This is a genomic window from Cytobacillus purgationiresistens (assembly GCF_030813235.1).
In the GTDB taxonomy this organism is placed as follows: Bacteria; Bacillota; Bacilli; order Bacillales; family Cytobacillaceae; genus Cytobacillus; species Cytobacillus purgationiresistens.
On record NZ_JAUSUB010000039.1, the window covers coordinates 1 to 43,700 of the forward strand.

Below are 43,700 nucleotides of genomic sequence, written 5' to 3' on the forward strand. Positions count from 1 at the left end.
AGAATCAACCTCTTTCTACTCTCTTTCCTCAATTTTGATTCGGACGAGCGGAGAATCAACCTCTTTCTACTCTCTTTCCTCAATTTTGATTCGGACGAGCGGAGAATCAACCTCTTTCTACTCTCTTTCCTCAATTTTGATTCGGATGAGCGGAGAATCAGACTCTTTCTACTCTCTTTCCTCAATTTTGATTCGGATGAGCGGAGAATCAACCTCTTTCTACTCTCTTTCCTCAATTTTGATTCGGATGAGCGGAGAATGACTCTTTCTACTCTCTATCCTCATTTTGATTTGGATGAGCGGAGAATCAACCTCTTTCTACTCTCTTTCCTCAATTTTGATTCGGATGAGCGGAGAATCAGACTCTTTCTACTCTCTTTCCTCAATTTTGATTCGGATGAGCGGAGAATCAACCTCTTTCTACTCTCTTTCCTCAATTTTGATTCGGATGAGCGGAGAATGACTCTTTCTACTCTCTATCCTCATTTTGATTTGGATGAGCGGAGAATCAACCTCTTTCTACTCTGTTTCATCGATTTTGATGCGGGTGAGCGGAGAATCAGACTCTTTCTACTCTGTTTCATCGATTTTGATGCGGGTGAGCGGAGAATCAGACTCTTTCTACTCTCTTTCCTCAATTTTGATTCGGGTAAGCGGAGAATCAACCTCTTCCTACTCTCTTTACTCAATTTTGATTCGGATGAGCGGAGAATCAACCTCTTTCTACTCTCTTTACTCGGTTTTGGTACGGATGAGCGGAGAATCAGACTCTTTCTACTCTGTTTCATCCATTTTGATTCGGATGAGCGGAGAATCAGACTCTTTCTACTCTGTTTCAGCGATTTTGATGCGAGTGAGCGGAGAATCAGACTCTTTCTACTCTCTTTCCTCAATTTTGATGCGGGTGAGCGGAGAATCAGACTCTTTCTACTCTCTTTCCTCGGTTTTGATTCGGGTAAGCGGAGAATCAGACTCTTTCTACTCTCTTTCCTCGGTTTTGATTCGGGTGAGCGGAGAATCAGACTCTTTCTACTCTGTTTCATCGATTTTGATGCGAGTGAGCGGAGAATCAACCTCTTTCTACTCTCTTTACTCAATTTTGATTCGGACGAGCGGAGAATCAACCTCTTTTTACTCTCTTTCAGCGATTTTGATGCGGCTGAGCGGAGAATCAACCTCTTTCTACTCTGTTTCATCGATTTTGATGCGGGTGAGCGGAGAATCAGACTCTTTCTACTCTCTTTCCTCAATTTTGATGCCGGTGAGCGGAGAATCAGACTCTTTCTACTCTGTTTCATCGATTTTGATGCGAGTGAGCGGAGAATCAACCTCTTTCTACTCTCTTTACTCGGTTTTGATTCGGGTGAGCGGAGAATCAACCTCTTTCTACTCTGTTTCAGCGATTTTGATGCGGGTGAGCGGAGAATCAACCTCTTTCTACTCTCTTTCCTCAATTTTGATTCGGGTAAGCGGAGAATCAACCTCTTCCTACTCTCTTTCTTCAATTTTGATGCGGGTGAGCGGAGAATCAGACTCTTTCTACTCTCTTTCCTCGGTTTTGATTCGAGTGAGAGGAGAATCAACCTCTTTCTACTCTCTTTCCTCGATTTTCAGAGAACGGTTCAGGACTAGTTTGATAATTTAGTGTAAACCAATACTATTACCCCTGTACCTCTATATTTCCATGACAAGCTTTCTGTGATCTAAGGATTTTCCCTCGTTCATTTTAAATAAAAATGTTGTTATTTCATTCAAAACATTGTATTGTTAAATGAGAATGATAATCAATTGCATATTTATTAAGGGGGAACAAATGATGGAACAGCATGAGTTATATGATGTGACAATAATTGGCGGAGGTCCAGCTGGACTATATTCTGCTTTTTACAGCGGATTACGATCCATGAAGACAAAGCTAATAGAATATCAACCTCAGCTAGGCGGTAAAATTCATGTTTATCCGGAAAAAATGATTTGGGATGTTGGCGGAATGACTCCTGCACCAGGAGAGAAGCTAATTGAGCAGCTTGTCACCCAAGGATTAACATTTGACCCTACTATCGAATTGAATGAGAAAGTCATTAAAATCACAAAAGATGAAAATAATATATTTATTTTACATACATCCTCAGGGCAAACTCATTTCTCCAAAACAATCATCGCTGCCGTTGGTGGAGGCATATTGAAGCCCCAGAAACTGCAAGTCGAGGGCGCTGACAAGTATGAAGTTTCCAATCTGCATTACACTGTGAAATCATTACAAAGATTTAAAGATAAAACAGTGATTATCTCAGGCGGTGGAAATTCTGCGATCGATTGGGCGAATGAATTAGTACCCTTCGCCAAAAAGGTCTACTTAACTTATAGAAAAGATGCTTTAAACGGTCATGAAGCTCAAATCTCACAACTGCAAAGCAGCTCAGCAGAATGTTTCTTTAACACTTCTATTTCAAAGCTCACAGCTAGTGCAGATCACGAAAGGATAGAATGTGTGGAGTTGACGAATCATCAAACTGGTGAAATCAATAGCTTAACCATTGATGATGTCGTCATCAATCATGGCTATGAACGTGATACAGCCTTGTTTAACAATTGTGAGTTAGATATTAAAATGGTCGACGATTACTATATTAATGGCAATGCAAGAAGTGAATCCTCAGTCGAAGGACTCTATGCAGCTGGTGATATCCTGATGAACGAAGGTAAAGTACACCTAATCGCTGGGGCATTCCAAGATGCTGCAAATGCTGTAAACAGGGCAAAACAATATGTTCAGCCTGACGCCCATCAATCAGGTATGGTATCTTCCCATAATGAAATCTTTAAGCAACGGAATAAGGAATTGATTAAGCAATTAGTGAAGTAAAATCATAATTGGATCCCCTGCGTGTGAGATGGAATGGTAGGGGTTCTTTTTTTCGTCAAAAAGCAAATGGCATCATTCCCAGTCTTCTAAGGATCCCCAAGTGATTCCCGGTTTACCGGCTGATGATTTCATACAGCCTACATATACACCTTGAGTCTGTTTACCCACATCAAGAAAATGACAAATGATCTCATTGGTAGTTGCTGAAATCTCTTCACGAGCGATATCTGAAATTTTCGTCCACGTTAGAGAGCCCTCGTCACTATCAATTAACGTGAATCGTTTCGATACAGTTCCAAAGAATACATACTGTATTCTTATTTCATCTTTGCCCTTTATTCTCGATACAATATAACGCAGTGTTAGCTGATCAATTTGTTCACTTAATAATCCAGTTTCTTCTTCAACCTCTCTGATACATGCTTTTTTCGGATCATTAATTTCATCATGCTCCATATGTCCGCCAACAGGCACTAAAAGTCCGGGGTATAAACTGGCATTCGTATTTTTTTGGAGGAACAAAACCTCCTCATCCAGACAAATACAGAAAAAAGATTTTTAGAATTCTATGAAATAAAAAATGGAACGCAATCTAAGGAGGGAAAATCTTGAGGCTAAGACAAATGGCGGTTGCATGCACTACATTCGTCCAGCCGGCAACAAGCTCTCCACTCCTAACAGTGATGGTCGTTTCAAGATCAATATAATAGGTTAGTTCACCTTCAATAATATATGCACAATCCTCTCCTTTTTGGATGAATATGAGGAGGGATTTCTTTACTTGAAGAGGGAAAGTTAAAATGGATAATCCTTGTATTCCTGTCTTTGCTTTCTGCTATTTTTTCGGCTATTAAGTCTTTTTTATTATCAAACTTTAAATCAAATAATTTCTCAATTACGCCCTCCAATAAGAGGTACAATCGTACCTTTCATCATACAATAAATGAAACCTTACTCTTTAAATATTCTAAACAGTATAAATAAATCCCTTCACTTCAGATTTCAATCTACTCATTTATTTACGGCATATAGTAAAAACAATATAATTGACTTAAAAATTACTTCTTGTGCTCCTACATGATGAAAATACCAGATTAGGAGATAACCTATGAAAAAACTTTATTATCGTACGTTTCAAGCGAGTATGCGAATGGGATCAAGGTTTCTAAAATGGCGGACACCGGAATTATTAAAGGGTCCTGATAGCATACTTCTACTCTCAAACATCCTTAAAGATCTCTCTCTTGAAAAGGTTCTAATTGTCACAGACCCCGGTATAATGAAGCTTGGATTACTTGAACCTCTATGCGCTAAGTTGGATCAGACTGACATTTTATATTTTATCTATGGCAAAACGATTCCTAACCCCACGATTGATAATATTGAAGAGGCCCTCGCACTTTACACAGAGCAGGAATGTGAAGGGATTATTGCATTTGGCGGAGGTTCAGTGATGGATTGCGCTAAAGGGGTCGGAGCTAGAATAGCTCAGCCAACCTTAAGCATCCCGCAAATGAGAGGTCTCTTTAAGGTGAAAAAAGAGATCCCCCCTTTGTTCGCGGTACCAACTACGGCTGGGACGGGGAGTGAAGGGACAGTGGCTGCAGTGCTCTCTAACCCTGTTACACATGAAAAATATGCTGTAAATGATCTTTCCCTCATTCCAAAATATGCGGTTCTCGACCCTTGTCTCACGATTGGCTTGCCCCCTCATATTACCGCTCAAACTGGAATGGATGCACTGACACATGCTGTTGAAGCGTATATAGGAAAAAGCAATACGAAGGAAACGGAAGGGTACAGTAAACATGCTGTTGCTTTGATTTTCAAGTATTTGTTTATCGCTTATGAACATGGGGACAATCTGGATGCCCGTACAAAAATGCTCCAGGCATCCTATTTTGCAGGCCTCGCTTTCACGAGAGCTTATGTAGGCAATATCCATGCGATTGCCCATACGTTAGGAGGATTTTATTCTGTGCCACACGGACTGGCGAACGCTGTGATCTTACCTCATGTATTGGAATATTACGGTCAGTCTGTTCATCAACGATTAGCAGAACTCGCTGATTTAGTCGGTATCACAAAGGAACAGGATTCTATTGAAAAGAAAGCCAATGCCTTCATTCATGAAATTAAGCAGTTAAATAAAAAAATGCAGATCCCTAATACAATCGAAGGAATTCAAGAAAAAGATATACCTGTCATGATAGACCGGGCTTACGAAGAAGCAAATCCGCTGTATCCCGTTCCAAAAATCTTTTCGAAGGATGATTTTTTGGTTCTTTATAATCTGATAACTCCGTAATGACAGGCGTTGTTTTTTAATATTAGTGACGATTTTCAGAGTAACTTCAGTTTTTCAGGGAATACTCCAATAAACAAAAAAGAGGAGGTCTTCCATGAAAGCCGTAACTTTCCAAGGTGCTAAAGATATTCAAGTAAGAAATGTCGATGATCCTGTGCTGCAGAAGAAAGACGATTTGATTGTCAGAGTAACTTCTACAGCTATATGTGGATCAGATCTTCATATTTATCAAGGAGCGATTCCTGCTGAACCTGGATATGTGATCGGACATGAGCCAATGGGAATTGTTGAAGAAGTGGGACCAGATGTGACAAAAGTGAAAAAAGGAGATCGTGTCGTCCTTCCGTTTAATATCTCTTGCGGACATTGCTTTTATTGTGAAAATGCTATGGAGAGCCAATGCGACAATTCAAATCCTAATCCTGAAGTGGATTCGGGCGCGTATTTTGGTTTTACAGACCGTTTTGGAGGATATCTAGGTGGGCAAGCAGAGTTATTGCGGGTACCTTATGGAAACTTCCTTCCATTCGTAATTCCAGAATCATCGGATCTGCCTGATGAAGCTGTATTATTTTTATCAGATGTTCTTCCAACCGCTTATTGGAGTGTAGAAAATGCTGGAGTGAAAAAAGGTGATACTGTAGTTGTTCTAGGATGCGGCCCTGTTGGCTTGATGACCCAGAAATTCGCATGGATGAAGGGAGCCAATCGAGTGATTGCAGTGGACCGTCTTCCCTATCGACTAAATCAGGCGAAGAAAATGAATAAAGTCGAAACAATCAACTTTGAAGAGCAGGACGACTCCGGCTTATACATCAAGGAATTGACGAGCGGGGGTGCAGATGTGGTCATCGATTGTGTTGGAATGGACGGTAAAAAGTCGCCAATAGAAGCAATCGAACAAAAGCTCAAGCTATCTGGCGGAACATTGAGTCCACTTAAAATCGGGATGGATTCCGTGCGCAAATTTGGAACAATCCAAATTACTGGCGTCTATGGCTCCAAGTATAACCAATTCCCTCTAGGCAATGTATTCGAACGAAACATCACTCTGAAAATGGGACAAGCACCAGTCGTTCACTTAATGCCAATGCTGTTTGATCAAATCAATGCAGGCGAATTTGATCCGACTGAAATCATTACACATCGCATTCCGCTTGATCAAGCCAGCGATGCTTATCATATTTTTCAAAACCATGAAGATGACTGTATTAAAGTAATCTTGAAGCCATAAGAAGAATCCCTGAATTGAAGTGACCACATAACGGGTATATTCGTTAGGTTGCTTGTTGGTATGAGCTCGGCATTGTACTAGGCTCATATCTTTTAGTTTTGCTTACTCTACTACTGTATTTCAGACATAAGAAAAGCACCTCCAGTTACTTGGGGTGCTTTTCAATTTGGTGGTTTATTTTTCCTTCACTCTCATCAATCTCATGCTATTTAATGCGACGATAAGGGTTGCACCAATATCAGCCAATATCGCTATCCAGAGTGTAAGCCAACCTGGAATCACTAATAATAGCGCAAATAATTTAATGGCAATTGAGAAGGTAATGTTCGCCTTAATGACATTCATCGCTTTTCGGCTTAGTCTTATCGTAAACGGAAGCTTTTGCAGATCATCCGCCATAAGAGCAACATCAGCCGTTTCCAGCGCTGTATCTGTACCAGCACCTCCCATTGCAATTCCTACCGTTGCAGCAGCTAATGCTGGTGCATCGTTGACCCCATCACCCACCATAGCTACATGGCTGTATCGGGATCGTAATTGCTTAATATTATTTAATTTATCCTCTGGCATAAGCTCTGACTGCACAGCCGTTACTCCAACATGAGACCCAACTACATTGGCAGTTGCTTCATTATCACCAGTAAGCATGATCGTTTCCTTTACGCCAAGTTCATGAAGTTTTTCAATGACCTCTTTACTCGTATTCCGCAACTCATCTGCAACAGCAATAACAGCTAAAACCTCGCCTTCATTACTAATGACCATGGCGGTTTTCCCTTGATTCTGAAGTAACCTTACCTTTTCCTCGATGTGATTTGTGGGAATACCCAGCTCATTAAATAACTTAGGACTGCCTATATAATACGTTTTGCCCTGTACCACCCCAGTGATTCCTTTACCTGTGATAGAAGAAAATTGATCAACCTCAATATTTTTATAGTCAAGCCCTGCAGCATCTGCCTTTTTCAAAATAGCTGATGCAAGCGGGTGCTGTGAGCGTTTCTCCAGCGCAGTGACAATAGCAAGTAATTCAAGTTCATTCACTTGATGATTAATGACTTCAAAGTCAGTTACTGCTGGCACACCTTTCGTTAAGGTACCTGTCTTATCAAACGCTATCGCTTTTAATGAACCCATTTCTTCGAGGTAGATGCCGCCTTTGATTAGTACACCTTTTTTCGCTGCATTCCCGATGGCGGAAACAATGGCAATTGGTGTAGAAATCACCAATGCACATGGACAGCCAACAACAAGAACTGCTAATCCTTGATATATCCAATCTCCCCAGCTGCCACCCAACAATAACGGTGGAATGACCGCAACTAACGCGGCAATCACCATAATAATTGGGGTATAGTACTTGGCAAACTTATCAATAAATGCTTGCGAAGGTGCTCTCTCCCCTTGCGCTTCCTCCACAAGGTGGATAATTTTCGAAATCGTTGTATCCTCTACAAGCTTAGTAATTTTCACTTCCAGGAAGCCTTCTTCGTTGATGGTACCTGCAAATACCTCGTCATTTACAGCCTTTTCAACGGGGACTGATTCTCCTGTAATAGATGCTTGATTGACTGATGAATGCCCCTTTTCAACCACACCATCCATCGCTATCTTCTGACCTGGCTTGACAATCATGATATCTCCAATAGCGATATCATTCACATGGACCAACACTTCATGTCCGTTTCTTCGTACAAGCGCTTCTTTCGGTGCAATTTGCATCAATGAGCGAATCGATTGTCGCGCTCTATCCATTGAAAAACGCTCCAGCTCCTCACTTAGAGCAAACAGAATCACGACAACAGCGACTTCTCCCCATTCACCAATAATGGCGCCGCCAATAACAGCGACTGTCATTAACGTTTTCATATCAAAATCAAGCTTGATTAAGTTCTGCAGGCCAATCTTTAATAAAGATAAGCCTCCAATTAAAATCGAAGCTAAGAATAGCAGAATTGTCACAAGGTTGCTCTCACCGTTAGCAAACCAAGAAACATACCCAAACACAACTAAAAGAGCTGCATAAAGTAACGTATTATATTTTTTAAAGAATGAGGTGTTTTCTGCCTTTTTCTCTTCAGCTGGAGTAGCTTTTTTCTTTTCGGAAAAAACTTTTAGGTTTTCAAATGCTCCAGCCTTTTCTATTTCTGCAATGGATGCATCACCGGTAACAGAGATTTTCGATGCGCCAAAATTCACTTTTGCTATCTGAACGCCTGGAAGGCTGTTTACATTCTTCTCAAACTTCCCAGCACAATGGGCACAGGAAAAGCCCTCCACACGATAGACATTTTTCTCTGCTTCATTACTCAAGTTCGAACACCCTCCTTATGATGGGCATAAGCTACTTGAATTAATTGCTTCACATGGTCATCATCTAAAGAGTAAAAAGCTAGCTTTCCTTCCTTGCGAAACTTTGCTAAGCCGATACTTCTTAACAGCCTCAAATGATGTGAAGCTGTAGCTGTTGAAGAGCCAATAATATTTGCGACATCACATACACATAACTCATCTTCTATTGTTAGTGCATAGGCAATTTTTATTCGCGTTGCATCAGACAGCGCTTTGAATAATTGCTCCAGGCCGCTGACTTCCCCAACCCTCAGCTGCACACGATTGACTTTTTCCTCATCATAGCTAAACGTTTCACACACATCATGCATCCGGTCTTTTTCAGTTTTTTGTCCCATTTCAGCACCTCATTCAAACATTCTTTTGATTGACTTACTCTTAGTCTATGAGAGAACCATGATTTTTGTCAAAGGATTTAATCAAATATTTGTTTGAATGAACATATATTTAAGAAAAAAAAGCATAAAACCTCTTGGGAGAGGGATTTATGCTTTCTTGCGATTGCGGCGGTATTTGACTGTTTGATCGATATATTCGGATTTTGTTCGATATATTTATTTTTTCGTCGATATCTCACTTTGATAAGCATTTTCAAATATGCTATCTAACGTTTATTTAAAAACAGAGCCATAAAAAAGCACTATGTTTACTATATAAATTACGTACGTAACTAGAGATTTGACATAACCCCTTTCAACATATTACTGGTTTAGTACACGATCCACATATTTCTTAGCCTGTACTAATCCTAGATCCGTTTCACCTCTGACAAACTTTATGATTTCAACACTGGAGTGGCCATTTTTTCGCATATATGTCACTCTTTCTTCTAATTCCTTATTGTTAGATATCGTCATGGACTGTTGTTTCTGCAAATGCTTATTCAGCTTCTTTTGCAGCTTTTTTACTTTATGTTGCAATAGAAATATATAGATGATTAAACAAACCGTGATGATGAGTAAAGCTAATTTAAATAACACAGAAACAGCTCCTTGAATCGGATTACTTACAGTTTAGCTATCGACTTTTTTTAGAAATTCACTATATAAATACAATATCACACCCATTAAATTTCAACCAAATCATGGACATATCTCACAATTTAAATGGTATATATACTTTCAAAAAAGAAGGTGAATTTTCATCTATTGCATGTAAGAAACCAGTATAATTATCCTCATTCATTAAATGGACAAACATCATTCACTCGGCTCTATTCTGCCAACCATTCCACTCTCCCCCTAAGTCTCTCGTAAAAACACAAGAAACATTTACAACATCTCTTTAAAAGTTATAATCTGTAGTATAAAATGATAGAAGAAACAATATTGATAATTTTCTTCAAATTAAGAATAGTGTATGGGTTTCTTGCATCTATTTAAAAAGAAGTGGATTTGAAAAAGGTAGTAAGTTTGAAGCTTTCGAAATAAGGAATATATACAAATAATCATTCTTCACTTCACTAGTACTTAATAATTGTCCCCATCTATTATTGCCTGTATCCCAGCTATTGGAATGAGTAGTACCTATGCAAACCTCATTCAAACATTAAATTTAGGATTAACCATATGGATTACTAACTAGCAGCTTAGAGAACTCGAATCTATATGGAATAAATATAACAGGAGGAGAAAATTAATGGCATACGTTATCACTTCACCTTGTATAAACGAACAAGCAGGGGATTGTTTAGATGCTTGTCCAGTTGATTGTATTGAAAAAGGGGAAGACCAATATTTAATTGACCCAGCCACTTGCATCGATTGCGGCGCGTGCGAGACCGTTTGTCCGGTCGAAGCCATTGTATATGAAGAAGATCTTGAGGATGAGCAAAGGGTTTTCTTTGATAAAGCTAAGCAATACTTTAATGTATAATTTTTTAAACAAATTTTTATCAGGATTATTACCAATAACCTTGAATGATAGGATTAAAAGCACTGGATGCAGCCTTGCAGCACGTGCTTTTAATCCTATCTTTTTTATATAATTTATAAACTGCCATTTTCCTCTTATTTACTTTTTAAATTATCATTTGCAAAGTTGAAAAGAATATAGTAGCGTTGAATTATAGTTTTTATACCATTTAGTATAAAAACTATAATAAAAAGCTTTTTAGGGGGAATGCTTATAAAGTACTTTATGTTGAATGCAAGGCAAATCGCTACTCCCAGCCAAAAGACTTCTTAATAGAAAACCATATAAGACACATATGTAAAACTGAAATAAGCTTCTATACATTTCTCTTAAAGCTTCATTAGAATTTAGCATTGGTGTATCAATGATTTTTTTCATCTTACGATATATAAAATAAACTTTTCATTACCCGCATCAGAAGATCACAATCAAATTGCTTTAAAATATTTTAGTAAAGGATTTGGCTTATGAAACCTAATTCTAACAACAACTCACCCGGTAGTGGTGTGCAATTTCCAATTCTAAAAAATGACCCGACTAGAGGAGAAGGTGGATTCGGTGTTGGAACCCTCTCATTAGAAAACATCACTCCAATTATTGTTGATCCAGAGAATCATGAAGCATTTATTGATATGGAAGCACTGCATGCAAGAAGTCGCGTAGAAAAGAAAGTACGATTCCAGCGTGAAAAAGAAGGTTTGATCGATCCTCAATTATTTTGGATTGTATGGGTAGCAATCGATATTGGTAAAAATGGCGCCCACTTCTCAGGCATAGGGGCTGCCGATCTCCTTGTATCCCGAGAAGAAAGACGAATCCGCTTAGGGTATAAATCTTTACCCGAACATGTGAACAGTCTTGATAAAGCCCTAAAAAGCAAATTTCAAATTGACCATATGGATGACCCGTCTAAAGCAATACTCAAAGATTTCTTATTGGGTTATGAAGATTATTGGAATAACTCAACGTCAGCGTTCAAAGAACTATGGAAAAGATAATTTGGAGGTAAAAAAGAATGGCATTTGTAATTACATCACCATGTATAGATGAACAAGCAGCTGATTGCTTGGATGTTTGCCCTGTTGACTGTATTGAAAAAGGAGAAGACCAATATTTAATTGATCCATCCATCTGTATCGACTGCGGTGCATGTGAAACTGCCTGCCCTGTAGAAGCAATTTTTCATGAAGATGAACTTCAAGAGGAAGAAAAGTTATTCTTTGAAAAAGCTAAGAAGTATTTTAATGTGTAATGTGGCAAACAGCAGGTCTCGGTAAGATCCGAACCTGCTGTTGATTTTCAAGATGAAAATTTCTTTACTTCAAGCTTCGCTTCAAAAAAGCCTTTGTTCTTTCATTCTGAGGATTCGTGAATAATTGTGTTGGTTCACCCGATTCAATCACCTCGCCATTATCCATAAAGATCGCTTCTGTAGCTACCTCTCTAGCAAATCCCATTTCATGAGTAACCACGATCATTGTCATTTTTTCCTGAGCTAAATCTTTCATGACCTGCAGGACTTCCCCTGTCAATTCGGGATCCAAAGCCGAGGTTGGTTCATCGAATAGCAATATTTCCGGTTCCATCATCAACGCTCTAGCAATCGCAACTCTTTGCTTTTGACCGCCTGAGAGCTTTGCAGGATACGCATTGGCCCAATTGGTAAGACCCACTTTTTCTAAAAGCTCACCACTCCGTTGTTGAATCAGTTTTAGCGACTCTTTCTTCGCCATTTTTGGTGCAATCTCTAAATTTTCTTTTACAGTCAAATGCGGAAAAAGATTAAAATGCTGAAAAACCATGCCCATTTTAGCTGTAATTGTCTTGATTTCCTGCGGCTTCGAGTAGACTCCATCCTTCACAAGATGAGCATCCGAAATGCATATGCTCCCTTCATCTATTTCTTCTAGAAGGACCAGACTGCGCAGCATTGTGCTTTTTCCTGAACCTGAAGGACCGATGATAGCCACGACATCGTTTTTATTTACACGTAAACTAATCCCCTTCAGTACATCTAGCTCCCCATATGCCTTTTTAAGATTAGAAACTTCTATAACAGTCACTTTTATCACGCCTTCCTATTCAAACTTGAATTTTCGTTCAAGAAATTTAAAAAACAATGACAATACAAGAGTCATAAGCAAATATATGATCGCAGCTAAGAAAAATGGCAAGATGGTAAAATCTCTATTTACCGCTGTTTGCGCAAAGTGTAATAACTCTGGTACGGCAACCGCATATAAGAGGGCCGTATCCTTTACGAGGGTGACCGATTCATTCGCGAGTGCAGGAAGTGCAACACGAAACATTTGCGGAATGATAATCCTCGTCAAAGTCTGCCACTTGCCCATTCCTAGGACTTTAGAAGCTTCATATTGACCTTTATCAATAGACAGCAAGCCTCCACGAAAGATTTCTGCAAAATAAGCGGCATAATTCAAAATAAATCCTAAACAAGCCGCAACAAATCGGTCAAGCACCAAATACTCTCCAACCACTGGAAGCATCGGTAAACCAAAACAAATGAATAAAAGTTGCAGCAATAAAGGTGTCCCGCGCATGACATAAATATAGCCCTGTGCGAACCAAGCTATCACTTTGATACTACTTCTAGCAGCAAGCGTCAACAAGAATCCTAGAGGAATCGACACCACTATGGCAATCAAGAACAAGAGTACGGTCACTTGTGCCCCTTCAAGCATCGGCTTAAGGAGTGTGATGATATATTCTAAAGACATAGGAAAAGCCCCTCCAAAAAACAAAACAGGGTTCCCAAAGGAAATCCTGCTCTATCTTATAGTTGTTATTTTAATAATCGATCCTCACCAAACCATTTTTCTGAGATTTCACCAGCAGCACCATTCTCAATCAGCTCATCAAGTGCTGTTTGAAGATCCTCTAGCAATTCGGCATTTCCTTTTTTCACACCAATGCCATATTCCTCTGGTGCAAGTGATTCATCGAGAATTTTAAAGGTGTCCTTTTCTTTCGTCATATAATAATCGATGACAATTTCATCGATGATCACTGCGTCTAAACGACCGTTCTTAAGATCACTTAGTGCCATCACATTATCGGAAAACTCGGTGATCTCTTTTACCTTTGAACTAATTTTATTGTCATTCAACGCATCTGCTGCTGAAGAAAGTGATTGCAAACCGACAACCTTTCCTTCTAAATCACTTAATTCAATCAAATCAGAATCAGTTAAGGTTACAGCTACTTGAGCATTACTTAAATAAGGCTTAGTAAAAAGCACCTTTTCTTTACGTTCGTCTGTAATCGTATATCCATTCCAGATAAGATCAATCCGGCCGCTGCTTAACTCAGATTCTTTTGTTTTCCAATCAATCGGCTGGAACTTAGGTGTTGCACCCATTTTTTCGATAACTGCTTTAGCTAAATCAATATCAAAGCCAACGATTTCATTCTTTTCGTCCCTGAATCCCATTGGTGCAAATTTATCATCTATGCCAACGACGATTGTCTTACCCCCATCCGCTTCACCGGAAGAACTGCTTGTACATGCTGCAAGAACAGAGATGAGCAGAATGGATGTTAATAAAATTGCGAATCGTCTTTTCATATAAAAACCACCTTTATAAAAATAGAATTATGATTAGTACGAATGCTTTAGTATGTTAATATGTTAGAGTGATAAAATAAATTTACCACATTACAAAAATAGATGTCAAGATGATAATTTGATATATTTTCAAATCATTGATTATTCCTACTATTATATTGACCGCAATCATAACTAAACAGATTTAACAGTGCTTTCCTAATCAAAAATGTGATGGAAGAACGTGCTTCTATCTACAAAATTTCACTGCAAATCTCCAAAGAACTTCTGTATTTTGGTCAGCTTTCCAGTAAACTAAGGAAGCTTTAAAGATCTCTATAGTAGAAATTTATCGGGCAAATAATAAACAATCGCAATTGGAAATCTTGGATAAAAAAAATTTCTTGCTTACCTTGATTTAATCTGCTAAGATAACTGACGAACGTTCGTTAAATAATGAGGTGATAAAACTGAAAAGCGATGAAATTAAAGAGGCTGCCCTTAAATATTTTACGATTCATGGATATGAAGGAGCGTCTCTCTCACAAATAGCTGAAGAAGTCGGCATGAAGAAACAATCCATTTACGGACATTTTAAAGGAAAAGATGACCTTTTCCTGCAAGTTTTGCGTGATGCAAAGGAGACAGAGCTCTCTTCCAAGCTTCAGTATTTTAGTGAGGTTGACTCACTGACGCCTGAAAAAGATTTATATGGATTCTTAAATTTAGTGATCGACCTTTTTCAAAAAAATGAACAATTGAAGTTTTGGCTGCGCATATCCTTTTTTCCGCCCGCACATCTTGAAAAATCAATTGAAAAGGAAGTCGTTGATATTGAAGAAAAAGTGCAGGCTATATTAGAAAATAAATTTCAGGAATGGATCGATGCTCAACTAATTGTCGGAGATGCGGCAAAAACACCGACCTACGCCTTCCTCGGCGTCGTCGATTCCATCATGCTGGAGCTCGTATATGGCAATGATGAGCATCGGCTCATCGAAAAATTAGAAGCCTCTTGGACCGTGTTTTGGCGAGGTATTTCACTTCATTGATTTGAGACAGAAAGAGGTGTTTTTATTATGGTACAAAAACCAATTAAAGAACAAAAGATGGTATTAATTATTCTTTTGAGCAATATATTCATCGCATTTCTAGGTATCGGACTCATCATTCCCGTTATGCCGTCTTTTATGAACCTGATGCATTTATCAGGCAGCACAATGGGCTATCTTGTTGCAGTCTTTGCGGTGGCACAGCTAGTGATGTCACCATTTGCAGGACGGTGGGTTGACCGTTATGGCAGAAAGAAAATCATCACGATTGGTTTATTTCTTTTTGGTGTATCGGAACTGATTTTTGGTTTAGGCACAAATGTATCGGTACTTTATTTATCAAGGATTTTAGGCGGATTTAGTGCTGCCTTTATTATGCCCGGGGTAACTGCATATGTGGCGGATATTACAACGATTCAGGACCGACCAAAAGCGATGGGATATATTTCAGCAGCAATCAGTACAGGATTTATTATCGGACCGGGCATCGGCGGTTTTATTGCTGAATACGGAATTCGCCTTCCATTCTTCTTTGCGGCAGGCATTGCCCTTTTAGCATGTATTTTATCGGTATTTATCTTAAAAGAAACCTTAACGAAAGAACAAATGGCCGAGAATGTTGCAAATACAAAACAAACAAATTTTTTATCAGACTTAAAAAGATCACTGAACCCGATTTATTTTATTGCATTTATCATCGTATTTGTACTCGCTTTCGGTTTATCCGCTTACGAGACAGTATTTAGTCTTTTTTCCGATCATAAATTCGGCTTCACACCTAAAGACATTGCCATGATTATAACGATCAGCTCAATCTTCGGGGTCGTTGTGCAAGTATTTATGTTTGGCAGTCTGGTCGATAAATTAGGTGAGAAAAAACTGATTCAAATCTGTTTAATTACGGGTGCTCTTTTAGCAGTGGCTTCCACAGTAATATCCGGCTTCTTGGCAGTGTTGGCGGTCACTTGCTTCATCTTCTTGGCATTTGACTTATTACGTCCAGCATTAACCACATTTTTATCAAAGGCAGCCGGGAAAGAACAAGGCTTCGTTGCCGGAATGAATTCTACCTATACGAGTTTAGGAAATATCTTCGGACCTGCAGTCGGTGGAATACTATTTGATGTGAATATCCACTACCCTTACCTCTTTGCAGCTGTGGTGATGGCTATCGGACTTGGTATTACAATGATGTGGAAAGAGAAAGAATTAGCGGAGAAATTGGCTGAGTAATCGGTTTTCCTCCATAAGAAGGCGGCCTGCTTGATGCAGAGCTGTCTTTTTTACTTTCCTTTATAAATTATTTAATAGAATGTGTGTATTATCTTCAAAATAGGCTATATATTAAATAAGCCCTCAATATTACAAAGGGTACCTTAAATCAAAGGGAGTGTTACCATGACAAAAAAACTATTTACGACTTCAGTCACAGTAAATGGAGGTCGCGAAGGAACTGCGGTTTCTGAGGATGGAAAATTTAATGTTGTCATAGCTATGCCAGGGACTCAAAGGGCTAAAGAAATACCAGAAGCATCTAACCCAGAACAATTATTTGCAGCCGGCTATGCGGCTTGTTTCGATAGTGCACTGCAAAGTGTTTCTAGAATAGAAAAAACACCGATTGAATCTCAAGTAACCGGTCATGTCAGCTTATTGATGGGTGAAAATCATGACTATAGCTTACAAGTAAAACTAGAAGTAAAGGCTTCAGGCACAGATAAAGACAAACTGGAGAATCTGGTTCATAAAGCACATGAAATGTGTCCTTATTCAAAAGCTGTTCGCGGGAATATTGAAGTGGAATTAGAAGTGATTGCTGAATAAATCTTTGAGATGCTAAAAATGGATTTAAAAGAATATGAAGCAAACTAGATTCATTAGTTTGCTTCTTTTGTTATTATAAAATAACTCTTTAAAACTAAGTCGAAGCCAGGCATTGGTGATGACTCCCCTCATTCTTTTGAACACCACTCATATTCGATATCAGGTAAATTCTCTTCATTTCCATGTCCACGGCCAATCTCTACAAATCCATTTTTTTTATAAAAACCCTGTGCTGCTTTATTTACTTCAAACGTACGTAATTTTAACCTTCCTCTCGAATTTCGTTTACAGAAATTCAATAAATCCTGTCCAACTCCTCTCCCTTGATAGTCAATATGGATATAAAGCTGGCTGATTTCATTCATGTTGAACGCAATCATACCCACTACCTTGTCATTCTCCAGAGCTAAAAATATTTTGTGATTTTCAGGTAAAATATGATTCAAGAAATAAATATGACTTTCAAAGGAGTGAATTTCTTTTTGCCCAATCGCTTTTTCCTTGCTCGTACGCCACATGAAGACTGTTTCATTTGCATAGGAAGCTTCGTAGGGACAAATGATTAAACTAGGGTTTTTCATGTTCTCTTCTATATCACACATCATTTCTCTTAACCACCTTCCTTTTAGATAAATGCTCCAATCAGTCATTCCAATTACTGGATAAACTATTAAATTAAATTTACTATAACACTCTTGATTATTCAATTTCTTTATATAGTGCAAGTAATTATCTGGTTATTTAAGAAGTCCACCCTTACCAAACCATACGATATTAATCACATTTTGAAATATATACCAATATGTAAGTGAAAAAAACTTGGGAATATTAAGCTTGTCAAAATTAAACAAAGGATGGTGTAATATGCAGTCTAGGGATATTAAGAAAAGAAGCATTACAGTAAGAAGATTCGCAGGGGTATTATTAGCCTTTATACTCGTTTTATCTATGGCACCAAAAGGGTTAGCAGTTGGCAAAGGTGCAAATGGGCCAGACGTATTCGTCATTCAAGGAATGTTGAAATCAATTGGCAGTTATGAGGGTAAAATTAACGGACACTACAATCAAGCCACTGTTCGAGGTGTGAAGTATTTTCAGAAACAGCATGGGTTAAGCCCAACAGGAGCAGTAGATGAAAATACGTTTGAATCAATCATGTATACTTATTCCAATGAAAAGTTCCCTTCAGCTCCAGGAGGCAAAGGATCAGGAGGCGGAGCTGGTAATGGTGAAGGTGCCGGAAACGGTGAAGGCGCCGGAAACGGTGAAGGCGCTGGTAATGGTGAAGGCGCTGGTAATGGTGAAGGCGCTGGTAATGGCGAAGGTGCTGGTAATGGCGAAGGCGCTGGCAATGGCGAAGGTGCTGGCAATGGCGAAGGTGCTGGCAATGGCGAAGGTGCTGGCAATGGCGAGGGTGCTGGCAACGGTAAAGGTGCTGGCAATGGTGAAGGTGCTGGCAATGGCGAAGGTGCCGGCACTGGTGAAGGTGCTGGCAATGGTGAAGGTGCTGGCAATGGCGAAGGCGCCGGCACTGGTGAAGGTGCTGGCAATGGCGAAGGTGCTGGCAATGGCGAAGGCGTCGGCAATGGTGAAGGTGCTGGCAATGGCGAAGGTGCTGGCAATGGCGAAGGCGTCGGCAATGGTGAAGGTGCTGGCAATGGCGAAGGTGCTGGCAACGGTAAAGGTGAACAACCAGGTAAGGAACCAATCAAGGAGCCTGCTAAAGAACCTGTAAAAGAACCCGCTAAAGAGCCTGTGAAGGAACCTGGAAAAACAGAACCAATTAAAGAACCTGTAAAAGAACCTGTTAAGCAACCAGGAAAGAAGCCAATTAAAGGAAGATAAATAAAATACCGGGTTAACCATTAGCTGAAGAGAAAACTATACGTTAGAAACCATGCCGTCCGTTTCAATAAAACGGGCGGTTTTAGATTTGTATTCTATTATGCATTAAGCAAACATAAGAAAGCCTAAATGAATAGACTAACTCAGATATTTTTTATTTCATTGCGGCCAAAGAGATATAGAGGAGAATGAAGATGAAAATAGCCGATTTAATTGCTTTAATTCCAGCTATAAAACTCATTATCATTGCAGGCATACCATGTTTGACATAATTCAGTTCATTTCTGAATTCGATGATCATTTATCTGACTTTTTATATTCGTACGGATTGCTTATTTATGTCCTTTTATTCCTGTTTATCTATTTAAAGACTGCCTTTGTAGTTCTCACCTTTATTCCAGGTGATTCCATCGTATTTGCAAGCGGAGCCTTAGCAGCTATGGGTAAATTGCAACTTGCATTTTTAATCTTTTTATTTTTCTTTGCAACCGTTATGGGTGATAGTCAAAACTTTTCGATTGGCACCCTTGTTAAGCGCATAAACCGTCAAAAACATCATGTAACATGGTTATCGGATACTCAGGTGCACAACGCGCAAAGTTTTGTCGAGCAGAATGGGCATCTCTCTATCATCATGGCAAGATTTATACCATTAATGCGCACAACTGTACCGTTTGTAAGTGGAATTATGAAATATCCTTACTTATCATTTTTAAAATACAATAGCTTTGGTGCTGTAATTTGGGTGTTTTTTTGGTTGAGCATGGGGTTGGTCTTAGGGAATATTCACTGGGTTGAAGATCACTTACTATTGTCACTCACTATAATCTCGTTCCTGCCGCTGTTGATTCCTCTTCTTTATTGTGTGTTAAAGAAATACGGCTAAAAGCAACTTTACAATCGATTTTAAGAAAAGGCTTCAAACTATCTGCCTTCCATTAAGCTCAATCGACTATTAATAATATCCTAGCCTCTGTTTTCACCTTCGCCAGATTTAAGATAAACCTTTAATAGCATGAAGAAAAACAAAAAGCTTACTACAGTCACTAACAATACCAAAATCAATAAAAACTCTATGCTAGCAATGTAATACACCGCTTTCATAAATTCAAAATCAATCCAAATTTCATTTTTCTTTGTTAAATCTTTTATTACTACATTACTGCCTAACAGGTTTATTTTCTTTTTTAAAGACAATTATGAATTGGTATATTATTAGATTAAAAGATTGTTTGAGGTATAAAAAATCTTAAACTAAGTTTGTTGCCATTCCTTGAGTATGGAATGACCAAAAGATTCAACCCATGGCCATTTAAACAATACCTTCAAAAATAAAAAAACACTATGCTCATCGTAAGAAATTTACGAGAAAGGATGGTGTTTCTTTTATAAATCCTATCATCTTCAGTGAACTGACACTTTTTGCAAAAGAATTATAACGCTTTCTATCTCCATTAGTCCTACAAGATATCGTCGGACAAGTTTTTTATTTGCTAGCTTCAGCAAAGCTTTTGATTCGTTCACCAATTTCATCTCTAACACGCTGGAAGAAAGCCCATTTCTCCTCTTCTGTTCCCTCGGCCTTTGCTGGGTCATCAAAGCCCCAATGTTCACGCTTTACATGCGGAGGTGTCATAGGACATTTATCAGCCGCATCTCCACATAATGTAACAACTAAATCAGCATTGTTTAATATTTCAGGGTCAATGATATCTGATGTTTGATTTGAAATATCAATATCTGCCTCTTGCATTGCTTTAACAGCATTTGGATTTAGTCCATGTGCTTCTATTCCTGCACTGTACACATTCCATTCATCACCTAGGTGTTGCTTTGCCCAGCCTTCAGCCATTTGGCTTCTGCATGAATTACCTGTACATAAAAAGTAAATTGTTTTTTTAGACATCATTTATTTCTCCTTTAATTGCAAATTTAATGGATGATTAATAACCATATATATAAACCAACTAAAGTAATAAATAGTGTTGGAATAGTTAAAATTAGTCCTGTTTTAAAATAAGTTCCCCATGAAATTTTTACACCTTTTAGAGATAATACATGTAGCCATAATAGAGTGGCCAAAGAACCAATCGGTGTAATCTTAGGACCTAAATCTGATCCTATCACGTTGGCATAGATCAAAGCTTCTCTAACTACACCTGTTGTATTTGTATCTGCGATTGCCAATGCATCAATCATGACAGTAGGCATATTATTCATAACAGATGACAGGATGGCAGCGATGAAGCCCATAGCTATAGTTGCTACGAATAGCCCTTGATCAGCTGCTACTTGAATAACATCACTTAAGAGATTAGTTAAACCTACATTTCGCAAGCCATAGACGACCACGTACATTCCTACAGAGAAAAAGACGATATTCCATGGCGCCCCTTTAATAACCGATCCTGTGTTAACAGCCGCACTTCTCTTTGCCATAATCAAGAAGAAAATCGCTATAATACTGGCAATAATTGATACCGGAAGCCCGACGAATTCACCTGTAAAATAACCTATAAGAAGGATTGCCAATACTGCCCAAGACAGCTTGAACATTTTCTTATCTTTTATAGCTTCTTTTGGAGCTTTCAGTTGGGACATATCATAATTTTTCGGTATACTTTTTCTAAAAAATACGAACAGAACTAAAATACTTGCTGCTACTGAGAAAAAGTTAGGGATAATCATCCTGGAAGCAAATTCTACAAAGCCAATACCAAAAAAGTCAGCAGATACGATGTTAACTAAGTTACTCACAACCAATGGCAGTGAAGCGGTATCAGCTATAAATCCACTTGCCATAATAAAAGGAAATACCATTTTTTCATTAAAATTAAGATTCCTCACCATTGCTAATACAATGGGTGTAAGTATCAGTGCTGCACCATCATTTGCGAAGAAAGCAGCAACAAGCGCACCAAGTAAACTTACATATACAAACATTCTTACTCCATTACCTTTTGCGGCCCTTGCCATATGTAAGGCAGACCACTCAAAAAAACCTATTTCATCTAGGATTAATGAGATGATTATGATTGCAATAAAGGTTAATGTTGCATTCCATACGATAGATGTTACATCTATCACATCATTAAAATCGACGACCCCAACAATTAAAGCTAAAATTGCTCCACCACATGCTGACCAGCCGATAGATAATCCTTTAGGCTGCCCTATCACTAAAATAAGTGTGATTAAAAAAATCACTGATGCCAAGATGACTGATGTCACTGTATAAACCCCCTATTACTCACATGAGATCCGCAATCCCTGCTCTTCTAATTCTTGTAACTTATCATCCTGATTTGGAAGATGCTCCAGCAGGTCTTGGATTAGTGGATAATACTCACTTTGCTTATTAAGTGAATAAATGACCCATTGACCTCTCCTAGTCTCACCTACAATTCCAACATTTTTTAATTTGCGAACATGCTGACTAATAGCGGGTTGACTCATCTTAAATATCTCCACAAATTCACAAACACAGCAGTCATGGGAATCTAAAATTTTCACCATCGTTAATCTAGTTTTATCACCTAATAATTTTAGAAGCATTGCAGTCTTTTCAATGTCTACAGTTGAAACCTTCATGAAGCACCTCCATTATTTTAAATAAACATATAATTATATTCTTATGAATAGAACTTAAGATTATTCATTAAACATTGTTGATAGTTAATTGCGATTTTATTCACGTGTGAACAGAATATAAGCAAACACTCATATAACCATCCGCTTATATAATAATACACTTATATATTGAATGCAAATATTTTTTTCTCGATATAATTGAGTAATTGTGCTTTTAATCCTAACTCTATGCTTGTCATTTGATAAGTAATTTTAATAATAAAAACAAGTAAAATCATAAGTTTTGGGACCAATAAGTGAAGAAGGATCAATAATACCTTGTATCTTATTGTTCTTATAGACAAAATTATGTACACCAGTATCACCATGAAGATAATATTTTTAATATTCTGAATTTAATATTCGATCCTATTTATATTGATCCTCCTTAATCATTCAAATGTTTATCGCTCTCTTATTAGCATCTTACAAATTATACCATTATCAAAAATTCTCTTACTAGTTTCACTAAATCGCTTCTTTAGTAAAAGAACATGGCAAGTAGCAAGCTCATAAAACAAAAAGAACCCCTGAGATTCATTTCATTTCAGGAGTTTTTAGTCGGCATTTCTATTTTCAATTAAATAAAGGAACTATTACCTGCCATTATGGAATAACTATATACGGTCTCATCATTTCATAATCCTCATGCTCCAATATGTGACAATGCCATACATACCTGCCTGTATAAGGTCCAAAATTCATGATAATTCGCGTTACCTGTTGCGGATTAGCCCTTACAGTATCTTTCCCTCCTTGTTCTTGTGGTTCTGAGGGGATTGCCGGGCCATTATAATGTATGACCCCTTCCTTATTATACTTATCGACATCAAAAGGTCTTCGGTCTATTACTTGGAAATCAATTAAGTGAACGTGAATTGGGTGTGTATCCGTTGTTAAGTTAATAAGACACCATACTTCAGTTGATCCCAATTTAGGATTTTCTGTTATGGGGGCATCCCACTGTTTATTATCCAATAACATGAATTCACGACCGTACTTATCCATATTATCATTTAAGGTAAGGTATCGGATTTTTGAAGCTAACTGTTCATTGATTTTCGGAAAAGGTACCATATAAGCCGGTATTACACTCGTATCAATACTTGTAAGAGGAAGAGAGATTCTGAATTCCATCACTATACCTACCGCATTTGCGGGATCTCCGTCTGGAAAGGGAGCAGGGGCGTCATTTTTCATGATAATATTCTTTCCCTCAAGATTACTAAAGTCAATGATGACATCTGCTCTTTCAGCTGGGGCAAGTGTGATTTTTTTGATTCCTATGGGATATTCCATTAATCCGCTATCCGTCCCAATTTGATAAATGAGTTGCTCTGAATCAAGCTTGATCCTATAAAAACGGGTGTTTGATCCATTTAGAATCCGGAATCGATATTTTCGTGGTTCTACATCTAAATGGGGCCATACCTTGCCATTTACAAGGATGGTTTCCCCAAAAAATTCAGGAACAATCGATGTTTCTAATCCTTTAATCGGTTTATCTGGCTGGTTTGGATAATAAAGTGCGCCGTTTTTATGAAATGATCTATCTTGGATCATAAGAGGGATCTCGTAGTCACCACAAGGTAAATTCAATAAACGTTCCTGTTTATCTCTTATGAGATAAAAACCTGCAAGTCCCGCATATACATTGAGTCTGGTAATCCCAAGTGCATGGTCATGATACCATTGAGTAACAGATTGCTGATTATTATCATATTGATATACTTCCTTTTTAAAAAATGGGCCTACTTGTTTGAATCCTTTGGTAAACCAAGCTTCTGGGTAGCCATCGCTTTCCGATTCGACACTAGCGCCATGCACATGTACCACCGTTCGTACTTCCGGTACATCCACATGGGCACCGTGAACCGTATAGTCTATCGGTAAAATATGGTTTTCAGGAAGGTTGTTGATCCATTTAATAAGCACTTTTTCTCCACTTTCTACTTCAATAGTTGGTCCTGGATAGTTGCCTTCATAGCCCCATACAGTTGTTTCATTTAACTCACTATGAAGCGATTGCTTAAATTCCGTCATATTCACTTCATAATAAGTATGAACCTTATCTTTCCATCTTGGTTTTAAAATAGGGGGAATGGGAAGTTCATCTACAAATTTAGAAAGAATCATTTTTCCGCTCCTTATTATCGCTAATTATAATTACCTTCTTACTAAAGGTTATAAATAGTACAAGCCCTATATGACAATTTCAAATTGAATTTGTGTTGAAATAGCACAAATGTGCGAGCAAATTAATAGAAACAAAAGAGAGCAATACGCCACCACATTTTTTCTTTGTATATTCTGTTTTGCTTGATTTCTTATAAGAAACGGTCAATATGAATCTCGCTTTTTAATAAAACTTCCTAATTATGAATTTGAATCTTTTAGTTCCCTAAAAGCTATCAAGAATTGTTGATACGTCTCTACACCCATGCTATCTTGTTGCATTTGAAATAATCGCAGAAAGGTAAAATCTCTTGCAGCTTCCACAGTGCATCCAAATGAGTTCATGATTAATTTCATATATGAAATAAAGTAATTTACCCCAAGTGTACCTGCACGGTTAATGGTCATACCGTTCTTCCCCCTTACTGGATGGCTGTTTGTTTTTCATTAAGGTAAGCAATAGGCTTCCCTTAAACTAAATTTAACTACAAGAAGATGCTGTATCATCACAGCATGACGTTTTTGTGTTTACATTCACACTGCAAACACCGGTTTCAGGTAAATCAAGCTCAACCTTTTTTGAGGCAGCTTTATCTCCAGTCAGATAAGCCACAACTGATCTAACTTGTTCGTACCCTGTTGCCATTAGAAATGTTGGGGCTCTACCATAACTTTTTGCACCAACAATATAAAAACCCTTTTCTGGCTGACGCAGTTCTTTTTCACCATGGGGTCTTACTGTTCCACAGCTATGAAGATTGGGATCAATAAGTGGAGCTAGTTCATGAACACTTTCTGTTGATGTATCAATGGAAGTTCTTACTTCGCTAACCATTAATAAATCAGGTCGGCTGCCTGTGTTGACAATCACTTCATCTATTTCTTCTAAGGTCATTTCTTTTCCATTCTGGATACCAATCAATGCACTTCCTTTATTGGATTTTTTTACTTGCTGGATGAAAAACGGAGTGAATACTTTTATTATTTGATCATCCACAAGCTTGTGAATTTTAGTTCCTAATGCTCCTCTCGCTTCAAGGGCATCCTTTTCCTCACCACCGTATGCAGCCTCGACGTTCTGTCTTCTCATAATCCATAGAATATTTGTTTCTGGATAAGATTCTTTTAATTTTGCCAAATCTAATAAGGAGTTAATAGCTGAATGGCCTCCTCCAACAACGGCAACCCGCTTTCCTGCATAACGACTTTTTTCTTTTCCCAGTATATTGGGTATCCCATAAAAGATTTGATTATGAAGCGCCTTCTCCTCTTTTAGCCAAACACCGCTAGAAACTGCTGGATTAGGACTTCCCCATGTACCGGTTGCATCAATTACTGCCCTGGCTTCATAAGTCTTATATTCTCCTTTAGTTTCTGTATGAATGATGAAGGGAGCTTTTTCGCGATTTAATGTTTTCATTTTATCGATATCTTTTTTACCTATAGATAATACTTTGGTGTTTAAATGGATATTTAGATTAATCGCAGGTAACTTTGATAACGGTTCTAAATATTGTTCAACGATTTCATTTCCTGTTGGTAATTTCTCTAAATCAGGGTGTTTCCAGTCAGTTTGAGCTAGCAAGCTCATTGCAGCTTTATCGATGTTATAACGCCATGGTGAAAACAAGCGAATATGTCCCCACGATAATATGTTTGCACCCACTTTCCCTCCTGCTTCCAGCAATAGAAATGATTGACCACGTTCTGCCAAATGCGCTGCAGCAGCTAAGCCAACAGGCCCTGCTCCAATTACAACAATAGGTAAGTTTTTGCTTTGATTATCTCGGGACTTTGTAATAGCTTGCGGGCTTGGAGAGCAACACCCTTGAACGTTACTTAGTAAGTTTTTTGAATTTGTCATTATCTATTCCTTCTTTCTCATATTTTTAGTTATTAACTGACTTTCTTAAAATATAATTAGCATCAGGCCAGGGTGCAGATCTTTCCCAAATATCTTTTGGTTGATCCGTTTAGAAAATACTTTTGCCAGTTCAACAGCAATTTCGACCGCTTTATCATTCCATCCTCTTTGAATTTAATTTGTATATTACAAGTATTAACCAGAAGAATATATTTGCATAATGCAACTTTTATTTATGAGGCAATTACCTCATTGGGGTTGTGCAGCAATAACTCGTCTTTGCCATTGCATCATTTAACAAATTAATCGATCTAACAACTGTTTCTCTTTCAAACTCATTCATGTTTGCAAAAACGTCTTTTAAGTATACATTCATTTGTTCATCAATGGCAGCTGCAATGAATTTACCTTCTGTTGTTAACGATAGTACAGAAATTCTTTTGTCTTCCGGAAGTGGAGATTTTTTAACTAAATTCATTTTAACCAATGATTGTACTTGACGACTAAATGTAGTGATGTCCGTTCCCAAAGTTTCAGCAATCTGCTGCATTGATGGATTATGCTGTTTATCAATTTCATAGAGAATATGACTATGGATAAGAGAAATATCCTGACCTCCAACAGTACAGCAATTCTTATTTAAGAAACCAAAGCGTCTAGTCATAACTTGAAATACTTCACGAATATTTTCCATAATTTTCACTCCTCACTTTATTTATACACCAATAAATTGCAAAATGCAAGTATTTATCCTAGAAGTGCTAATTATTTCTTTATTCTGCTTCGACTAAAAGATATAATTTAGGTGGCCTCTTATATAAATTAGGAGAAGCCCAAGCAGCTCACTCTATTGGGAAATACAGAAATTTTTTATAACAGAAAAACAGTTTTAATATTAATGGAAAAATTGGTGAAGTGCATGGAAATTCAAATTCTTAACTGGTTTGACACAAGTGGTATATATGCGATTTGGATAAGTATCCTATTAAATATAATTATAAGTATTATTGGTATTTTACCAAGTTTTTTTATAACAGCAGCTAATATAAGTTTTTTTGGCTTCGAAAATGGGCTATTTATATCTATTATAGGTGAAGCCCTTGGTGCCATATTTAGTTTTTACCTATATCGTAAAGGAATAGATAAGCTAAGGAAAAAAAATATAATAAAGGTGAAAAATAAATATCTTGATCGATTATTGGAAGCTCGTGGTTCTGAAGCTTTTTTGCTTATTGTTGCACTAAGGATATTCCCATACATACCGTCAGGAGTAGTCACTTTAGTAAGTGCAGGGAGTAAAGTAGGTATAATAAATTTTTCAATTGCTAGTACTATTGGAAAAATACCAGCACTTTTCATTGAAGCATATTCCATATACCAGATATTAAATTGGAATTGGCAGGGTAAAATTATCTTAGTCCTAGTATCTATTTTTATCGTTTCTTTTTTGGTGAAAAGGTATTGGAAATAAAAGGATATAGCCGAACAAATGGCAAACTGGATTTTTGCAAACTTCGGATGGAATTTACTTGTTGGTATTAGCGGATTGCTAATATTGTCGGCTGTTGTAAGTTATTCATTAAGAGATAATAATAAAAATGACAAACCATATAAATTCCCAAGTGATAATGACCACGGGATGTAATGGCGGATGAGCTCGGAATCCGATATTAAAATAATTTCTAGCTAACGGTGGCGTTTCTTCTTTTTGAAGGAACGCCCTTTTTTGGGCTGCAGCTAAAGGACAGTTTAACATTAGAAGGAGTTATTCTTTCTATAAAGAATATATATCAATAAGTTGAAACTAGGGGCTGAATATTTGAAAGAATTATTTACGATTGCTCTTTCGGAAAATGTAAGTTCAAACAGAGTGATTCAAAAGTGCGGCTTTAATTTTGTAGGAGATATTGAAATTGAAAATCAAAGGTATTGCCATTACACTCTACAAAAGAGGATTCGTTAGGCAATAAAAAAGATGTGTTAACCCTATGATAAGAACGGGGCATTTACTTCATTATGAGGAAATGCTTTTTCTTATGTCATAAACGATTATTTTGATTTGGAATTTTCACTTGGAATATACTTTCATTTTCACTATGGTATGGAATTGACCGGGATGATTTACAAGGTCGAATGGGCATTTTTTCAAATGTGGTTACCCGATCGGAGCCATTACAGGTGGAATTATTGCAATTACCTTTTCTCTAACTTCTAGTCTTTGGATCAGTGGAGTAGGAATGCTTATAGCGTCAATTCATTCATAGAAATACTTAAAAACATAGATCTTCAGGATTCTGAATAGAGTTATATAAGAACTAAAGCTGCTTGTGAATAAATGACACTTTAACTAACGGGGGTTTGTGTTAAAGAATTAGTGCTGTGGCAGCTTTTTTTTTTTGACTAAAGGGGGAGTTTAGTGAAAAGAAGGTATAGGCGATAAATTATAGAATATTTAAGACATAAACTTATTTGCAGGGGGTGCTTAGTTTGAATAATCACCATGAAACGCCTGAAGAAAAAAGAGAACGATTAAGACAAAGTGAATTAAAAAATAACCCCACTGGTTCTCTACACGATGCATTAAATAGAGGAAGTAATGGGAATTTACCTGATTTATCAGGTGGTATGGGTTGGAAAGGTACAGGAATATTAATTGTTGTTTTAATAGTTGGTTATGTTCTATATAATCTATTTTTTTAAGATTTTACTTAAGCTTTTTGACTAAAGAGGGCTTAAATACATTAATATTTCTCGATAGAAAATCAAAAAAAATTAAGAATAGGCGATTTACTTAACCATAAATTGACCCATGAAGACAATTTATACTCACAGAAAAACAAAAAACCACCAAATATGTATTTGGTGGAGACGGAGGGAGTCGAACCCTCGTCCAGAAACATCGGCACTTAAGCTTCTACGAGTGTAGTCGACATATTCGCGCTTCGCTGGTCCTTCTGCCTATCGACAGGCGTCCGGGCAGCTAGTCTGGTTGTTCTCTTCCTTCATCCTCAGACGGTGGAATCCGGCGTAGCCCACTATCGTTGAGTCCCTTACCCTACCACGTGGGCAATGGAGGGAGGAACCGCTATAGGCCTATTAGGCAGCTAAAGCGAAGTTGTTTTGTTGTTTGCCAGTTATAGGCGTTGACGTTTTAACGAGGTCGATCCCCTCGACTCGCAACCTAAGCTCGAACTATCCCTGTCGAATCCGTAGCGTCCCCATTATAAGAATGTTGACTCGGAATGCTCGAATAGATGAGCAGTAGATTGTGTCACGATTTGATGTGACATTTATTATTATAGCATATTTTCTTTGAAATTCAATTGTAAGCTTTTGGATTTACATTTTTTTGTCTTTCACGGAAAGCTCGTTCGACTTCGCGCTTGGCTTCCTTCTTCTTCAGGTCTTCACGCTTGTCATATTTCTTTTTACCCCTTGCAAGACCAACTAAAACCTTTGCATAACCATTTTTCATGTAAAGCTTTAATGGGACTAACGCATAGCCTGATTCTTTAGTTTCGCCAATCAATTTGTTGATTTCTTTTCTATGGAGAAGCAATTTTCTTGTCCGTAATGGATCATGGTTATATCGATTTCCTTGTTCATAAGGACTTACGTGCATACCTATTAAAAATAATTCACCATTTATCATTCTGGCGTAAGAATCCTTAAGATTGACTTTCCCGTTACGAATCGATTTAATTTCTGTTCCTTGCAAAACAATTCCCGCTTCATATGTTTCTTCTATCGTATAGTCATGGTAGGCCTTCTTATTTTGTGCAACGACCTTTCCAGCACCTTTTGGCATGTTGTTTCCCCCTTGCCCTTTCACAGCAATGTTCCATTTTTTCTATTGTAGCAAAATACATTGATAAGAGAAAGAGAGCCGATTTCTCTTATCATTGGCTCTCTTTGATTTTCCTTATTTCTTCTTCTTTTTTCGCTTAGCTTTTGGCGCATTTTCATAGAACTTCTTGTTCTTTTTGGGCTTCTTCTTGCCTTCGCCTGGTTTACTTCCCCTACCGCCGTCTTGCTCTGCTTTGCCTTTACGCGGTTTCTTATCAGTACTGCCGGTTTTGAAAACCTTTGGCCTGCCAGTATTTTCGCGACGAGGCGTGCCTTTCATGCCGACAATTTCAAAGTCAATCGAACGTTCATCTTTATTGACATTGAGAACTCGAACGGTGATTTCATCACCAATGCGGAATACATTACCGGTTCGTTCTCCAATCATGGCAAGCTGGCGTTCTTCATAACGATAATAATCATCAGTCATATAGCTGACATGTATGAGTCCTTCAATTGTGTTAGGCAGCTCGACAAACATACCGAAATTCGTTACCGAGCTGATAATGCCATCATACTCCTGACCAATCTTGTCTACCATATATTCGGCTTTTTTCAGCTCATCTGTTTCACGCTCCGCATCAACTGCACGACGCTCCATATTAGATGAATGATCTGCAATATCGGGAAGGATACTATTCCATTTTTCCTTCGTCGCTTCATTTAGCTTTCCTTCGATTAAGTATGTGCGGATTAATCGATGAACAATCAAGTCAGGATAACGACGAATTGGTGAGGTGAAATGAGTATAAAACTCAGTCGACAAACCAAAGTGACCTAAGCTTTCTGGATCATATTTCGCTTGCTGCATCGAACGAAGCATTACCGTCGAAATCACCATTTCCTCAGGTGTACCTTGGACTTCCTCAATGATGTCTTGCAGGGCACGAGGATGTACAGAATTAGCAGATCCTTTAACGATATAGCCGAAGTTTGTGATAAATTCAAAGAACCTTCTCAGCTTATCTTCTTTAGGATCTTCATGAATACGATAAATGAATGGTACATCCATCCAATGGAAATGTTCAGCTACCGTTTCATTTGCCGCCAACATGAACTCTTCAATTAGTTTTTCAGCAACTGATCGCTCGCGGATGACAACATCTTTAGGTGTACCATCTGTATCGACTAATACTTTTGCTTCCTTAAAGTCGAAATCGATGGCTCCGCGGTGCATCCGTTTTTTCCGCAAGACAGCCGCCAGCTCTTCCATTAATTGAAACATCGGCACTAACGGTTCGTAACGCTGTATTAATTCTTCATCTTTATCTTCAAGAATCTTGTTTACATCAGAATAGGTCATTCGTTCGGTCGTTTTAATCACACTTTGGAAAATCTCATGTTTCACGACTTCACCATCAGAGGTAATTTCCATGTCACATGAAAGTGTCAAACGATCGACTTTCGGATTTAAGGAACAAATACCATTTGATAACCTATGTGGAATCATCGGAATGACTCGATCAACTAAATATACGCTTGTTGCCCGGTCAGATGCCTCAGCATCAATTGCTGAATTTTCCTGTACATAGTAAGTAACATCAGCAATATGGACTCCTAGTTTATAGTTGCCATTATCCAACTTTGTGACAGTAACAGCATCATCTAAGTCCTTTGCATCTGCTCCATCAATGGTAACGATGGTTTCATTTCTCAAATCACGGCGATTTTCAAGCTCGCTTTCATCGATTGTTTCAGGTGTTTGCTCAGCTTGTTCCAAAACATCACTCGGGAATTCCATCGGCAATCCATGCTTATGGATAATGGAAAGAATATCGACGCCTGGATCATTTTTGTGACCCAGGATCTCAATGACTTCTCCCTCAGCGCTTTTTCTACCTTCAGGATAGGTTGTTAATTTAACAACGACTTTATGTCCTTCCACCGCTCCTTTTGATGAAGCTTTTGGGATAAAAATATCGCTGGCAAACTTTTTATCATCCGGAATGACAAAACCGAAATGCTTGCTTTCCGTATATGTACCAACCATTTGCTGTACACCACGCTCAAGAATGCGTATAACTGTGCCTTCTCGGCGTTGACCAGATGCTTCCGCAGACACACGTGCAAGTACGATATCGCCATGCATGGCATTATTTGTTTCATTAGGCGGGATAAAAATATCATCCATTCCAGGTTCGTCAGGAATCACAAATGCAAACCCCTTGGCATGGCCAGAAAGTTTTCCACGGATGAGATTCATTTTTTCCGGGAGACCGTAGCGATTACTCCGCGTTCGGACAACAAGACCTCTTTCCTCCATTACAACTAATGCTTTAACGAAGTCTTTGAATGATGATGAGTCCTCAATCCCGAAAGCCTCTTCCATTTCCTGTACCGTTAATGGTTTATATGCCTCGGATTTCATATAATTTAATAACTTATCAATAAGCTCTTTTGTGTGGTTTTCCACTGTCAGCACCCCTCCTCTAGGGTTTTTACTATTATTCTTGCCAATCTAGTTGCTCTAGAAACTTGTAAACATCTTCATGCAGCTGATCTCTTTCTTTATCCAATGTAATGACATGACCGGATTCTTCATACCATTTTATTTGTTTATGGTCATTTTCCACTTCGTTATAGATGATATTCGCACTATCCGTGTTAATCATATGATCCACTCTTGACTGAACAACAAAAATAGGAGAATAAATCATGTCCACATTTCCTCTTACATCTGCAATCAGTGCTTGAAGAGCTTGAAGCGTATTCATTGGATCTCTTTTAAACTCATTCATCTCTTTTTCGATTTGATCCGCTGATTTCCCTTCCAGCTTTTTATATTGTCTCGCATAATCCAAGACGTTCTCGTACATGACTTCCTCACTTTTAATATACATGGGTGCACACATAGTAATAATACCCTTTACAGGTACAGTGTAACCTAATTTCAAAGAAAATACGCCGCCGAGGGACAATCCTGCAACAGCAATTTCTTCATGTCCCTTTTCTTTTAAAAGTTCGTAGCCATCCATGACATCCTTCCACCAGTCTTCCGGTCCTGAATGAACCAATTCTTCAGGTGGAACCCCATGGCCTTTATATAAAGGTGCATGACAAGTATAGCCTTTCCCTTCAAGAAACCTCGCCATCATTCGGACATCCGCTGTATTGCCTGTAAATCCGTGAAGAAGCAGCACAGCCCTTTTTCCCTTGCCAAATGTAAATGGTTTTGGTGTAACAATTTTCATATGTAGTACCCCTTTATTCAAATCAATCAAACGTTTGATTGGTGGTTTTGTTCGTTATTCCTTCTTATTTTTATCAAATAATGGGTGAACAATCCATCAAAAAGGATTCTTCTATGCGCAAAATAAAAACCTGACCCATGAAGGCCAGGCAATTATCAAATCATTATAGCGCAAAGTAAGATACTGCAATCGTTAAAATGAAGAACAGTACAGCAAGTACAATCGTAACGCGGTGTAAAATCAAATCAAGCCCTCGCGCCTTTTGTTTACCAAAAAGCTGCTCAGCCCCACCCGAAATCGCACCTGAAAGACCTGCACTTTTACCAGATTGAAGAAGCACAACAACGATTAAACCGACAGATACCATCACTAGTAATGTGATAAATAAAGTATGCATGAAGCCACCTCCAGATAACGTCCAATAACATTATTTTAAATTTATCATATTTTGGGTTTTTAAACAATATTGAATGTGGATAGATTGTTTTATTTGTGAGTATTTGGCTAGGGGTGATAGGATTAAGAGTTTTTTTTCGTTGGGTTTTGGATTTTTGATTAAGTTCAGTTCATTACACTCTCGAGCGTTAGGGGTTCTAAATCCTAGTTACCCTTATTTGGTTCGCTCCTCTGTTTTGGGCATTAGTTTAGCGATCTAGTGACCCTTTCCCGCTTCATTCATCTGCTTTGGGCATTAGATTCCTATTCAAATTTCACCCTCACTCTCAGGCGTTAGTATTTCTTTACCCCTAATAGCACATCCATCAAAAAAGCCTTCCGCAAAATGCACTTGTACATTTTACCGAAGGCTTATTATATGAACGATTATTTACTCAAGTTATAAAAAGATTTCAATCCATCATAAACCGCTAAATCTCCAAGCTCGTCTTCGATGCGAAGAAGCTGGTTGTATTTCGCGATACGGTCTGTACGGGACATTGAACCAGTTTTGATTTGGCCTGCGTTAGTTGCGACTGCAATGTCAGCGATGGTCGCATCTTCAGATTCGCCTGAACGATGAGATACAACAGCTGTATAGCCTGCGCGTTTCGCCATTTCGATTGCTTCAAATGTTTCAGTTAATGTACCGATTTGGTTTACTTTGATGAGAATTGAATTTCCAACTCCTTGCTCAATACCTTGCGCAAGTTTTTTCGTGTTTGTTACGAATAAGTCGTCACCAACAAGCTGAACTTTATCGCCGATGCGCTCAGTTAGGAGTTTGTGACCTTCCCAGTCGTTTTCATCTAAGCCATCTTCAATTGAAATAATTGGGAATTCTGCTACAAGTTCTTCGTAGAATTTAACCATTTCTTCAGAAGTAACGCCATTGCGTCCTTCGCCTGCAAGATCGTATTTTCCTGTTTCTTTGTTATAGAACTCAGAAGAAGCAACGTCCATTGCAAGATAGATGTCTTTTCCTGCTTCGTATCCAGCATTTTGGATCGCCTCGATGATCACTTCAAGTGCTTCACGGTTTGAACCAAGGTTAGGAGCGAATCCACCTTCATCGCCAACAGCAGTGTTTAAGCCTTTTCCAGATAACACTTTCTTAAGTGAATGGAATATTTCAGCACCCATACGGATCGCTTCTTTGAAAGTAGGCGCGCCAACAGGCATGATCATGAATTCTTGGAAGTCTACGTTGTTGTCAGCATGAGATCCGCCATTGATGATGTTCATCATTGGAGTTGGAAGCTGTTTCGCATTGAAACCACCTAGATAGCGGTAAAGCGGAAGACCAACAGATTCAGCTGCTGCATGTGCACAAGCCATAGATACGCCAAGGATCGCGTTTGCACCTAGTATACCTTTGTTGTCTGTACCATCTAAAGCGATCATTGTGCGGTCAATGCCGACTTGATCCGTTACATCAATTCCGATAATTGCTTCAGAGATAAGGTTGTTTACGTTATCTACTGCTTTTTGTACGCCTTTACCAAGGTAACGATCTTTGTCTCCATCACGAAGCTCAACTGCTTCGTATTCACCAGTTGAAGCTCCAGAAGGAACAATCGCACGGCCGAAGAAGCCTGATTCAGTTAAAACCTCAACCTCAACCGTTGGATTACCGCGGGAATCTAGTACTTCACGAGCATAAACATGTTGGATGAATGGCATAATCAATCTCTCCTTTAATGTATTCGACGATTGTCGATATTTGTCGATATTTGGAGGTGACAGGCACCTATATCAATTACCTAATTAATGTTGTTCCGGTCATTTCACTTGGTTTGGGCAGGTGTAGGATGCCCAGCATGGTTGGTGCTAGGTCTCCTAGGATGCCGTTTTGACGAAGGGTTAGGCCTTCTTTTGTGATGATGACTGGAACTGGGTTGGTTGTATGGGCAGTCATTGGGCTGCCTTCTAGTGTGACAACTTCATCAGCATTGCCATGATCGGCTGTGATGATGGCCACTCCGCCTTTTTCTGTTATTAAATCGATGATCTTACCTAAGCATTCGTCGACCGTTTCGACCGCCTTAATGGTTGGCACGAGCATACCAGAATGGCCCACCATGTCTGGATTGGCGAAGTTAAGAATGATGGCGTCCTGCTTATCATTCTTGATTTCATCCAGCAGCGCGTCCGTTACTTCATAAGCGCTCATTTCTGGCTTCAGATCGTATGTAGCGACTTTTGGTGAGTTGATTAAGATGCGCTCCTCACCAGGAAATTTATCTTCGCGCCCTCCGCTCATAAAGAACGTCACATGCGGATATTTCTCTGTTTCTGCAATTCTTAATTGTTTTAAGCCATGCTGAGATAAAACCTCTCCAAGAGTATTATCCAGGTTTGTCGGCTTAAAGGCAACATATCCATTAACCGTTTCACTAAAATGCGTTAAGCAAACAAAGTATAAGTCCTCCGGATGTCCGGGGCCACGATCAAATGAGCGGAAATCCTTATTAGTAAAAGTGTTAGAAATCTGGATAGCACGATCTGGGCGGAAGTTGTAGAAAATCATAGCATCATCTTTCTGAACGGTTCCAACCGGCGCACCATCTTTCTTTGTAATAACAGATGGAAGGACGAACTCATCAAAAATCCCATTTTGATAGTTATCTTCAACTAAATCCAAGGCATTCTTATAAGATGGGCCTTCACCGTAAACCATCGAACGATAGGATTTTCCCACACGCTCCCAGCGTTGGTCGCGATCCATTGAATAGTAGCGTCCAGAAATTGTCGCAAATTCCCCGACGCCAATTTCTTTCATTTTTGCTTCGGCCGCTCTAATATATCCAGCAGCTGTTTGCGGTCCAACATCACGGCCGTCTAAAAAGCCATGAACTAAGACTCTCTCTACACCTTCATCAGCTGCTAATTGCAGTAAAGCATAGAGATGCTCAATATGGCTATGTACACCGCCGTCAGAAAGGAGACCCATCAAATGCAGGCTTGTTCCTTTCTTCTTCACATGCTCAATTGCTGAAAGAAACGTTTCATTCTTTTCAAAATGTCCGTCACGTATAGCAACATTGACTCTTGTTAAGCTTTGATAAACAACGCGGCCTGCGCCGATATTTAAATGTCCAACCTCAGAGTTTCCCATCTGACCGATTGGGAGACCAACTTCCTCTCCGCTCGCAGTTAAGTAAGCGTGAGGGTATTTCTCCCAAAGTCGATCAAAATTAGGTTTATTCGCTTGAGCAACGGCATTTCCCATCCGCTCTCCTCTAATGGCAAAACCATCTAAAATAATGAGCGCGACAGGTGCTTTACTCATACTTGCCTGCCTCCAATAACTGCAGGAATGAAGATGAATCGAGGCTTGCTCCTCCTACAAGGGCGCCATCAATATCAGGCTGAGCCATATATTCTTCAATATTAGCAGGCTTCACGCTGCCGCCATACTGAATGCGGATAGCGTCCGCTGCTGTTTGAGAAAATTGCTTGGCTACAACTTCACGTATATAAGCACATACTTCATTTGCATCTGCAGCAGTGGAAGACTTGCCAGTCCCAATCGCCCAAATCGGTTCATAAGCGATGACTGTTTTTTGTAATTGCTCTTCTGTCAAACCTAGGAGAGCCTTTTCAACTTGTCTGCCTACAAAGCTTTTTGTATCACCATTCTCACGCTGCTCAAGTGTTTCTCCTACACAAACGATAGGTGTTAAGTCATGGGAAAAAGCAGTTAGCGCTTTCTTATTGACTGCTTCATCCGTTTCATTAAACATTTCTCGTCTTTCGGAGTGTCCGAGAATGACGTATTTCACACCTAAATCTTGAAGCGCGGCAGGACTGATTTCTCCTGTGAATGCACCACTTTCTTCAAAATGCATATTTTGTGCACCGATTTCGATCGGGGATCCTTCGACTCCTTCAACTAAACGCTCTAAAAATAAAGCAGGCGCACAAACGACTGTGTCCATATCCATTTCATCAGGAACGAGGCCATTGATTTCTTCAATAAATGATTTTGCCTCCGCCATCGTTTTATGCATTTTCCAGTTTCCTGCGATGATTGGTTTACGCATAACGTCCCGTCCTTTCACGCAATTTTTTTCATGAAGTTTTATTTATCATTTAATGCGACAACGCCTGGAAGTTCCTTGCCTTCCATAAATTCCAATGAAGCGCCGCCACCAGTTGAAATATGGCTCATGCGATCAGCAAAGTGGAATTTCTCAACCGCCGCTGCTGAATCTCCGCCGCCGATAACTGAGTAAGTATCGTTTGCTTCTGCTAAGCTTTCTGCAACTGCTCTTGTACCGCCAGCAAACTGATCCATTTCAAACACACCCATTGGCCCGTTCCAAATCACTAGCTTTGAGCTTTGGATAACATCACTGTATATATTCGCTGTTTCCGGTCCAATATCCAGTGCCATCCATTCAGATGGAATTTCCTCAATGGAAACTGTTTTTGCCTCTGCATCTTCCGCAAAACGATCAGCTACAACTGCATCGATAGGCATATAGAATTTCACGCCTTTTTCTTCCGCTTTTTTCATGAATGTTTTTGCAGTTTCAATTTTATCTTCTTCTAAAAGAGATTTTCCAATATCATGACCTTGAGCTTTAATAAAAGTAAATGCCAACCCTCCGCCGATAATAAGATTATCTACTTTTTCCAGCAAGTTATCAATCACATCGATTTTGTCTTTTACCTTCGCGCCGCCGATGATCGCTGTGAATGGACGTTCTGGATTAGAAAGTGCTTTTCCAAGGACATCAAGCTCTTTTTCCATTAAAAGACCTGAGACCGCTGGAATGTGGTGTGCAATTCCTTCTGTTGATGCATGCGCACGGTGCGCTGCTCCAAAGGCATCATTCACATATACATCTGCAAGTGCTGCAAAAGCTTGGGCAAGCTCAGCATCATTCTGCTCTTCTCCTGCATAGAAACGAACGTTTTCTAATAGAAGAACTTCCCCTTCGCTCATGCCGCCAATGATTGTTTGAACGGCTTCTCCATGAGCTTCATCTGCTTTTTTCACATCCTTGCCTAAAAGAGCAGATAAACGCTCAGCAACAGGTGTTAAGCGAAGCTCTTCAACTACCTTGCCTTTTGGACGGCCTAGATGGCTTGCTAAAATTACTTTTGCACCTTGTTCCATTAAATATTTTATCGTTGGAAGCGCTGCACGAATGCGGGTTTCATCTGTCAACTGACCATTTTTCATTGGGACATTGAAATCCACACGGCAAAATACGCGTTTGCCCTTTAAATCTACATCTTTCACACTCTTTTTGTTCATAGCAAAAGTGCCCTCCTAAATATAATGATAGACTATTTTCTAGTTAGCTGCTTTTTAACTACTAAAGAAAGGCGAAGCACCCTAAAACCCGGCAAGAAATGTAAGTATTGCTTGCTTGAAAAAGGCTGGTGCTAAAAGCTAGATCAACTTCCAGCTTATGTATAATGAAACACCGTTTTCTTGCATGCACTATGATTAGCTCCAAAACGTTTAGAAAAAGTCATAAGAATAGAGAGTGGGAATGTCCCCGCTCTCCCTTTACCATTTATCATTATAGACGTTCATGAATTGAATATCCATAAAGATATAGGATTGAATGATGATTTTTTCATGATAACAATTCCCAACTATTTAGTTAACGGGAAGGAGGGGTGATTATCCCTTTTCTGCAATATATTCTACTAAATCGATTACTCGATGAGAATAGCCGCTCTCATTATCGTACCACGAGATGACCTTGACCATACTTCCGTCCATTACCATTGTCGATAAAGCATCAATAGTTGATGAAGCAGGATTTCCATTATAATCACTTGATACAAGCGGCTCTTCACTATAAGCTAATATGCCTTTTAAATGTCCATCTGCCGCGTCCTTCAATGCTTGATTAACTTCATCCACTGTTACATCCCTATTCAACTCTACCACCAGATCAACTAATGAAACATTTGGCGTTGGTACACGCATTGCTCCACCATTCAACTTGCCTTTCAACTCAGGCAGCACAAGGGAAACTGCCTTCGCTGCTCCTGTTGAGGTAGGAATAATATTCTCTGCAGCAGCACGGGCACGGCGATAATCTTTATGAGGCAAATCAAGAATTTGTTGATCGTTCGTGTAAGAATGGACAGTCGTCATCATGCCTCGTTTGATCTCGAATGAATCATTTAGGACCTTCGCAAACGGTGCTAAACAGTTCGTCGTACAAGAGGCATTCGAAACGATATGATGATTGGCAGGATCATATTTATCATGGTTGACACCCATAACAATCGTAATGTCTTCATCTGTCGCAGGTGCAGATATTATGACCTTCTTCGCTCCAGCCTCAAGGTGCTTAGCCGCATCTCCCCGCTTTGTGAACCGGCCAGTCGATTCGATGACGATTTCCACACCTAGTTCTTCCCAGCCAATTTGGGCAGGGTCGCGCTCAGCCAGCACCTTCACTTTCCTCCCGCCAACGACTAAATCTTCTCCATCTACTAATACTTCCTCATTAAATGTTCCATGAATTGAATCATATTTTAAAAGATGAGCAAGCATATTTGCGTCTGTTAAATCGTTAACTGCTACAATCTCCACTTTCTCATTTCCAAACGCTGCCCGAAATACATTACGTCCAATTCTTCCAAAACCATTAATTCCTACTTTGATTGTCATATAAAATTCCTCCTAAGTAATATGTTTATTTGTCCAACAGTTGATGTGCTGCGCCTTCATCCGTAATCAAAATCGTTGTCCTAGGTGCTTGCTTCATATAAGATGCAATGGCTTTTGCTTTTGAATACCCGCCAGCTACTGCAATAACATGTTTAATTGTAGAAAGATCCTCTAACTGCAAGCCAATTGTCTGCACCTTATGCACCACTTCACCACTTTCGTTAAAATAGTAGCCAAAGGCTTCGCCTACTGCCTTCCCATTCTTTAACTTTTCTCTATCAGAGATATCTGACTCGCGGCGTTCAGCCATTGTCATGGCATCCCCGATCCCGTGTAAAACCATATTCGCACATCTGATTTGCTGTAAAACTTCATTAATTGCAGGTTCCTTAATCATGGATTGATACATTTCCGTACTCACTTGATCAGGTACGTATAATGTTCGATAGCCTGCATTCGTGCGCTCAGCCATTTTAGAACATATGGTATTGGCTTGATTACTCATAACCGCACCGATACCGCCTCTGGCTGGGACGAACAGCCAGTCTGCTGTTGATAAGCTAGCTGTTAGCACTTCCGAAACAGAAGCCATCGTAGAACCTCCGGTGACAGCAATTATGCTATTCCCTCCTAATAAGGATTCCATCAGTCTGGCTGTCTCATTCCCGAGTTCCTTTTTTACCGCTGGATTTTTATCAGCATCACCTGACACAAGGATCACTTGCTGGATCCCAAGCCTTTCTGCAAGCTGCTTTTCCATTATGTTTATACCCGTTATTTCCTTCATCATACGTCCGAGCTGAAAGAGTATTTCACGCCCCTCTTCAGTCAAACTCATACCAATATTCGAGACTTGTACAAGCCGTTGCTCCTTCAAAAAATCCACTTCACTTCTTAATACACGTTCAGTCATTTCAAGACTCGCCGCTAAACTTCTTCTACCTACAGGTTCCATTTGAACAATGTAACGAAGAATATCGTATCTTGTTTGCATCACTTCCAATAAATCAGGCAATACTCTTTTTGATACCTCAATGAATGAACCCATCACCTAAAAATCCCCTTCGTACCCCTTTGGTCGCTTTATGTCCACCATAGACATTTTTTGTCCCACTTGGTTAAAAAAATAAATCACTCTTGCTTATATTTCCATTTTAGCAGGAGTGATCTGTAAATACAACTGATGAGAAGCAACTATTTCTTCTGAAGCGCTTCCAGTACAGTAAAATGATCAATTTGCCCATACTGAATGATTTCCCCATCAATCTCAACCACCGGAATCATTAATCCATACTTTTCTGTCCATTCATCACTTTCATCTATATCCAATTCTGTATAAATAAAATCATGCTCTTCCCTTACATCTGCAATTACCCTTTGCGCCTTCACACATAAAGGACAGCGACTGCGTGTATACAGATTCAATCTAGATTCTTTCATCGTATTCACCCTCACCATCAATCATATCTTTTCCTCTTCGAAGAGGAAGGAATGCCAAGCTGATCACGATACTTTGCTACTGTTCTTCTAGAAATGACCGTGCCCTCTTCTTCTTTCAGCCTGCGAACAATCTCCTGATCGGATAACGGCTTCTTCTTATTCTCTTCCTTCACCATTTGACTAATTCCATTTTTCACTTGCTGCGACGAAGTATTTTCAAACGACGTCGTCTTGATTGTACTAGAGAAGAACGATCTGAGTTCATATAACCCAAAAGGAGTTTGTGTATATTTTTCACGGACCGCTCTGCTTACCGTAGATTCATGAATCTCCAACTCATCCGCAATTTCTTTCATCGTCATCGGCTTCAAATATGTTGGTCCTTTTGAAAAGAAATCAGGCTGTTTCTCAAGTATTTTTAAAGAAACTCTCATTAGGGTATCTTTCCGTTGCTCTATACTGCGGACAATCCATTGGTAATCCTGTCTTTTTTCCTGCAAAAAGCGATTCACCTGCTGGTCTGCCCCTGAATTAAATTGCTGATAGTAGCCGTCATTGAAGCTGATCTTCGGGAGAGCTTCATCAAATATGCTGACTAAAAAAGATTCCCCATCCCATTTTATAACCACATCAGGTGTGATATAAGCTGATTTCTCTTCTTGAAATGGAGAAGCCGGTCGCGGGTTTAAGGTTTGAATAAGATCGAACACCGCCTGAATTCCCTTCAAATCGACATCAATTCGCTTAGAAATATCCTTCCATTTCTTCTCAGCAAATAAAATAAAATACTTTTCTATAATTAATTCTGCAAGCTCATGATGTGGAGTCATACGCTGAAGCTGCAGCAATAAACATTCCTGTAAATTTCTCGCACCTACCCCTGCCGGTTCTAAGCACTGGAGCTCAGTAATTGCTTCACAAACTTCTTCATCAGAAGCTTGAAAAAACAACGCTGTTTCCTCCATACCCGCCTGCAAGTAACCGTTTTCATCCAGATTATCTATCAAATAAGATACTATTTTTATTTCTCTCTCATCCATCACGGTAATAGACAGCTGTGATAGCAAATATTCCTGTAATGTCAAACTCTGCTGTGTGCCAATTTGTTCAATCCAATTTTGCTTATCTTTTTCTACTTTTGTTCTAGATGGTTTTACACGATCATAGCGAGGGTCCATCGTTTGAACATTACCAGATTCAATCTGTAATAGGGGATTTTCCAGTGCTTTATTTTCTAAAAAGGCAGAAAGCTCCTGCGTGTTATACTGCAACAACGCAATCGCCTGCGTAAGCTCCTGTGTCATCGTCAACTTTAAAGTTTGCTGTTGCCATAACCCTGCTTTCATATTCATTACACATTCCCCCTCCCCTCATTTTACAACAACCATTAAAAATATTGAATAGAAATAAATTGGCAACCCGAAAAGCGGAGGGGCCTTGGTCAGCCCCGACAAGCTTAAGACGCACAAGAAATGAAGGTGGTCTTTCCTTCAATTCTTGTGTGGCTTAA

At 39.0% G+C, this 43,700-nt stretch carries 45 protein-coding genes and 1 other RNA gene; 17 read left to right on the forward strand and 29 right to left on the reverse strand.

Annotated features, from left to right (window positions below; genetic code table 11):
• The 4 genes from J2S17_RS25670 to J2S17_RS25685 all read left to right on the forward strand — a co-directional run.
• A partial coding sequence (locus tag J2S17_RS25670; protein WP_307479433.1) for a hypothetical protein occupies window positions 1-262 on the forward strand: 262 nt, incomplete at its 5' end.
• Window positions 263-295: 33 nt separating this feature from the next.
• The gene (locus tag J2S17_RS25675) at window positions 296-463 is read left to right on the forward strand and encodes a hypothetical protein (protein ID WP_307479435.1); all 168 of its coding nucleotides are present in this window, start codon (window positions 296-298) and stop codon (window positions 461-463) included.
• 33 nt (window positions 464-496) lie between these two features.
• Window positions 497-1,645 (forward strand): hypothetical protein, encoded by a 1,149-nt coding sequence (locus J2S17_RS25680; RefSeq protein ID WP_307479439.1) that lies wholly within the window; start codon window positions 497-499, stop codon window positions 1,643-1,645.
• Between the two features lie 171 nt (window positions 1,646-1,816).
• The gene (locus tag J2S17_RS25685; protein WP_307479441.1) at window positions 1,817-2,866 is read left to right on the forward strand and encodes an NAD(P)/FAD-dependent oxidoreductase; all 1,050 of its coding nucleotides are present in this window, start codon (window positions 1,817-1,819) and stop codon (window positions 2,864-2,866) included.
• 72 nt (window positions 2,867-2,938) lie between these two features.
• Here J2S17_RS25685 and J2S17_RS25690 read toward each other — a convergent pair whose 3' ends face one another.
• Window positions 2,939-3,409, reverse strand: coding sequence for an NUDIX domain-containing protein (locus J2S17_RS25690; protein WP_307479553.1), 471 nt, complete (start codon window positions 3,407-3,409; stop codon window positions 2,939-2,941).
• A 565-nt stretch (window positions 3,410-3,974) separates the two neighbouring features.
• Between J2S17_RS25690 and J2S17_RS25695 the strand changes: the two genes are divergently transcribed.
• Window positions 3,975-5,174 (forward strand): iron-containing alcohol dehydrogenase, encoded by a 1,200-nt coding sequence (locus J2S17_RS25695; RefSeq protein ID WP_307479445.1) that lies wholly within the window; start codon window positions 3,975-3,977, stop codon window positions 5,172-5,174.
• A gap of 94 nt (window positions 5,175-5,268) precedes the next feature.
• The gene (locus tag J2S17_RS25700; RefSeq protein WP_307479447.1) at window positions 5,269-6,408 is read left to right on the forward strand and encodes a zinc-dependent alcohol dehydrogenase; all 1,140 of its coding nucleotides are present in this window, start codon (window positions 5,269-5,271) and stop codon (window positions 6,406-6,408) included.
• Window positions 6,409-6,582: 174 nt separating this feature from the next.
• Here J2S17_RS25700 and J2S17_RS25705 read toward each other — a convergent pair whose 3' ends face one another.
• The 3 genes from J2S17_RS25705 to J2S17_RS25715 all read right to left on the reverse strand — a co-directional run bounded on the left by J2S17_RS25705 (window position 6,583) and on the right by J2S17_RS25715 (window position 9,740).
• On the reverse strand, window positions 6,583-8,721 hold the full coding sequence (locus J2S17_RS25705) for a heavy metal translocating P-type ATPase (RefSeq protein WP_307479449.1): 2,139 nt from the start codon (window positions 8,719-8,721) through the stop codon (window positions 6,583-6,585).
• The gene (locus J2S17_RS25710; protein ID WP_307479451.1) at window positions 8,718-9,098 is read right to left on the reverse strand and encodes an ArsR/SmtB family transcription factor; all 381 of its coding nucleotides are present in this window, start codon (window positions 9,096-9,098) and stop codon (window positions 8,718-8,720) included. Before J2S17_RS25710 ends, J2S17_RS25705 begins: the two co-directional genes overlap by 4 nt.
• A 363-nt stretch (window positions 9,099-9,461) precedes the next feature.
• Window positions 9,462-9,740 (reverse strand): hypothetical protein, encoded by a 279-nt coding sequence (locus J2S17_RS25715; RefSeq protein WP_307479454.1) that lies wholly within the window; start codon window positions 9,738-9,740, stop codon window positions 9,462-9,464.
• Between the two features lie 658 nt (window positions 9,741-10,398).
• Between J2S17_RS25715 and fdxA the strand changes: the two genes are divergently transcribed.
• From fdxA to J2S17_RS25730, 3 genes are all read left to right on the forward strand, one after another.
• Window positions 10,399-10,635 carry a 4Fe-4S ferredoxin gene (fdxA, locus tag J2S17_RS25720; RefSeq protein ID WP_307479456.1) on the forward strand — a complete coding sequence of 79 codons (237 nt, stop codon included), beginning with the start codon at window positions 10,399-10,401 and terminating at the stop codon, window positions 10,633-10,635.
• Between the two features lie 506 nt (window positions 10,636-11,141).
• Window positions 11,142-11,672: a YwhD family protein gene (locus J2S17_RS25725; RefSeq protein ID WP_307479459.1), complete on the forward strand. Its 531-nt coding sequence runs from the start codon at window positions 11,142-11,144 to the stop codon at window positions 11,670-11,672.
• Window positions 11,673-11,689: 17 nt separating this feature from the next.
• Window positions 11,690-11,926: a ferredoxin family protein gene (locus J2S17_RS25730; protein WP_307479462.1), complete on the forward strand. Its 237-nt coding sequence runs from the start codon at window positions 11,690-11,692 to the stop codon at window positions 11,924-11,926.
• Between the two features lie 64 nt (window positions 11,927-11,990).
• On the opposite strand, the gene J2S17_RS25735 is transcribed toward J2S17_RS25730, so the two are convergent.
• From J2S17_RS25735 to J2S17_RS25745, 3 genes are all read right to left on the reverse strand, one after another.
• On the reverse strand, window positions 11,991-12,737 hold the full coding sequence (locus J2S17_RS25735) for an amino acid ABC transporter ATP-binding protein (protein ID WP_307479465.1): 747 nt from the start codon (window positions 12,735-12,737) through the stop codon (window positions 11,991-11,993).
• Between the two features lie 15 nt (window positions 12,738-12,752).
• Window positions 12,753-13,412: an amino acid ABC transporter permease gene (locus J2S17_RS25740; RefSeq protein ID WP_307479467.1), complete on the reverse strand. Its 660-nt coding sequence runs from the start codon at window positions 13,410-13,412 to the stop codon at window positions 12,753-12,755.
• A 65-nt stretch (window positions 13,413-13,477) separates the two neighbouring features.
• Entirely contained in the window at window positions 13,478-14,260 is a 783-nt protein-coding gene (locus J2S17_RS25745; RefSeq protein ID WP_307479469.1) for an amino acid ABC transporter substrate-binding protein, read from the reverse strand.
• A gap of 440 nt (window positions 14,261-14,700) precedes the next feature.
• On the opposite strand from J2S17_RS25745, the gene J2S17_RS25750 reads away from it, so the two are divergent.
• The 3 genes from J2S17_RS25750 to J2S17_RS25760 all read left to right on the forward strand — a co-directional run bounded on the left by J2S17_RS25750 (window position 14,701) and on the right by J2S17_RS25760 (window position 17,115).
• A complete protein-coding gene (locus J2S17_RS25750) occupies window positions 14,701-15,291 on the forward strand; it encodes a TetR/AcrR family transcriptional regulator (protein WP_307479472.1) in 591 nt (196 codons plus the stop codon).
• 27 nt (window positions 15,292-15,318) lie between these two features.
• Window positions 15,319-16,524 (forward strand): MFS transporter, encoded by a 1,206-nt coding sequence (locus J2S17_RS25755; RefSeq protein WP_307479475.1) that lies wholly within the window; start codon window positions 15,319-15,321, stop codon window positions 16,522-16,524.
• Window positions 16,525-16,689: 165 nt separating this feature from the next.
• A complete protein-coding gene (locus J2S17_RS25760) occupies window positions 16,690-17,115 on the forward strand; it encodes an organic hydroperoxide resistance protein (RefSeq protein ID WP_307479478.1) in 426 nt (141 codons plus the stop codon).
• A 128-nt stretch (window positions 17,116-17,243) separates the two neighbouring features.
• Here J2S17_RS25760 and J2S17_RS25765 read toward each other — a convergent pair whose 3' ends face one another.
• Entirely contained in the window at window positions 17,244-17,696 is a 453-nt protein-coding gene (locus J2S17_RS25765; RefSeq protein ID WP_307479555.1) for a GNAT family N-acetyltransferase, read from the reverse strand.
• A gap of 283 nt (window positions 17,697-17,979) precedes the next feature.
• On the opposite strand from J2S17_RS25765, the gene J2S17_RS25770 reads away from it, so the two are divergent.
• Window positions 17,980-18,960 carry a peptidoglycan-binding domain-containing protein gene (locus J2S17_RS25770; protein WP_307479482.1) on the forward strand — a complete coding sequence of 327 codons (981 nt, stop codon included), beginning with the start codon at window positions 17,980-17,982 and terminating at the stop codon, window positions 18,958-18,960.
• A 259-nt stretch (window positions 18,961-19,219) separates the two neighbouring features.
• On the forward strand, window positions 19,220-19,846 hold the full coding sequence (locus J2S17_RS25775; RefSeq protein WP_307479485.1) for a DedA family protein: 627 nt from the start codon (window positions 19,220-19,222) through the stop codon (window positions 19,844-19,846).
• An 80-nt stretch (window positions 19,847-19,926) separates the two neighbouring features.
• Here J2S17_RS25775 and J2S17_RS25780 read toward each other — a convergent pair whose 3' ends face one another.
• From J2S17_RS25780 to J2S17_RS25815, 8 genes are all read right to left on the reverse strand, one after another.
• Window positions 19,927-20,157, reverse strand: coding sequence for a hypothetical protein (locus tag J2S17_RS25780; RefSeq protein WP_307479488.1), 231 nt, complete (start codon window positions 20,155-20,157; stop codon window positions 19,927-19,929).
• Window positions 20,158-20,446: 289 nt separating this feature from the next.
• Entirely contained in the window at window positions 20,447-20,866 is a 420-nt protein-coding gene (gene arsC / locus J2S17_RS25785; RefSeq protein ID WP_307479491.1) for an arsenate reductase (thioredoxin), read from the reverse strand.
• A gap of 26 nt (window positions 20,867-20,892) precedes the next feature.
• Window positions 20,893-22,191, reverse strand: a complete 1,299-nt coding sequence (locus J2S17_RS25790) for an arsenic transporter (RefSeq protein ID WP_307479493.1) — start codon at window positions 22,189-22,191, stop codon at window positions 20,893-20,895.
• Between the two features lie 15 nt (window positions 22,192-22,206).
• Window positions 22,207-22,551: an ArsR/SmtB family transcription factor gene (locus J2S17_RS25795; RefSeq protein WP_307479496.1), complete on the reverse strand. Its 345-nt coding sequence runs from the start codon at window positions 22,549-22,551 to the stop codon at window positions 22,207-22,209.
• Between the two features lie 645 nt (window positions 22,552-23,196).
• Window positions 23,197-24,726: a multicopper oxidase family protein gene (locus J2S17_RS25800; protein ID WP_307479498.1), complete on the reverse strand. Its 1,530-nt coding sequence runs from the start codon at window positions 24,724-24,726 to the stop codon at window positions 23,197-23,199.
• Between the two features lie 240 nt (window positions 24,727-24,966).
• Complete coding sequence (locus J2S17_RS25805; RefSeq protein WP_307479500.1) at window positions 24,967-25,173, reverse strand: hypothetical protein; 207 nt, start codon at window positions 25,171-25,173, stop codon at window positions 24,967-24,969.
• Window positions 25,174-25,246: 73 nt separating this feature from the next.
• Window positions 25,247-26,629 (reverse strand): FAD-dependent oxidoreductase, encoded by a 1,383-nt coding sequence (locus tag J2S17_RS25810; protein WP_307479503.1) that lies wholly within the window; start codon window positions 26,627-26,629, stop codon window positions 25,247-25,249.
• 244 nt (window positions 26,630-26,873) lie between these two features.
• Window positions 26,874-27,323, reverse strand: a complete 450-nt coding sequence (locus J2S17_RS25815; protein WP_307479507.1) for a MarR family winged helix-turn-helix transcriptional regulator — start codon at window positions 27,321-27,323, stop codon at window positions 26,874-26,876.
• 156 nt (window positions 27,324-27,479) lie between these two features.
• Between J2S17_RS25815 and J2S17_RS25820 the strand changes: the two genes are divergently transcribed.
• The 3 genes from J2S17_RS25820 (at window position 27,480) to J2S17_RS25830 (ending at window position 29,329) form a co-directional block, all read left to right on the forward strand.
• Entirely contained in the window at window positions 27,480-28,100 is a 621-nt protein-coding gene (locus J2S17_RS25820; protein WP_307479510.1) for a TVP38/TMEM64 family protein, read from the forward strand.
• An 18-nt stretch (window positions 28,101-28,118) separates the two neighbouring features.
• Window positions 28,119-28,274: a hypothetical protein gene (locus J2S17_RS25825; RefSeq protein ID WP_307479513.1), complete on the forward strand. Its 156-nt coding sequence runs from the start codon at window positions 28,119-28,121 to the stop codon at window positions 28,272-28,274.
• Window positions 28,275-29,116: 842 nt separating this feature from the next.
• The gene (locus J2S17_RS25830; RefSeq protein ID WP_307479515.1) at window positions 29,117-29,329 is read left to right on the forward strand and encodes a DUF6366 family protein; all 213 of its coding nucleotides are present in this window, start codon (window positions 29,117-29,119) and stop codon (window positions 29,327-29,329) included.
• Between the two features lie 160 nt (window positions 29,330-29,489).
• Here J2S17_RS25830 and ssrA read toward each other — a convergent pair.
• From ssrA to rpoN, 13 genes are all read right to left on the reverse strand, one after another.
• Window positions 29,490-29,849, reverse strand: a transfer-messenger RNA (tmRNA) gene (gene ssrA / locus J2S17_RS25835).
• A 99-nt stretch (window positions 29,850-29,948) separates the two neighbouring features.
• Complete coding sequence (gene smpB / locus J2S17_RS25840; RefSeq protein ID WP_307479518.1) at window positions 29,949-30,437, reverse strand: SsrA-binding protein SmpB; 489 nt, start codon at window positions 30,435-30,437, stop codon at window positions 29,949-29,951.
• Window positions 30,438-30,551: 114 nt separating this feature from the next.
• Complete coding sequence (rnr, locus tag J2S17_RS25845) at window positions 30,552-32,843, reverse strand: ribonuclease R (protein ID WP_370875129.1); 2,292 nt, start codon at window positions 32,841-32,843, stop codon at window positions 30,552-30,554.
• Window positions 32,844-32,919: 76 nt separating this feature from the next.
• Window positions 32,920-33,666 carry an alpha/beta hydrolase gene (locus J2S17_RS25850; protein WP_307479525.1) on the reverse strand — a complete coding sequence of 249 codons (747 nt, stop codon included), beginning with the start codon at window positions 33,664-33,666 and terminating at the stop codon, window positions 32,920-32,922.
• 163 nt (window positions 33,667-33,829) lie between these two features.
• Window positions 33,830-34,063, reverse strand: a complete 234-nt coding sequence (secG, locus tag J2S17_RS25855) for a preprotein translocase subunit SecG (protein ID WP_307479528.1) — start codon at window positions 34,061-34,063, stop codon at window positions 33,830-33,832.
• Between the two features lie 425 nt (window positions 34,064-34,488).
• Window positions 34,489-35,784 (reverse strand): phosphopyruvate hydratase, encoded by a 1,296-nt coding sequence (gene eno, locus J2S17_RS25860; RefSeq protein ID WP_307479531.1) that lies wholly within the window; start codon window positions 35,782-35,784, stop codon window positions 34,489-34,491.
• A 76-nt stretch (window positions 35,785-35,860) separates the two neighbouring features.
• The gene (gene gpmI / locus J2S17_RS25865; protein WP_307479534.1) at window positions 35,861-37,393 is read right to left on the reverse strand and encodes a 2,3-bisphosphoglycerate-independent phosphoglycerate mutase; all 1,533 of its coding nucleotides are present in this window, start codon (window positions 37,391-37,393) and stop codon (window positions 35,861-35,863) included.
• Entirely contained in the window at window positions 37,386-38,147 is a 762-nt protein-coding gene (tpiA, locus tag J2S17_RS25870; protein ID WP_307479536.1) for a triose-phosphate isomerase, read from the reverse strand. The genes gpmI and tpiA overlap by 8 nt, the downstream gene beginning before the upstream one ends.
• Window positions 38,148-38,185: 38 nt before the next feature.
• On the reverse strand, window positions 38,186-39,370 hold the full coding sequence (locus J2S17_RS25875; protein WP_307479539.1) for a phosphoglycerate kinase: 1,185 nt from the start codon (window positions 39,368-39,370) through the stop codon (window positions 38,186-38,188).
• Window positions 39,371-39,745: 375 nt separating this feature from the next.
• Window positions 39,746-40,750, reverse strand: a complete 1,005-nt coding sequence (gene gap, locus J2S17_RS25880; protein ID WP_307479542.1) for a type I glyceraldehyde-3-phosphate dehydrogenase — start codon at window positions 40,748-40,750, stop codon at window positions 39,746-39,748.
• A gap of 25 nt (window positions 40,751-40,775) precedes the next feature.
• Window positions 40,776-41,798 (reverse strand): sugar-binding transcriptional regulator, encoded by a 1,023-nt coding sequence (locus tag J2S17_RS25885; RefSeq protein WP_307479545.1) that lies wholly within the window; start codon window positions 41,796-41,798, stop codon window positions 40,776-40,778.
• A gap of 146 nt (window positions 41,799-41,944) precedes the next feature.
• A complete protein-coding gene (locus J2S17_RS25890; protein WP_307479548.1) occupies window positions 41,945-42,190 on the reverse strand; it encodes a glutaredoxin family protein in 246 nt (81 codons plus the stop codon).
• Window positions 42,191-42,207: 17 nt separating this feature from the next.
• On the reverse strand, window positions 42,208-43,542 hold the full coding sequence (gene rpoN / locus J2S17_RS25895; protein WP_307479550.1) for an RNA polymerase factor sigma-54: 1,335 nt from the start codon (window positions 43,540-43,542) through the stop codon (window positions 42,208-42,210).
• Window positions 43,543-43,700: the final 158 nt, after the last annotated feature.

Coding starts and splice junctions, on each gene's coding strand:
- J2S17_RS25675 (WP_307479435.1), top strand. CDS start 296: ATGAGCGGAGAATCAACCTCTTTCTACTCTCTTTCCTCAATTTTGATT.
- J2S17_RS25680 (WP_307479439.1), top strand. CDS start 497: ATGAGCGGAGAATCAACCTCTTTCTACTCTGTTTCATCGATTTTGATG.
- J2S17_RS25685 (WP_307479441.1), top strand. CDS start 1,817: ATGGAACAGCATGAGTTATATGATGTGACAATAATTGGCGGAGGTCCA.
- J2S17_RS25695 (WP_307479445.1), top strand. CDS start 3,975: ATGAAAAAACTTTATTATCGTACGTTTCAAGCGAGTATGCGAATGGGA.
- J2S17_RS25700 (WP_307479447.1), top strand. CDS start 5,269: ATGAAAGCCGTAACTTTCCAAGGTGCTAAAGATATTCAAGTAAGAAAT.
- J2S17_RS25710 (WP_307479451.1), bottom strand. CDS start 9,098: ATGGGACAAAAAACTGAAAAAGACCGGATGCATGATGTGTGTGAAACG.
- fdxA (WP_307479456.1), top strand. CDS start 10,399: ATGGCATACGTTATCACTTCACCTTGTATAAACGAACAAGCAGGGGAT.
- J2S17_RS25725 (WP_307479459.1), top strand. CDS start 11,142: ATGAAACCTAATTCTAACAACAACTCACCCGGTAGTGGTGTGCAATTT.
- J2S17_RS25730 (WP_307479462.1), top strand. CDS start 11,690: ATGGCATTTGTAATTACATCACCATGTATAGATGAACAAGCAGCTGAT.
- J2S17_RS25740 (WP_307479467.1), bottom strand. CDS start 13,412: ATGTCTTTAGAATATATCATCACACTCCTTAAGCCGATGCTTGAAGGG.
- J2S17_RS25745 (WP_307479469.1), bottom strand. CDS start 14,260: ATGAAAAGACGATTCGCAATTTTATTAACATCCATTCTGCTCATCTCT.
- J2S17_RS25755 (WP_307479475.1), top strand. CDS start 15,319: ATGGTACAAAAACCAATTAAAGAACAAAAGATGGTATTAATTATTCTT.
- J2S17_RS25760 (WP_307479478.1), top strand. CDS start 16,690: ATGACAAAAAAACTATTTACGACTTCAGTCACAGTAAATGGAGGTCGC.
- J2S17_RS25765 (WP_307479555.1), bottom strand. CDS start 17,696: ATGAAAAACCCTAGTTTAATCATTTGTCCCTACGAAGCTTCCTATGCA.
- J2S17_RS25770 (WP_307479482.1), top strand. CDS start 17,980: ATGCAGTCTAGGGATATTAAGAAAAGAAGCATTACAGTAAGAAGATTC.
- J2S17_RS25775 (WP_307479485.1), top strand. CDS start 19,220: ATGTTTGACATAATTCAGTTCATTTCTGAATTCGATGATCATTTATCT.
- arsC (WP_307479491.1), bottom strand. CDS start 20,866: ATGTCTAAAAAAACAATTTACTTTTTATGTACAGGTAATTCATGCAGA.
- J2S17_RS25795 (WP_307479496.1), bottom strand. CDS start 22,551: ATGAAGGTTTCAACTGTAGACATTGAAAAGACTGCAATGCTTCTAAAA.
- J2S17_RS25800 (WP_307479498.1), bottom strand. CDS start 24,726: ATGATTCTTTCTAAATTTGTAGATGAACTTCCCATTCCCCCTATTTTA.
- J2S17_RS25805 (WP_307479500.1), bottom strand. CDS start 25,173: ATGACCATTAACCGTGCAGGTACACTTGGGGTAAATTACTTTATTTCA.
- J2S17_RS25810 (WP_307479503.1), bottom strand. CDS start 26,629: ATGACAAATTCAAAAAACTTACTAAGTAACGTTCAAGGGTGTTGCTCT.
- J2S17_RS25815 (WP_307479507.1), bottom strand. CDS start 27,323: ATGGAAAATATTCGTGAAGTATTTCAAGTTATGACTAGACGCTTTGGT.
- J2S17_RS25825 (WP_307479513.1), top strand. CDS start 28,119: ATGGCAAACTGGATTTTTGCAAACTTCGGATGGAATTTACTTGTTGGT.
- smpB (WP_307479518.1), bottom strand. CDS start 30,437: ATGCCAAAAGGTGCTGGAAAGGTCGTTGCACAAAATAAGAAGGCCTAC.
- rnr (WP_370875129.1), bottom strand. CDS start 32,843: ATGAAATCCGAGGCATATAAACCATTAACGGTACAGGAAATGGAAGAG.
- J2S17_RS25850 (WP_307479525.1), bottom strand. CDS start 33,666: ATGAAAATTGTTACACCAAAACCATTTACATTTGGCAAGGGAAAAAGG.
- secG (WP_307479528.1), bottom strand. CDS start 34,063: ATGCATACTTTATTTATCACATTACTAGTGATGGTATCTGTCGGTTTA.
- eno (WP_307479531.1), bottom strand. CDS start 35,784: ATGCCATTCATCCAACATGTTTATGCTCGTGAAGTACTAGATTCCCGC.
- gpmI (WP_307479534.1), bottom strand. CDS start 37,393: ATGAGTAAAGCACCTGTCGCGCTCATTATTTTAGATGGTTTTGCCATT.
- tpiA (WP_307479536.1), bottom strand. CDS start 38,147: ATGCGTAAACCAATCATCGCAGGAAACTGGAAAATGCATAAAACGATG.
- J2S17_RS25875 (WP_307479539.1), bottom strand. CDS start 39,370: ATGAACAAAAAGAGTGTGAAAGATGTAGATTTAAAGGGCAAACGCGTA.
- gap (WP_307479542.1), bottom strand. CDS start 40,750: ATGACAATCAAAGTAGGAATTAATGGTTTTGGAAGAATTGGACGTAAT.
- J2S17_RS25885 (WP_307479545.1), bottom strand. CDS start 41,798: ATGGGTTCATTCATTGAGGTATCAAAAAGAGTATTGCCTGATTTATTG.
- J2S17_RS25890 (WP_307479548.1), bottom strand. CDS start 42,190: ATGAAAGAATCTAGATTGAATCTGTATACACGCAGTCGCTGTCCTTTA.
- rpoN (WP_307479550.1), bottom strand. CDS start 43,542: ATGAATATGAAAGCAGGGTTATGGCAACAGCAAACTTTAAAGTTGACG.